This window comes from Amycolatopsis vancoresmycina (assembly GCF_000716785.1).
Taxonomy (GTDB): domain Bacteria; phylum Actinomycetota; class Actinomycetes; order Mycobacteriales; family Pseudonocardiaceae; genus Amycolatopsis; species Amycolatopsis vancoresmycina.
This window is the reverse complement of record NZ_JNYY01000014.1, coordinates 1-54,803: the sequence shown is the minus strand read 5'-3', so window position 1 is coordinate 54,803 and position 54,803 is coordinate 1. Positions and strand designations below refer to the sequence as shown.

Below are 54,803 nucleotides of genomic sequence, written 5' to 3'. Positions count from 1 at the left end.
GTCGAACGCGACGACGAGCCGGCGCACGCGGTCGCCGAGCGGCTCCCCGTACCACTCGCGCTGCAACGCGATGTTCCGCTGGACGATCTTGTGGTCCTCCACCAGTTCCGCTCCCCTAAACCCCGTGCACAGTCCGGTAGGCATCTTGCCATCGCTGTCACGTGCGTGAACGCGTAATCCCCTATTCGTCCCCGGTCAGGGCGTCCGGGGGCAGTTCGAGTGCCTTTCTCGTCGCCACCACGTCGTCGTCGATCTGCGCGACGAGCCCGGCCGAGTCGGCGAAGCGCACCTGGTCGCGCAGCCGCGTCACGAAGTCGATGGCCACGTGCTGGCCGTAGAAGTCCTCGTCGACGTCGAGGACGAACGCCTCGACGGTCCGCTCGCGCCCGGAGAACGTCGGGTTGGTGCCCACCGAGACGGCCGCGCGCAGCCGGCGCTGGGGGTCAGCCGAACGGGTGAACCAGGCGCTGTAGACGCCGTCGGCCGGGACGGCGGCGAACCGCGGCGTCGACAGGTTCGCCGTCGGGTAGCCCAGGTCGTGGCCGCGGCCGACACCGCGCACGACGATGCCTTCGAGGCGGTGCGGGCGGCCGAGCGCTTCGGCCGCGGCGACGACGTCACCGGCGTCGATGCAAGACCGGACGTAGGTGCTCGAGAAGGTGATGGCCGACTGGTCCTCTTGGGACAGTTCCTTGCCCTGCAGCTCGGCGCCGTACGCGGCGAAGCCGAACCGGCGGCCGAGGGTGCGCAGCAGCTCGACGTTGCCGGCCGCCTTGGCGCCGAAGGTGAAGTTGTCGCCGACGATCACCGCGGCCGCGTGCAGCCGGTCGACCAGCACCTCGTGCACGAACTCCTCCGGCAGCAGCCGGGACAGCTCGAGGGTGAACGGCAGCACGCAGAAGACGTCGATGCCGAGGCTCTCGACGATCTCGGCCTTGCGCCGCAGCGTCGTGAGCTGGGCCGGGTGGCTGCCCGGGCGCAGCACCTCGGACGGGTGCGGGTCGAAGGTCAGCATCACGCCCGGCAGGCCGCGCTCGGCCGCCGCCGCCACCGTCCGGCTGATCAGCTCCTGGTGCCCGCGGTGGACACCGTCGAACACGCCGATGGTGACCACGCACCGGCCCCAGCTGCCGGGGAGGTCCCCCAGTCCACGCCACCGCAGCACGTCACACTCCCGTCTCTCGAACCCACCCTAGGCGGGCAGCAACACGACAACCGCGCGGGACACGCCTTGTTCGTCGGCGGCCAGTGCGAGCACCCGGCCGTCGGGTCCGAAGAGCCCGTAGGTGCCTTCGACGCCCGCCGCCGGGATGCGCTGGCCGTGGCGGACCGCCTTCGCCGTCGCGGCGTCGAGGTCGCGCCTCGGGAAGGCCGCGGCGACGGCGGCGTCGAGGTCGAGGCTCAGTTCGGGCTGCTCTTCGAGCTGGTCGAGGGTTTTCGCCTTGGCGAGGGTGAAGGGGCCGACGGTGGTGCGCCGGAGCGCCTGCAGGTGGCCGCCGACGCCGAGGTCCGCACCGAGGTCCCGGGCGAGGGCGCGGACGTAGGTGCCGGAGGAGCACTCGACCACGGCGTCGACCTCGACGTGGTCGTCCTCGTGGCGGACGGCGAGGACGTCGAAGCGGTAGACGGTGACCGGGCGGGCCGGGATGACGACGTCCTCGCCGGCGCGGACGCGGGCGTAGGCGCGCTTGCCGTCGATCTTGACCGCGCTGACCGCGCTGGGCACCTGCTGGATGTCGCCGGTGAGCTTCTCGACGCCGTTGGCGATGGCCTCGTCGGTCGTGTGCTTCGTGTCCGCGGTCGTGAGGACTTCGCCTTCGGCGTCGTCGGTCGTGGTGCTGCTGCCGAGGCTGAGCGTGGCCAGGTAGGTCTTGCGGTCCAGGGCCAGGTGCCCGAGCAGCTTGGTGGCGCGCTCGATGCCGAGCACCAGCACGCCGGTCGCCATCGGGTCGAGCGTGCCGGCGTGCCCGACCTTGCGGGTCCCCATGATCCGCCGCGCGCGGGCGACGACGTCGTGCGACGTCATGCCGGCGGGCTTGTCGACGATGAGCAGGCCGGGAGGCGGGGCGGGACGGCGGGGCGGTTTCGGGCTCGACACGCGGCAAACCCTACTGGCCGCCGATTGCGGATCGATCAGGCCGCTCGCCTGCCGCCGGGCAGGGGGCGATCGCCTACCCGGGCCCGGATGGCCTTCCTGCGCTCACCTGGCGGGTGCCGGTGGCTCGCGGGCCGTGCCCGCCTGCGAGCGCCGCGGGTGCGCGGTTGTGCCGGATCAGGCGGCGACGATCGGCGTCTCCGGGAGGGCGGCGTCCCAGCGGCGGCGGGTGATGCGGACCGGCAGCTCTTCGCCGCGGGCCTCGGCGAGGAACAGGTGCGTTCGGGTCCGGCGCCACCACACGAGCATCCGGACCGTGCCGAAGGCCAGCACCGCGACCAGCGCCAGCAGCGACAGCCGGAAGCTGCCGCCCGTCCACTGCAGGAGCACGCCGACCGCGAGCGCGGCGATCGTCGTCGCCACGAAGCCGCCGACGTTGACCACGCCGGTCGCCGTGCCGACGCGGCTGAGCGGGTTGTAGTCGCGGGCCAGCGCGAAGCCGATCATCGAGGCCGGGCCGCCGAGCGCGAGGAAGGCGAACGCGGGCACCAGCACCGGCAGCGGCACCTGCCCCGGCCAGCCCAGCAGCACCGCCCAGACCAGCACGGCCCCGCCGATGTAGCCGCCGACCAGCGGCATCCGCAGCGACGGGCGGCGGCCGATCAGGCCACCGAGCAGCGGGCCGCCCGCCATCGAGCCGAAGACGAACACCGTGAGCATCGCGCTCGCGGTGGCCTTCGACTGCCCCTGGCCCTGGACCAGCCACGGGACGCCCCAGAGCAGCGTCAGGGCGTTCGGGGCGAACATCGTGCTGAAGTGGACCCAGAAGCCCAGGCGCGTCCCCGGCGTCCGCCAGGCCTCGGCGACCCGGCCGGCGAGCTCGCGGGGGCGGACGGCTTCGCGGGCGGGCTCGGGGGTGCCCGCCGGGACGTCGCGGACCCGGAGCGTCACGACCACGGTGTAGAGGACGGTGACGGCGCCGACCGCGAGGAAGGTCGGGGTCCAGCCGGCGCTGTCGAGGACGAGGGCCAGCGGGACGGTGGCGGCGAGGTTGCCGATGTAGCCGACGGCGGCGGTGAACGACGTCAGGAGCGCGTACTGGCGGCCCGGGAAGTGGGCGGCGACCAGGCGCAGGACACTGACGAAGGTGAGCGCGTCGCCGAGGCCGAGTACGCCGCGGGCGAGCAGGCCGAGGCCGTAGGAGTGGGCGACGCCGAGCAGGAGCTGGCCGGCGCCGAGGACCAGCACGGCGACGGTGAGGACGCGGCGGGGACCGTAGCGGTCGACCAGGACGCCGGTCGGGATCTGCATCGCGGCGTAGACGCCGACCTGCAGGACGGTGAACGTGCCGAGCGCGGCGGCACCGACGCCGAAGCGTTCGGCGGCCTGCAGCCCGGCGACGCCGAAGGACGTCCGGTGGAAGACGGCGAGGAGGTAGACGGTGACGGCGGCGAGCCAGATCAGCCAGGACCGGGCGGTGGCACGGCCGGTGGCGGGCAAAGGGTCCTCCAGGGTTGGGCGGTTTGGGGCGCAGGACGCCCACGCTGCCGTCCCTACTACTTGTATCGCCTAAGCAACCTCGAACCATAGCCGCGGCCCGGGTGGTTTTGCCCACAGGTAACGGGCATCACCCGTGCTCAGCGGGGTCACACGCGTGATGGGCGGGGCATTACGCGTGATCGAGCGGGCATCACGCCGGGCGGGTGGCGCCGGTCACCGCCCAGTTTCCGGAGCGCCAGCGGGCCAGGACCGCGGCCAGGCGGAGGAGCATGAAGAGGGAGAGGCCGGTCCAGATGCCTGTGAGGCCCCAGCCGAAGCCGAGGGACGCCCAGATCAGCGGGAGGAAGCCGAGGGCCGCGCTGCCGAGGGTCGCGTTGCGGAGGAAGGCCGCGTCGCCCGCGCCGAGCAGGACGCCGTCCAGGGCGAAGACCACCCCCGCGATCGGCTGCAGGGCCACGAAGAACCACCAGGCGTGCGGGATCTCCGCCAGCACGCCCGGGTCGGACGTGAACGCGTGCGGCAGCACCCACGACAACGCCGCGAACAGCACGCACAGGAAGCACCCCAGCAGCAGCCCGTACCCGGTGATCTGCGACGCGACCCCGCGCGCCTGCCGCGCCGAGCCCGCCCCCAGCGCCGCCCCGACCAGCGACTGCGCGGCGATCGCCACCGAGTCCAGCACCAGCGCCAGGAACGTCCACAGCTGCAGCACCACCTGGTGCGCCCCGACCGCCTCGGTCGACGTCCGGGCCGCGACGGCCGCCGCCGAGATGAAGCACGCCTGGAACGCCAGGCTGCGCAGCACCAGGTCGCGGCCCAGGCCGAGCTGGGCGAGCATCACCTTGAAGTCCGGCCGCAGACCCACCTTCTCGCGCACCAGCGCCGCGAAGAACAGCGACGCCGAGATCACCTGCGCGACGACGTTCGCGATCGCCGACCCCTCCAGGCCCAGCCCGGCCCAGTACACGAGCACCGGGCACAGCACGGCCGAGATGCCGTTGCCCGCCAGCACGTACCGCAACGGCTTCGCGGCGTCCTGCACCCCGCGCATCCAGCCGTTGCCGGCCATCGTGACCAGGATCAGCGGCGCCCCGAACAGCGCGATCCGCACCCACGACACGGCGGCCGAGGCGATCTCGTCACTGCCCGACAGCACCCGCGCGATCGGCCAGGCCAGCAGCTGCCCGGCGGCCAGCACGACGAGCCCGACGAACACCGCCAGCCACGTCGCCTGCACGCCTTCGCGGACCGCGTCGGCCCGGCGGCCGGCGCCGTGCAGCCGGGCGGTGCGGGACGTCGTGCCGTACGACAGGAACGTCAGCTGGCTCGACACCTGGGCCAGCACGACGCCGCCGAGCGCGAGCCCGGCCAGCGACAGCGCGTCGAGGTGACCGACCACGGCCGTGTCGACCAGCACGTACAGCGGCTCGGCGGCCAGCACCCCCAGCGCGGGCACGGCCAGCCCCAGCACGCGCTTGGCCGGAACCCGCTCGGTCTCCTCCACATTCACCACGAACCGGACTCTAACCGCCACCACCGACAGTTCCGGACTGCGGGAAGCGTCCGGACAGCCGCACCGGCAAGGCCCGCAGCGACCGGCTCCGGAACGCCGAGCGCCACTCCAGCTCCGCGTACGGCACGGCGAGCGCCATCGCCGGGTACCGCGAGAACAAGGCGCCGAGCCCCACTTCGAGCTCCAGCCGGGCCAGCGGCGCGCCCAGGCAGAAGTGCGGCCCGAACCCGAACCCGACGTGCGGGTTCTCGGCTCGCGAAGGATCGAAGACGTCGGCGTCGGGGAACACCGACGGGTCGCGGTGGGCGGCGGCCACGGCCAGCATCACCGTCTCCCCGGCTGGGATCGTGGTCCCGCCGATTTCCACGTCCTCCCGCGTGAACCGCCGGATCGCCAGCTGCAGCGGCGAGGCGTGCCGGACCATTTCGTCCACAGTGGACGACGTCGGCGCGAGGCCGCGGGACAGCAGCTCGGCCAGGCCGTTGCCGAGCACGTGCACGACGTTCTCGTACCCGGCGAGCAGCAGCAGGAAGGCCGCGCTCAGCATCTCGTCGGCGCTCAGCGAGTCCGCGACGACGCTCAGCAGGTCCTCGCCCGGCGACGCCCGCTTCGCCGCGGCCAGCGACGTCAGGAACGCGTACAACGAGCCCATCGCCGAGCGGGCCCGCCCGGGATCGGCCGGCACCAGGACCGCGTCGGTCCACGAGCGGAACTCCGTGACGTCGGCGGGCGGGACGCCGAGCAGCTCGCAGATCACCCGGATGGGCAGCGGCACGCAGAACTCGGCGAGCAGGTCCTCGCCCGTCACCGCGTCGGCCAGCGAACCCGCGATGTCCTCGACCACCGGCCGCAACGCCGCCACCCGGCGCGGCGTGAACGCGCGGCCCAGGATCCGCCGCAGCCGGGTGTGCTCCGGCGCGTCCAGGTTGAGCAGGTTCCGGTCCAGCGCGGGCGGCAGCGCCAGCCCGCGGTACCCGGTGGCCGAGTGCGCCTTGTCCAGCGACAGCCGCGGGTCGGCGAGGCCGGCGCGGACGTCGTCGTAGCCGGTGACCAGCCAGACCGCCGAGCCGTCGGGCGCCTCGGCGCGGTGCACCGGGCCTTCCGCGCGCAGCCGCGCGTACGCGCACACCGGGTCCTTCAGCAACTCCTCGTCGAAGCGCACCACCACCGCGCCCAGCCTAGAGCAGCGGCGCCCGCTCCAGCGCTTCGCGCAACCCCGCCACGACCTCGTCCGCCGAACCCGCGATGGTGCACCCGGCGGCCTGCCGGTGCCCGCCGCCGCCGAACTCCGCCGCCACCGCCGAGACGTCGATCCCGATGCTGCGCAACGAAATCTGCCACTGATCCGGCTGCGCCGGGTCCTGTTTGAGCACGGCCGCGACCGCCGCCTCGCGCACCGAGCGGACGACGTCGATGACCGACTCGACCTCCTCGCCACGGACCGTGCGCGCGGCTTCGAGGGGCACCACCGCGTGCACGAACCCGCGGCCCTGCGCGGCTTCCGGCTCCAGCCGGGCTTCGCGCAGCACCGACGACAGCATCGGCAGCCAGGTGAACGGCCGCTCGTCGACGATCCGCCGCACGATCACCTCCGGGTCCGCCCCGGCCGCCAGCAGCCGGGCCGCCATCCGGTGCGTCTCCGGGCTCGCCCGGCGGAACCCGCTCGTGTCGGTGACGATCCCCGCGTAGATCCCGCGCGCGATCGGCTCGTCCGGCTCGATCCCCATCGCGTCGAGGATCCGGAACACCAGGACCGCGCTGGCTTCGGCCGTCTCGTCGACGACGTGGCAGGTGCCGTAGAAGGTGTTGGTCGCGTGGTGGTCGATCACCAGCACCGCGCCGGCGAGCTCGACGCGCCCGGCGAGCCGGCCCAGCCGCTTCGGCGTCGGCGTGTCGACGCACACGAGCAGCGCCTCGGTGTCCGGGAGGTCGTCCGGGTGGGTGAGCAGGCCGTCCTCGTCGAGCCACCGCAGCGTCTCCGGTGCTTCGTCCGGCTCGCCGAAGGAGACACGCACCTTCGCCCCGCGCTGCCGCAGGGCCCGGCCGAGGGCGAGCGCGCTGCCCAGCGCGTCCGCGTCCGGCCGCACGTGGCCGAGGATCGTCACGTCGGTTGCCGCCGCGAGCAGGGCGGCCGCGTCCCGGATGTCCTGCGCCGAAGTAGGGGTCACAGTGCGTCACGCTACGCTCTGCGGGATGCCTGAGTACGCGATGCTGGTCTACCCCTCGGCCAACCGGGTCTACGCCGCCTCCGCCCCCGCGCTGCTGCGCGCCGAGCTGGCAGTGTTCGGCGCGGGCCTGGCGGCCGAGCTGTCCGCGATCGAGGAGGTCGAGCTCGGCGGCGTCGGTTACGTCCGCTTCACCAGCTCGGCGCCGCTGGCCGAAGGCGACCTCGCGCTGCTGTCGAACCTCTCGTCGCTGTACGCGCTGTTCGAGCTGGGTGACGGCGTCCTCCGTCCGGTGCGGGTGACACCGCTGGCGAAGGCCGATTCGGACCTGCTGACCATCCAGAAGTACGCGGGCAAGACGAACGAGCTGTTCACCAAGCTGCTGGTGAACGTCACGCTGCTGGCGACCGCGGATCCGTTCTCCGGCAAGGTGAAGTACCTGCTCGACCCGCTGTGCGGCCGCGGCACCACGCTGAACCAGGCGATGATGTACGGCCTGCACGCGACCGGCCTGGACGTCGACGCCAAGGACTTCGAGGCGTACGAGGCCTTCATCAAGACGTGGCTGCGGAACAAGCGCGTGAAGCACACCGCCGAGTCCGGGCAGCTGCGGCGCAACAAGGTCCGGCTCGGGCGGCGGCTCGACATCGAGTACGCGCTGGACAAGGAAGCGTACAAAGCGGGCGACACGCGCAAGCTCACCTACTTCAACGCCGACACGCTGACCACCGACGAGGTGCTGCGGGCGAACTCGTTCGACGTGATCGTCACCGACGCGCCGTACGGCGTCCAGCACGGCAGCCACCGCGAAGCGGGTCTGCAGCGCAGCCCGCGCGACCTGCTCGCGGCGGCCGTTCCGGTGTGGACGCGGGTGCTGCGGCCCGGCGGGGCGCTCGGCATCTCGTGGAACACGACCGTGCTGCCGCGGGAAGAGCTCGTCGAGGTGCTCCGGAAGGCCGGGCTGGACGTCCGCGAAGGCGGCCCGTGGGACGAGTTCGCCCACCGCGTCGACCAGGCCATCCTGCGTGACCTGGTCGTCGCGGTGAAACCCGCGTCCTGAAGGAGCTACTGCGTGAGTTCCGCCGGGGCCTGACCGTTCTCCGCCGGCGCGCCGGCCGGGGCGGGCGGCGTGCTCAGGCCGCGCTTCACCGAGTCCAGGATGGACAGTCCCTGGCCGACGAGCCCGGCAGCCATCTCGCCGAGGCCGTCGGCGCCGTTGAGGATGTTGACGTTCGCCCCCGACAGGCCCCGCCCGGCTTCCTTGACGATCTGCGGCAGCTGGTCGATGAGCATCCGGTCGAGCGCGACCCGGTTGTTCGACGCGGCCGCCTCCGCCTGCACGCGCATCTTCTCCGCCTCGGCGAGCGCCAGGATGCGGATCCGCTCGGCCTCGGCGTCGGCCGGCTTGATGACCTCGGCGACGAGCTGCTGCTGCCGCAGCTCGGCTTCGCGCTGGGCCAGTTCGGTGCGCGCGTCGATGACCTCCTGCTGCGCCTTCGCCTGCGCGAGCGGGCCGGCCTGGGCGGCCTGCGCCTGCGCCGCTTCGACCTCGGCGCGGTACTGCGCCTGGACGATCGACGTCTGCCGGGCGTACTCGGCCTGCGTCCGCTGGGACTTCTGCTCGGCTTCGGCCGCGGTCTGGTTCGCCACGGCCTGGGCGATCTGGGCGTCCCGCTGGATGGCGGCGTTGTGCGGCGCGGCCATCGCGGCGATGTAGCCGAGCTTCATGTCGTCGATCGACTGGATCTGCAGCGCGTCGACGGTGAGGCCGATCTTCGCCATCTCCACCGCCGAGCCGTCGAGCACCTCGGTGGCGAGCTTCTGCCGCTCGGTGATGATCTCCTCGACGGTCATCGAGCCGATGATGGACCGCAGGTGGCCGGCGAAGATCCGGCCGGTCAGCACGGACATCTGGTCCTGGTCGGAGAGGAACCGCTGGCCGGCGTTGACGATGCTCTCGGTGTCGTTGCCGACCTTGAACGCGATCACCGCCCGGACCGTCAGGGCGATGGCCTGCTTCGTCACGCACACTTCGGTCACTTCCGCCTCGCACATCGCGAGCGTGAGGAACCGGACCTTCCGGAAAACGGGCATGACGAACGCACCGTGGCCGGTGACGACCCGGAACGGCGACGCGCCCTTGCTGCTCTTGCCCCCGGAGATCAGCATCGCCTCGTTGGGAGCAGGCACGCGATAACCGAACATCGACTGTCCTTCTGCGAACACTAGGAAGCAGGATCCGAGGCGTCCCACGCCACGACGTCGACCGTGCGCCGGCCCCGGGTTTCCACGACCAGGACGGTCGTGCCCTTCGGCAGCTCCGTGTCGGACCAGGCAAGGAAGGTTTCCAGGCCGCCCCTGATCCTGATCAGCACCTCCCCGGGGCCCCGCTGCCCGCGGGTGCCGACCAGGAGGACTCCGGTGCGGCCCGACGGGGAGAGATCGGAGTGCATGGTTTGCCGACCTCCCTCGGTGGCCGCCTCGGTGCGGGTTCACCCCCGCTGGGTCCCATTGTGCTCCCGGCGGACGCCCGAAGCGGGCACTGTGAGGTTCCGATCAGGAGGCAACCGGGCGGGCCGCCCAGGCGTACGCGGCTATACTCGCGGACCGTGACCGTCGAGCAACGCCCCCTGCGCGCGGACGCCCGCCGCAACCGGGAAGCCCTGGTCGCGGCGGCGCGGGAAGTGTTCCGCGCCAAAGGTGTCGACGCCCCGCTCGACGAGATCGCCCGCCGCGCCGAGGTCGCGATCGGCACCCTCTACAACCGGTTCCCGACCCGGGCGGACCTCGTCGAAGCCGCGTTCCTGCCGACGCTGCAGGAAGCCGAGGCCGTGCTGGAGGAAGCCCTCGCGTGCGCGGACCCGTGGGCCGGTTTCGTCCTGTTCGTCGAGCGTTCGGTGCTGATGCAGGTGTCCGACCGCGGCTTCACCGAGGTGTGCTCCCGGACGTTCGACCCGGCGTCGGGGCTGGAGAAAGCCAAGCAGGCCAACGCTTCCCGGATGCAGGGGATCGTCTCGCGCGCCCAGGACGCGGGGGTGTTGCGGCCGGACTTCCGGCTCGTGGACTTCGCGGTGGTGTTCGCGGCGGCTTCGGCGGCGCAGGACTGGCGGCACGGGCTCGCCCTGGTGCTCGACGGCCTGCGCCCGTGAGCTGGCTCGCCGACACCCGCACGTCGTACGACACGGTGGCTTCGAGTTACGCCGAGTTCGTGGCCGGCGTGCTCGAGAAGCAGCCGTACATGCGGGCGGCGCTGGCGTTGTTCGCCGCGGAGGCCGGCGGCCCGGCGGTGGACGTCGGCTGCGGGCCCGGGCACTTCACCGCCCACCTGGCGTCCCTCGGGCTGGCGGTGTCCGGCATCGACCTGTCCCCGGGCATGGTGGACCTGGCCCGGCGCAGCCACCCGGAGCTGCGGTTCGACGTGGGGTCGATGACGGACCTCCCGCTCGCGGACGCGTCCGTGGCGGGGGTGCTGGCGTTCTGGTCGCTGATCCACGTCCCGGACGAGGCGGTCCCGGTGGCGCTGGGGCACTTCCACCGCGTGCTGCGGCCGGGCGGCCTGCTGGTCATCGGCTACCACGTCGGCGTGGGAACGCGGGTGAAGACGTCGGGCTACGGCGGGCACCCGATGCAGGTCAACGTGCACCTGCGGCAGCCGTGGTGGCTGGCGCGGCGGGTGCGCGAGGCCGGGTTCACGGTCGAAGCGGAGTGGGCGCTGAACCCGGACGCGGAAGTCTCGCAGGCGATCCTGTTCGCCCGCAGCTAGTACGGTGACCAAATACGTTCGCCGGGTCGTGCTGGTCTGCCGCGGCCGGTCGTGAGTGGTAAGGCGGGTTAGAACCCGCCTTACCACTCACGACCCTGACCGGTGAACCTTCGTGGCCGCCGCGTCGGTCCAGACGGCTTTGGCCACCTCGGTCATGCCAGGCGCTCCCCCACGAACTTCACGATCTCCGGCAGTACGCCCCGCCAGTATTCGTCATCGTGGCCGCCCGGCGAAAACCGGGACACCGCGGGCGAAACCGCCTTCACCAGCCGGCGGTCCGCACCCAGGAACGGATCCGACTCGCCGCACCACACGCCCAACCCGCCGGGGCGCAGCTCGGCCGTGTGCAGCAAGGGTTCGGAGTCCCGCCAGTTCGCTTCGTCCGCGAACACCTTGCGGCTGCGGGCGTCCGGCCAGCTGACGAACAGCGCCGCGCTCGCCGTGGCGACCGCCTTCAGGTCCGGGTGGGCGCGGGCGAGCCGCAAGGCGCCGAAGCCGCCCATCGAAATGCCGAACACCGCCGAGGGCGGGCGCAGGTCGCGCCCGGCCAGCCAGGCGGGGACTTCGTCGGTGAGCATGCGCTGCGGGTCGTCGCCGGCCTTCGTCTCGACCCAGTAGTGGTCGCCGTCGACCGCGGCGACGGCGAACGGCGGCGTGCCCGCGCGGACCGCCGCGGTCAGCACGTCCGGCACGCCCAGCTGGAGGAACGTCCGGGCCCGGGCGCCGCGGCCGTGCAGGGCCAGGCACACCGGCAGCCCCGCGGCCGGGACCCCGGACGGCGTGATCAGGACCAGGTCGACGTCGGTGCCGCGGGCGGCCGAGGGCATCCGCTGGACCGTCACCGGGTCGGACGGCGCCGACGGCCGGGACGGGGCCGGCACCGGCGGCGGGCCGGGCGGGGGTTCGGCGGGCGAGCAGCCCGCCAGCAGCGCGAGTGCGCTGCCGGCGAGCAGACCGCGGCGGGAGAGCACGGGTCAGCCCCGGCTCTCCTCCTCCGCGAACTCGTCGTCTTCGGCTTCACGCGGGGCCTTGTACGGGTCGGCTTCGCCCGCGTGCTGGGCACCGGTGGCGCGCCGCGCGACCTCCGCGTCGGCCTCGCGGGCCTTGGCGAGGAGGTCTTCGATCCGCTTCGACTCCTCGGGGATGGTGTCCGCGACGAACGTCAGCGTCGGCGTGTAGCGGACCCCGGTGCCCTGCCCGACCTTCGTGCGCAGCACGCCGCGCGCCGATTCGAGCGCGGCCGCCGCACCGGCGAAGTCCGGGACGGAGTCCAGCTTCTCGCCGAGGACCGTGTAGTACACCGTCGCGTCGTGCAGGTCGCCGGTGACCTTCGTGTCCGTGATGGTCACGTAGTCCAGCCGGGGGTCCTTGACCTCGTGCTCGATCGCCGACGCGACGATCTGCGAGATCCGCTTGGCGAGCTTGCGAGCCCGAGCAGGATCGGCCATGTCGTTCTCCTAGAAAAGTGCTAATCGTCCGGACCGAGCAGCCGGCGGCGCGCGGAAAGCAGTTCGAACTCCGGCCGGCTCGCCACGTACCGCTCACACGAGTCGAGCACGTCCCGGACGTGCTCGCCACCTTCGGCGACCACGGCCACCCCGATGAGGGTCCGGCGGTGCAGGTCGGTGTGCCCGGCTTCGGCCACCGACACGGCGAAGCGCTTGCGCACCTCGGCCAGCACCGGACGGACCACGGATCGCTTCTGCTTCAGCGAATGGACGTCGCCGAGCAGGATGTCGAGCTCGAGAGCTCCGACGAACATAGGCAGTTTTGATGGTGTCGTAGGGATGGGAACCCCGGGTGCGCGGCGGAAGCCGCACACCCGGGGACACAGGCATTACGCCCGCGGCTTTTCGCGCTGCTCGTACGTCTCGATCACGTCGTCGACCTTGATGTCGCCGTACGAACCGAGCGTCAGACCGCACTCGTAGCCCTCGCGGACCTCGACCACGTCGTCCTTGAACCGCCGCAGCGAGCTGATCGGCAGGTTCTCCGCCACGACGGTGCCGTCGCGGAGCAGGCGGGCCTTGGCGTTGCGCCGGATCTCGCCGGACATGACCAGGCAACCCGCGATCGTGCCGATCTTGGAGGACTTGAAGACCTCGCGGACCTCCGCGCGGCCCAGCTCGACCTCTTCGTACTCCGGCTTGAGCATGCCCTTGAGGGCCTGCTCGATCTCGTCGATCGCCTGGTAGATGACCGTGTAGTACCGGACGTCGACGCCTTCGCGGGTGGCCCGCTCAGTCGCCTTGCCCTGGGCGCGGACGTTGAACCCGAGGACGATCGCGTCGGACGCGGTCGCCAGGTCGATGTCCGACTCGGTCACGCCACCGACACCGCGGTGGACCACGTTCAGCTCGACCTCGTCACCGACGTCCAGCTGGAGCAGCGAGGCTTCGAGGGCCTCGACCGTACCCGAGTTGTCACCCTTGATGATCAGGTTGAGGCTGTTCGTCTCCTTCAAGGCGGAGTCGAGGTCCTCGAGGCTGACCCGCTTGCGGCGCGACGCGTTGAGCGCGTTGCGCGTGCGAGCCGACCGGCGCTCGGCGATCTGCCGGGCGACGCGGTCCTCGTCGACCACCAGGAAGGTGTCGCCCGCACCCGGCACCGAGGTGAACCCGATGACCTGGACGGGACGCGACGGCAGCGCCTCGGTCACGTCGACGTTGTGCTCGTCGACCATCCGGCGGACGCGGCCGTAGGCGTCACCCGCCACGACCGAGTCACCGACGCGCAGCGTGCCGCGCTGGACCAGGACGGTGGCCACCGGGCCGCGGCCGCGGTCGAGGTGCGCCTCGATCGCGACACCCTGGGCCTCCATGTCCGGGTTGGCCCGGAGGTCCAGAGCGGCGTCGGCGGTCAGCAGGATCGCCTCGAGCAGGCCGTCGATGTTGATGTTCTGCCGCGCGGAGATCTCGACGAACATCGTGTCGCCGCCGTACTCCTCGGCGACCAGGCCGTACTCGGTCAGCTGCTGCCGGATCTTGTCCGGGTTCGCGCCTTCCTTGTCGATCTTGTTGATCGCGACCACGATCGGGGCCTTGGCGGCCTGCGCGTGGTTGATCGCCTCGACCGTCTGCGGCATCACACCGTCATCGGCCGCCACCACGATCACCGCGATGTCGGTCGAGTTCGCACCACGGGCACGCATGGCGGTGAACGCCTCGTGACCCGGGGTGTCGATGAAGGTGATCAGCCGCGGGTTGCCGTCGAGCTCGGTCTCGATCTGGTACGCACCGATGTGCTGCGTGATGCCGCCGGCCTCGCTCTCGCGGACCTTCGTCTTCCGGATCGTGTCGAGCAGTCGGGTCTTACCGTGGTCGACGTGACCCATGATGGTCACGACGGGCGGCCGGACCTGCAGGTCCTCTTCCTCGCCGGAGTCTTCGCCATACGTGATGTCGAAGGTCTCCAGCAGCTCGCGGTCCTCCTCCTCGGGGCTGACGACCTGAACGTTGTAGTTCATTTCGCCGCCGAGCAGCTCGAGGATGTCGTCCGACACGGACTGCGTCGCGGTGACCATCTCGCCGAGGTGGAAGAGCACCTGCACCAGCGAAGCCGGGTTGGCGTCGATCTTCTCGGCGAAGTCGGTCAGCGAGGCACCGCGCGGCAGCCGGATCGTCTCGCCCTGGCCCTTGGGCAGGCGGACGCCGCCGACGCTGGGCGCCTGCATGTTGTCCATGTACTCCTGGCGCTTCTGCCGCTTCGACTTGCGGCCCTTGCGCGAGGGACCACCGGGGCGCCCGAAGGCACCCGCGGTACCGCCACGGCCACCGGGGCCGCCACGACCGCCGCCGCCACCGCGGAAGCCGCCGCCGCCGGCCGGGGCGCCGCCCCCACCGGGACCGCCGCCACCCGGGCGGAAGCCGCCGCCACCGCCGCCGCCACCGGGGCCACCGCGGAAGCCACCGCCGCCGCCACCGCCACCGGGACCGCCGCGGAAACCGCCGCCGCCACCGGGACGACCGCCGCCACCGGGGCCACCGCGGGCGCCGCCGCCGGGGCCACCGCGGGCGCCGCCACCGGGACCGGCGGGACGCTGCGTGCGGCCCGGCATCATGCCGGGGTTCGGCCGCGGGGGCATGTTGCCCGGGCTCGGCCGGTTGCCACCGGCGCCACCACCCGGCCGCGGGGCCGGACGGTCACCGCCGGCGCCACCGCCGGGACGCGGGGGCCGGTTGTCGCCGCCCTGGCCGCCGCCGGGGCGCGGAGCCTGCGGACGCGGGGCCGGAGCGCCGGAACCGACGCCGAACGGGTTGTTGCCGACGCGCGGGGTGCGCGGGCCGGGCTTGGGACCGCCGGGCTTGGGGCCCTGCGGCTTCGGCGGGACGACCGAGCCGGTGCCGCCCTGGGCGGGCGCGGCCGGGGTGTCCTGCTTGGGCGCGGCAGGAGCTTCGGCCTTCGCGGCCGGGACCTGCTGCTGGGGTGCGGGCGTGGCCGGGCGCGGGCCGGGCCGCGGACCGGGGCGCTGCCCCGGGGTGGCCGGCTTCGACGCGGCGGGCGCCTGCTGCTGGGGTGCGGCCGGCGCCGACTGGACCGACGGGGCCGGAGCCGCCTGGGCCGCCGGAGCCTGCTGGGCAGGCGCGGGAGGCTTCGGAGCGGCGGGCCCGGGCTTGGCGGCCGGCGGACCGGGACGCGCCGACGGACCGGGCGTGGGCTTCTTGGCGCCCTTGGGCGCATACGCGTCGCGGAGACGGCGGGCGACGGGCGCCTCGACCGTGGACGACGCGGACTTGACGAACTCGCCCTGTTCCTTCAACTTCGCGAGCACGTCCTTGCTGGTGATGCCGAGCTCCTTCGCGAGCTCGTGTACGCGGGCCTTGCCTGGCACAACTCTCCTCATCTAGGGGAGGCCAGGCGGAGAACCCGCTGACCTCGTCCTTATTGTCTGACGCTCATGGCTTCAGCTTCACGGCTGACTCATGACGGGTCGACCTGCTTCCTTGCTTCCTCGCGCCCCCGGGGACGTCCCGGGGTCGTGGTGCGGGGTGGTGCGCCCGACGTGCTCGCGGACCTCGCGGGCGTCGAGCGCTCCCGGAGCCCGCAGGGCCCTCGGGAAGGCTCGCCGCCGTTCGGCCTTGGCCAGGCAGTCCGGGTCGGGGTGCAGCCAAGCCCCCCGGCCCGGCAGCCGCCGACGCTCGTCGACGACCACCCGCCCGGCCACCGCGACCACGCGCAGCAGCTCACCGATCAATGCCCGCCGCTTGCAGCCGACACAAGTCCGCACCGGGGAATTCCGGTGGGGCTGGTGCTCGGCTACCCGCCGCGGGCTTCGAACCACTCCTGAGTCTAGCGCTTCGACCTTCACTCAGCCGAACCGGTTGTCGCGGCGGGCCGCGGCGGACGGGCGTGGTCTTGATCACCCTCGTCGTCCGCCGGTGCGGCGTCGCTGCGGATGTCGATCCGCCAGCCGGTCAGGCGGGCGGCGAGGCGGGCGTTCTGGCCCTCCTTGCCGATCGCCAGCGACAGCTGGAAGTCCGGCACCACGACGCGGGCGGTCTTCGCCCGCTCGTCCACGACTCGTACCGAAACAACCTTCGCGGGCGACAGCGCATTCCCGACGAAGCGGGCCGGATCCTCGGAGTAGTCGATGATGTCGATCTTCTCGCCGGCCAGCTCGCTCATCACGTTGCGCACGCGCGCGCCGACCGGGCCGATGCAGGCGCCCTTGGCGTTGACGCCGGCCACGGTGGACTTGACCGCGATCTTCGTGCGGTGCCCGGGTTCGCGCGCGACGGCGGCGATCTCGACCGTCCCGTCGGCGATCTCCGGCACCTCGAGCGCGAACAGCTTGCGCACCAGGTTCGGGTGCGAGCGCGAGAGCGTGATCTGCGGGCCGCGGTTGCCGCGCGAGACCGTGACGACGTACGCCTTGATCCGGCTGCCGTGCTCGTAGGACTCCCCGGCCACCTGCTCGGCGGACGGCAGCACGCCCTCGGTGTCACCCACCTGGACCACGACCATGCCGCGCGCGTTCGCGCGGGCGTCGCGCTGGATGACGCCGGCGACGATCTCGCCCTCCTTGGTGGAGAACTCGCCGAAGGTCTTCTCGTGCTCGGCGTCGCGCAGCCGCTGGAGGATGACCTGGCGCGCGGTGGTGGCGGCGATCCGGCCGAAGCCCTCGGGGGTGTCGTCCCACTCCTCGTCGACCTGGCCGTCGTGGGTCAGCGTGTGCGCGAGCACGCGCACCAGGCCCGTCTTGCGGTCGATGTCGATGCGGGCGTGCGGCTGGTGGCCCTCGGTGTGCTTGTACGCGGTGAGCAAGGCCGTCTCGATGGCCTCGATCACCGTTTCGAAGGGGATGTCCTTGTCCCGTTCGATCGCCCGCAGCGCGGCGATGTCGACGTTCACTTCGACCCCTTCTCCGTCTCGGCGGCGTTCGTGCCGGACGCGTCGTCTTCGAGCAGTTTCAGGTCCTCGGCGGGCGGCTGCTTGAACTCGATCTCCACGACCGCCTTCGCCACGTCGGCGTAGCGGACGTCGCGGATCTTGCCGCCTTCGAGGACGCGGGCGGCGTGCTCGCCCGCGTGGCCGACCCGGCCGATGAAGGCCGCGCCGTCGGCCGGGGTGACCTTGACCAACCGGAACCGCGCGCGCCGCCAGTGCCGGGCCTGGGTCAGCGGGCGGTCGAGCCCCGGCGAGGTGACCTCCAGCGTGTAGGCGCTCGCCAGCACGTGGTCGTTCTCGTCGAGCGCCGCCGAAACCTTGCGGCTGACCTCGGCGACCTCGTCCAGCCCGACCCCGTCGTCGGCGTCGACGACGACCTTGACCAGCTGCCGCCGGCCGGCCTGCTGCACCTCGAACGAATCGAGGTCGAAACCCGCGGCGGTGACGGCTTCGGCCACTATCGGCTGAAGCCGGCTGGCGAGTTCTCCTGGCACGTGGGGCTCTCCTTGGTTCGGGCTGGGTTGCGCGGGTCGGTGGTGGACCAGCTTATCCGGTCGCCCGCTGAGCCCGCGCGAGCGGCGGGGCCGCCCCGGGGCCTGGCAGGATGGGGCGGCGTGACCGGAAGACCGACCGAGCTGACCCGCCGGACCGCCCTCCGCGCGGGGGCGCTGGCCGCACTGGCCGTTCCCCTCGCCGCCTGCGGGCCCGGCTACGACGAAAGCCCCGACCCGCTGCAGCCGCTGCTGGCTGCCGCCCGTGCCGACGCCGACGCCGCACGGGCGCTGGCCAAGGGCGCGGACGCCGACGCCGCCGGCCAGCTCGCCGACGCGCGCGCGGCGCACGCGGCCGCCCTCAAGTCCGAAGTGGACCGGCTGAACCGGCCCACGCCGTCGCCGTCACCGGCGCCGCCGGCCCCCGCGGCGCTGGGCGACCTGAAGGACCGGCTGGCGGCCGCGCGCAAGCAGGCCGAAGACCTGGTGCCCGGGCTGCCGCGCTACCGCGCCGGGCTGGTCGCCGCGGTGGCGGCGGGCTGCGCGGCCCTGCAGCGCACCGCCCCGGCGCTGGGCCCCGGCGAGGACGCCCCGAAGCCGCCCGCCGCGGCCTCCGGTGCGGTGCCACCGGAAGCGGTGGACCCGCTGCAGGGCGCGCTGGCCGCCGAGCACGCGGCGGTCTGGGTGTACGGGCTGGTCAGCGCCTTCCTCCCGGGCGAATTCGGCGACGCCGAGAAGAGCGGCGCGGCGGAGCACGCCCTCCGCCGTGACCTGCTGCAGACGATGCTCTCGGCGGCCGGGGCGACCCCGGTCGCGCCGGAGGCGGCGTACGTGCCGAAGAACCCGGTGACGGACGCGAAGTCGGCGTCGCAGGTGGTCGCGACGGCCGAGGCGGACTGCGCGTCGGCCTGGCTGGCGGTCGTCAACCACACCGACGACGCGGGCCTGCGCACGACGGCCCTGCACGCCCTGGTCGCGGCCGCCCGCCGCGGCACCCCCTGGCGTTCCGAAGCGGGCGAGAAGCCGGCCGCGATCGCGATGCCCGGCCAGACCACCTGACCCACCGGTCGTGAGTGGTAAGGCGAGTTCTAACTCGCCTTACCACTCACGACCCGGGGTGCTCAGGAGTGGAGGTCGGCGGCGAGGCGGAGTGCGTCGTCGGCGATCTTCTCGATCAGGGCCTTGTCCTTGTGCTTGGCGTAGAAGTCGGCCAGCACGATCGTCGTGTTCGTGCCCTCCACCTTCGACGCGTACGCCGCGTCCTTGCCGCTCACGCTCGGCGTGCCGGTGCCCGCGAACGTCTTGTCCTTGACCAGGTCCGTGACGTTGCCGGTGCCGTCCCGCTCGGTCAGCGTCTTGAGCGCCCGCGCCTTCGACGAGTCGGGCATGCCGACCACCACCACGGACACCAGGGCCTTTGCGCCGCCCGACTCCGTCGTGTACAGCGCGCGGACCAGCGACTGGCACGGGTTGTCCCGGAAGAAGTCCTGGGTCTTGTTGTAGGACTTCTCGACGCAGTCGTCGGACTTCTCCGGCCCGGCGACCTTGGTGAACTGGAACTGCCCGGTGTTCTGCGCCGGCGGCTGCGCGACCGGCTCGTCCGGTGTCGAGTCGTGCCGGATCAGGAACCAGAGCAGCCCGGAGACGACGGCGATCGCGACCAGCCCGGCGCCCCTGAGCAGCAGGGAGCGGGTGTCGCGCGCCGGCGGCCCCGGCACGGGCGGGCGGGGCTGCGGGGGAACCGCGCCCAGCGGGGCCGTGTCGGACGGGCCTGGGGTGAAATGCGCACCAACCACGGGGCCATACGGTAGTTCACCCGCGATCCGCGGTTCACCCGAACGCGGGTAAAAGCTGTTCTACGTCGTCAGCGGTGTTGTAGAGGTGGAAGCCGACCCGCACCCGGCCGCCGCGGACGCTCGAGACGATCCCGGCTTCGGCGACCCGCGCCGGGTCGGCGGCGAGCGACACGATCGGGGTGCCGCGCGGGGGCAGCCCCAGCTTCTCCAGCAGCGTGTCCGCCAGCCCGGTGTTGTGCGCCTGGACCTGGGCGAGGTCGAGGCCGGCGAAGTACTCCAGGGCCGCCGCCGAGCCGACCTGGGCCAGCCAGACGGGTGAGAGGTCGAACGCGCGGGCGTCACCGGCCAGGCGCAGCGGGAGGCCGTAGACCGTGGCCCACGGGTCCTCCCCCGCGTACCAGTTCGCCGCGACCGCGCGGGTGCGCTCCTGCGCGTCCGGCCGCACCGCGAGCCACGCGCCGCCGCGCGGCGCGCAGAGCCACTTGTAGCTCGCGCCGACCACCCAGTCGGCCCAGGCGACGTCCAGCGGGAGCCAGCCGGCCGCCTGGGTCGCGTCCAGCAGCACCGCCGCCCCGGCGGCCCCGGCCGCGGCCCGCAGCGCCGGGAGGTCGGCGATCCGGCCGTCGGCGGACTGGACGACGCTCACCGCGACGACGTCGTGGCCCTCGACCCGCGACGGCAGCACGGCCAGGGGCACCTCGGTCACCGTGACGCCGGGGTTCGCCGCGAAGGGGAACGTCACGCTGGTGAAGTCGCCTTCGGCGGCGAGCACGCGGGTGCCGGCGGGCAGCGCCGCGGCGACGTTGGCGATGAGCTGCGAAACCGACGCGCCGCTGGCGACCCGCGCGGGTTCGACGCCGAGCAGGCGGGCGAACCCGGCCCGCGCCCGCGTGACGTACTCGTCGAACTCGCCCGGCCGGGTCGCCCCGGTCCGCCACCGTTCCACCGATTCCGCCACGGCCGCGGCCACCGGCGCGGGCGGGATGCCCACGCTGGGCGTGTTCAGGTAGCCGGGCGGGGCGGCGAAGTCGGTTCCGAAGGCGCGCATGCCTACAGGCAAGCAGATCCGGCCGGGCCGGTTCACCCGATTTACGGCAGCAGGGCGGCGACTTCGGCGTAGCTCGGCGGGCTCAGCGGCAGGTCGAGGCCGTCGCGCACGGCCAGCGCGGTCCCGGCGGCGGCCGCGAGGGCCATCCGGTACGGGAGCGAGCCGAGGCTGACCCGCGCGACGCCCAGCTCCGCCAGCCCGGCCAGGGTGACCCGGCCCGGCAGGAAGAGCAGGTTGAGCGGCAGGCCGGCGGCGACGATCCGCTCGACGTCACCCGGCTCGGCGAGGCCGGGCACGAAGACGCCGTCCGCGCCCGCCGCCGCGTACGCGCGGACCCGGCGTTCGGCTTCGGCGATCGAGCGGTCGCCCGCCCAGTGCGTGTCGGTCCGGGCGTTGACGAACAGGTCCGGCACCCGGTCCTTCACCGCCTTGACCAGCGCACACTGGACCTCGACCGCGGCGAGCGAGCCGTCGGCGCGGCCGTCCTCGAGGTTGACGCCGACCGCGCCGGCGGCCGCCAGTTCCGCCGCGAGGTCGGCGACGGCGGCCGGGTCCGCGCTGAAGCCGTCGGCGACGTCGACGCTGACGAGCACGTCCAGCCGCGCGAGGCGGGTGGCGAGGGCGACGGTCGCCTCGCGCGTCGACGGTGCGCCGTCGGGCTCCCCCGCCGCCGCGGAGACGCCGAGGCTGGTCGTGCCCAGGGCGCGGAAGCCCTGCGCGGCGAGGAAGGCACCGACGCCGAACTCCCACGCGTTCGGCAGCAGCAGCGGGGAGCCGGGGACGTGCAGGGCACGGAATTCGTCCATGCCCCGAACCTAGGGCGGCGACGCTTCGGCGCACACCGAACCCAGCCGGACGACACGCGCACCGGAACGGACGACACGCGTACCTGGACGGACGACACGGCCGGGGCGAGTCCGGTCCGGCGTGTCGTCCGCGTGGGTACGCGTGTCGTCCGGTTGGTCAGCCTCCGCCGCCCGAGGCGGCTGCGACGTAGGCCGTGCGGGCCGACTTGAGCTCGCGGATCACCTTGTGCAGGGCCGGGGCCGCCGCGCCCGCCTGGTCGGCCAGCCGGGCCAGGCGGTCCCGGTGGCGGCGGCGCTCGCCGCGCGGGAGGACCGCGTTCAGCTCGGCCGCGGCCGCCAGTGCCGTCAGGGCCGCGACGTCGGCCGGCACCGGGGCGTCGCTGCGCAGCGCCGACGCCACCTCGTCGCGCAGCGCGGCCGCCGTCGCCGCGTCGCGGACCGCCGGGCGGCGGCGCGGGAACAGCCCCAGCACGCGGGACGTCCGGAGGGTGATCACGCCCGCCGCGTCGAGCTGGGCCTCCAGGGACTGCAGCGTCCCGCGGGCGCCGCGGCGCACCCACGCGCGCCACTTCCGGTGCGGTTCGGCGGCGAGCTCGGCGAGCAGGTCGTCGAGCACCAGGTGGCCGGTGCCGGCGGCGCCGCGGGCCACCGGGCGGCCCGCCGCGTCCGCGACCAGCCCGCGCAGCACCAGGTCCGTCAACGCCGCCGCGCGGACCAGCAGCGCGACGCGGTCGCGGTCCGGCAGCCGGTCGCGCCGGGTGTCGCACGCCAGCAGGTAGGCCCGGCCGGGCAACGACAGCTCAGTCATCCCATTCCCCTCTCGGCAGACCGGGACCCGCCGGCGCCGGGCAGGGAAGCGACGCCGGCGGGCACCGTACGCACGGCGGATGCCGGGGACATCCGCCGTCTCCCTCTCACCGCGTGGCTCCAGTCCACCGGTTCCGGGGTCACCGGCGATACCCGACGAGGAGGGTGATCACGTGCAACTTTGGTTGCACGAGGCGGGGCGGCGGCCGGGTGGCACGGTTACCGTGACCACGTGACCATCGCCCGGCGGCCGCTCTGGCCGAGCCGCTCCGACGGCGCCTGGCTGATCGGCGCCGCGCTCGCGTTCGCCGGGCTGAACACCCTCTTCTACGTCCTCGGCGACCGGACCACGGGCGCGTGGGGCCCGGCGGCCGGGCTGGTCCTGCAGGTCGCCTGCGACCTCACGCTGGTGCTGTTCTTCCGGTTCCCCGGGCCGGTGTGCGCGTTCGTCACCGCGGCGGCGGCCGCCATGCTCGCGGCCGACACCTTCGCGCCCGGCCTGCTCGTGCCCGTGCACCCGCTCGCGCTGACGACGGTCCCGACGATCACCCCGGTGATCCTGTCCCAGTCGGCGCGGGTGCTGGACCGGCGGACCGTGCTGTGGGTGGCCGGTGTGCTGGCCGTGATCGCCGCGCGGCCGTGGACGCCGAGCTGGGCGACGACGCCGTTCGGCCTGCTCAGCACCGCGCTGCCGGCGCTGGTGTCGCTGTACTTCGAGGCCCGGCGGCAGCTGCTGCAGTCGCTGCGCGACCGGGCGGAACGCGCCGAGCGGGAGCAGCACCTGCTCGCCGAGCAGGCCCGCGCGGCGGAACGGCGCCGGCTCGCCGGCGAGATGCACGACGTCGTCACGCACCGGCTCAGCCTGATGGTGCTGCACGCCGGCGCGCTCGGCGTGACGTCCCCCGATCCTGGGGTGCGCACGGCGGCCGAGGACATCCGCCGCGAAGGCGCGCTGGCGCTGGACGAACTGCGGGACCTGGTCGGCGTCCTCCGCAACGGGATCGAGACCGGGCCGCGGACGCTCAGCCCGGAAGAGCCGGGCGACCCGGCCCGGCTGGTCGAGGAGTCCCGGTCGGTCGGGGTGCCGACGGACCTGGCGGTGGACGGCGATCCGGCGCAGGTGTCGCCGACCGTCGCGCGCACCGCCTACCGCTTGGTGCAGGAGGCGTTGACGAACGTGCGCAAGCACGCGCCGGGCGCGTCGGCGAAGGTCTCCCTGCGTTACCACCCCGGTGGTCTGGACGTCTCGGTGGACAGCACGGCGGCGGCGCGGCCGCCCGACCCGGCGCTGACGGGCAGCGGTTCCGGGGCCGGGCTGGCGGGCCTGCGGCAGCGCGTCGAACTGGTCGGCGGCCGCTTCGACGCGGGCCCGGCACCCGGCGGCGGGTTCCGGGTCGGTGCGATACTGCCCGCCTACGTCCCGACAGCGGAAGGCACGCACTGTGATCCCGGTGCTCGTGGTCGATGACGAGCCGATGGTGTGCGCGCACCTGCGCACGATCCTGGGCTCGGCGGCCGACATCGAGGTCGTCGCGCAGGCGGGCGACGGCGCCGAAGCCGTCGAGGCCGTGGTCCGGCACCGCCCGCGCGTGGTGCTGATGGACCTGCGGATGCCGGGCGTGGACGGGCTGACGGCGATCGCGCGGATCACGGCGCTGCCCGACCCGCCGGCGGTGGTCGCGCTGACGACGTTCGACGCGGACACCTACGTGATCCGGGCCCTGCGCGCGGGCGCGGCGGGGTTCCTGGTGAAGTCGACGCCGCCGGAGGACCTGATCGGCCTGGTCCGGGTGGCCGCGGACGGCCACACGGTGCTTTCGCCGTCGGCCGCCCGCCGCCTGGTCGCGTTGTCCTCGGACAGCCGGGAACGCGGCGAAGACGCCCGCCGCCGCATCGCCGGCCTCACCGAACGCGAGCGGGACGTGCTGGCCTGCCTCGGTTCCGGACTGTCCAATGCGGACACGGCGGCCAAGCTGCACCTGGCCGAGGCGACGGTGAAGAGCTACGTCTCGCGCATGCTCGTCAAGCTGGACTGCACCAACCGGACGCAGGCGGGACTGCTGGCCCACGAGGCGGGTTTGGTGGCCCGCTAGGGGAACAGCAGCGGAGCGGCGTGCCAGATGGCCCAGCCGTTGAGCAGGAACCACCCGCCGATCCACAGCGGCGACGGCATCTTGGTCTGCTTGGCCAGCAAGGCGGCATCGTCGGTGTGGCCGCGGAAGCCCTTCGAGCGGCGGTTCGAGACGAGGACTTGCACACCGCTCAGTTCACTGGTCAGCAGCAGCCAGGCTTCGGTGTACGCGACGGCGGTGCGCAGCCAGGCCGGGGCGTAGCGCAGGGCCGAGTACACGACCGCCCCCACCACGATGATCAGGACGAAGGTGCGCGGGTCCCTGGCGAGCAGCAGGAGGAACACCATCGCCACGAGGGTCAGCACGAGCACGGCGGAGACGTGCCCGCGGTGCAGGAGAGCGGCGGCCCCGAGCCCGGCCAGTGGCGGCATCGCGTAGCCGGCGGCGGAGACCAGGACCGTGCCCAGGCCCGCATGACCGTGCGAAAGCGTGGCACCGCCTTCGGCGCTGTCGATCTCGACGCGGCGGACATCCCCGCCCACCAGCATCGCCACCAGCGCGTGCCCACCTTCGTGGAACAGCGTGCCCAGCACGTTGGCGTTGCGCAGGAGGCTCCGCCGGCCGCTGGGTGGGGTGACGATCGAGACCAGCGTCACCGCGAAGGCGAACAACGCGGTGAGGGCGACGACTCCCCAGCTGGGTGCGGGCACGGTCTCGCTGAGCACGGCGACAGTGTCCCTGCGAGCGGCCCGGCAGAACCCGTACTGCGACGGTTTGTCCAGGAGCTGTCAACTGGACGCGCGTCTCACGCGGACGCGGGCGTGTGCTCCGCGTCGTAGGCGTCCCGCGCCTCCTGGACCGACGCCATGTGCCGCCGCGCCCAGCGGTCGAGCATCTCCAGTGGCTCCGACAGGTTGCGGCCCAGCGAGGTCAGCTCGTACTCGACCTTCGGCGGGATCGTCGGGTACGCCGTGCGGTCGAGGATGCCGTCGCGGACCAGGCTGCGCAGCGTCTGCGTCAGGACCTTCTGAGAGATGCCGTCGACGCGGCGGCCGATTTCGGTGAACCGCAGCGGGCCGCCGGAGAGCGCGCCGACGATCAGCACCGTCCACTGGTCGCCGATGCGGTCGAGCAGCTGGCGGGTCGGGCAGTTGCGGTCGTACGGATCGGGTCCCACGGCACACTCCCTCGCTTTCCCCGGGAGAGTAACACGCCGTTCAGGCGGTGGCCGCCAATCCCGCGGCCACCCGCTTGACGAAGGAGCCGAGGAACCACCGGTAGAACCAGCCGGTGCCGGGGATCTTCGGCGTGAACGTCGAATGCCAGTGGATGTCGGTGCCGCCGTCCCGCGGGGCGAGGTCGACGTAGGCGACGTAGTCCCGCAGCGGCAGGCCGTGTTCCAGCGCGTAGCCGAACCGGCGGCCGGGCTCGAGCGCGACGATCTTCTCGTACGACCGGACGCCGCCGGTCTTGAACAGCCGGATCGCACCGAGGCCCTCCGGCTCGTCCGCCCCCTCGTGGACCAGCTCGAACGACCCCAACGGGGACCACGTCGGCCAGCTGGCGCCGTCCCGCAGCAGGGCATACACGGCGTCGGGCGAGGCGGCCGCCCTGGCGTGCACCGAGATTCTTTGTACCATTTGGTACGTGTACCATCTGGTACATGATCGGCACAAGCCCGCGCGCGAAGCTGCTCGACGCGGCGATCGACCACATCGCCCGCCACGGCGGCGCGGACCGGAGCCTGCGGGCGCTGGCCGCGGACCTCGGCACCAGCCACCGCATGCTGATCTACCACTTCGGTTCGAAGGAGGGCCTGCTCACGGCGGTGGCGCGGGAGGTCGAGGCCCGCCAGCGCGCCGCGCTCGCCGATCTCGACCCGGCGGACTTCTGGCGCCGGCTCACCGACGATGACCTGCGCGCCAACGAAAAGCTGTTCTTCCAGCTCTACGGCCAGGCGCTCGGTGGCGCCCCGGGCACGGCGGAGTTCCTCGACGGCGTGATCGACGACTGGCTCGGCCCCATCGAAGCCCGGCTCGCCCAGCTCGGCGTCCCGGCGGCCGACCGGCCCGCCCACGCCCGGCTCGGGCTCGCCGTCACCCGCGGGCTGCTGCTCGACCTCGTCACGACGGGCGACCGCGAAGCCGTCGACGCCGCCATGGAGAAGTTCCTGGCGATGTACGAAAAACCGTGATCCCCTGTCCGGATGCGACTGATACTGGGGTTCTTGGCCGCGTTGCTCACGACCGCGGGGCTCGCGCCCGCCGCGGTCGCCGCGGAAAGCCGGCCGGTCTACTCCTACGCCGACGCGATCCGCGAGACGGCGTGGGTGGAGACCGGCACCGACAACGACCACGACGGCAAGCCCGACCGCGTGGCCGCCGACGTCATCCGGCCGGCCGCGCGCGTGCGCGTCCCGGTGATCCTCGACGTCAGCCCGTACTACGCGTGCTGCGGCCGGGGCAACGAGCTGCAGAAGAAGACGTACGCGCCGGACGGCACCCCGGTGCAGTTCCCGCTGTTCTACGACAACTACTTCGTGCCGCGCGGCTACGCGGTCGTGCTGGCCGACGTCGGCGGGACGAACCGGTCGTCCGGCTGCTTCGACGACGTCGGCTCCGGCACCGCGGTCGTGAACTGGCTGAACGGGCGGGCGAAGGCCTTCGACGCCCCCGGCGGCGGCCGTCCGGTGCGCGCCGACTGGGCCACCGGGAATGTCGGCGCGATCGGCAAGTCGCAGGACGGCGCGACCGCGATCGGGATGGCCGCCTCGGGCGTCGCCGGGCTGAAGACGATCGTCCCGATCGAAGGCGTCGCGGACAACTACGCCCAGCTCGTCGCGAACGGCGCACCCCTGGCCACGCCGGAGAACACCGGGTCGTCGTTCACCTACAACGAGCGCGCCGCCGAGCTGTGCAAGCCGTTCGAGGCGGACCTCAAGGCGCGCGCGGGCACCAACGGCGACTACACCGCCTACTGGCAGAGCGTGCACTACGTCCCCCGCCCCGGGCAGGCGAGCGTGCTCGTCGCGCAGGGCTTCGGGGACTGGGTCGTCGCGCCCGGCCAGTTCGCCGGCTACTGGGACGCGCTGGGCCGGGCCGGCGTCCCGCGCAAGGCGTGGCTGAGCCAGGCCGGCCACACCGACCCCTTCGACCTGCAGCGAACGCAGTGGGTCGAGACCCTGCACAGCTGGTTCGACCGCTGGCTGCTCGGGCTGCACAACGGCGTCGAGCGCGAGCCCGCCGTGCACCTCGAAACCGCACCGGACCGCTGGACCGACGTCCGGACCTGGCCGCCCGCCACGCTCCCGACGACGTTGCGGCCCTCGGGGGACGGCACGCTGGGCCTGCGCGGCTCCGGGACGGCGACCGTCGCCGACGATCCCGCCCGCACTCGCGAGGACTGGGCGAACGGCGTGGGAGCCGCGCGGTTCACCGGGGCTCCCCTGCCGGCGGCGGTGCGGATCGCCGGAACGCCGTCGGTGACGGTCACGGTGTCGTCGGACAAGAGCGCCGCCCGGATCGGGGTCGCGCTCGTCGACTACGGCCCGGCGCAGCTGCGCAACACCGCGGAGTACGGCAGCGGCGTGCGGAACCTGGCGACGCGCTCGTGCTGGGGTTCGAGCACCGGCGGGGACAGCGCGTGCTTCCTCGACACGGCCGCCGACGTCGGCTCCGCCGACCACCGGATCATCGCGGCCGGCTGGGCGGACCTCGGGCACCACGCGTCGCTGCGGCACGGCGAGCCGCTCGTCCCGGGCCGGGCGTACCCGATGACGTTCGGCCTCACCGCGCTCGACCACGTCGTCCCGGCCGGGCACCGGCTCGGGCTGCTGCTCGGCGGTACCGACGGGCTGCTGTTCGACCCGGCGTTGCCGGCTTACGGCGACACGCTGACGTTCGACCTCGCGCGGACGTCGGTCAGCCTCGGCCTTACAAAGCCCGAACACTAGGCGGACGCCCTCCGAACACCGCCCGGCCAGAGTTCTCCTCGTACCCCGGAACGGATACGAGGAGAAACGATGCGAGGAACCACCTGGACGCGGCTGGCACTGGCGGGCGGCGCGAGCGCGGCCTGCCTGCTCGTGGCGGCGCCGCTGGCCTCGGCCCAGACCACGTCGCCGGCGCCGGTCGCGCCGATCACGCTCAGCCCCGAGGAGTCGCAGCAGGTCTGCTCGGACTGGGTCCCGAAGCTGCAGAAGAAGGCCGACAACCTGAAGCAGCGGATCAACGGCGGCGCCGAGGTCAAGGGCTCGGTCGCCAACCTGAAGGCGCGGGCGGCCGACCAGCGGGCGGCCGGGCACACCGCGCGCGCCGACCAGCTCGACCAGCGCGCCACCAAGCGGCAGGGCCGCATCGGCGAGCTGGACGCGGCCAAGCAGAAGCTCGACGCGTTCGCGTCCGCGCACTGCAAGCCGGCCAAGTGAGGGGCGCGAGGGTCGCGGCAGCGGTCGGGGCCGCCGCGCTCATCGCGCTCGGCTGCTCGGCCTGCCGCGACAACCTGATGGGCTCGCCTTCCGACAGCACGCCGTCGTCGGTCTCGCCGTCCGGCGAACTGAGCGGGATCGAGTCGACACTCAACGGCATCGAGTCCGACATGAACAGCGATGGCTCGCCCTGACCGGCTAGCGTCTCCCCGTCAGTGACGGCGGAGACGGGAGCAGGCATGGGGTCACCGGGACGCGGCCTCGTCCTCGTGGTCGAGGACGAGGCCGCGATCGCCGAGCTGGCGGCGATGTACCTCAAGCGCGACGGCTTCGGCGTGCACGTCGAGGCTGACGGCGGCCGGGCGCTGGACGCCGTCCGGCGGCTCAAGCCGGTGGCGGTCGTGCTCGACATCGGACTGTCCGGAATGGACGGCATCGAGATCTGCAAGGCGCTGCGCGCGGCCGGGGACTGGACGCCGGTGCTGTTCGTCACCGCCCGCGACGACGAGCTCGACCGGCTGCTCGGCCTGGAGATCGGCGCGGACGACTACCTGACCAAGCCGTTCAGCCCGCGGGAGCTCGCCGCCCGGGTGCGGACCGTGCTGCGCCGCGCTTCCGGCGTGGCCCCGGCCGCGGAGACGTTCGCCGTCGGTGGCGCGCGCGTCGACGTCACCTCCCGGCGGGCGTGGGCGGGTGACGCCGAGATTTCCCTGACTTCGACGGAGTTCGATCTCCTCACGCACCTGCTCCGGCACCCGGGGCAGGTGCTTTCGCGCGACCAGCTGCTCAGCGCGGTGTGGGGCTACGCCGCGGCGGCGGGGACGCGCACGGTCGACGTCCACGTGGCTCAGCTGCGGGCGAAGCTCGGGGCGTCGAGCCCGATCCGGACGGTGCGGGGCATCGGCTACGCGGCGGACCCGGCATGAGGTTCCGGGGCTCCCTGGCCGGGCGGATCACGCTGGTCTGCCTGGCCGTCGCGGGGGTCGCGGTGATCGTGGCGGGGCTGGTCGCGTCCCGGCTGATCCGGACCACGGCGGACAACGCGCTGCAGTCGTCGCTGGCCGCGCAGGCCGACGTCGTCGCTTCGCAGCTGGACGAAACGGGCATCGGCAACCGGCTGGGCGTCGGCAAGGTGGCCGACGTCGTGCGCGGGCAGGGCATCTCGGTCGTGGTCCGGCGCGCGGGCGGGCAGCCGCTCGGCGACGGCGTCGCCGTGCAGGCCGCCGGGAAGCTCGGGCTGGCGGCGGACCACTCGGGGCGCGTCACGGTGGCGGGGTCGCAGTACCTCGTCGAGACGCGGGTGGTCGGGCCGCGCGGGGCGGCGTTCGCGCTGGTCCTGCCCGCGCGGAACGCCGAAGCGACGCAACGGGCGCTGGTGCGCAACATCCTGCTGGCGCTGGGGATCGGGCTGGTGGTGGCGGCGTTCGCGGGCTTCGTCTCCGGGCGGCTGCTGGGCCGTCCGCTGCGCCGGGCCGCGCTGGCCGCGGGATCGTTGCGGGCGGGCCGGCGGGACGTGCGGGTGCCGGTGCAGGGGCCGCGCGAGGTGGCGGAGGTGGCCGGGTCGCTGAACTCGCTGGCCGACGCGCTGGCCGTCAGCGAGGCGCGGCAGCGGGAGTTCCTGCTGTCGGTGTCGCACGAACTGCGGACGCCCCTGACGGCGGTGACGGGCTTCGCGGAGGCGATCGCGGACGGCGTCGCGTCGGGGCCCGACGCGGTCCGGGCCGGGCAGACGATCCAGCGCGAGGCGGGGCGGCTTTCGCGGCTGGTCGAGGACCTGCTGGAGCTGGCCCGGCTGGGGGCCGACGAGTTCCGGCTGGACGTCGCTTCGCTGGACATGGCGGCGTTGGTGCGCGACTGCGCGGAGGTGTGGCAGCTGCGGTGCGCCCGGGAGGACGTCTCGCTGGCCGTCTCGGCACCTCCGTCGCCGGTCCTGGTGGCGGCGGACGCGCGCCGGCTGCGTCAGGTCGTCGACGGCCTGGCGGAGAACGCCCTGCGGGTCACGCCCGCGGGGGCACCGATGGTGTTCGCGCTCTCGTCCGACGGGGCCTCGGCGTCCCTGTCGGTCCGCGACGGCGGCCCGGGCCTGGCGCCGGAGGACTACCCGGTGGCGTTCGAGCGCGGGGTGCTGAACGCGCGGTACCGCGACCGCCGCCCGGTCGGCTCCGGCATCGGCCTGGCCCTGGTCCACGGCCTGGTCACCCGCATGGGCGGCACCCTCACCGCCGGCCCGGCCCCCGAAGGCGGGGCGGCGTTCACCCTCACGTTCCCCCTGACCCCCACCACCGTCCCCCTCCCCCACGCGTGATGCCCCGCCAATCACGCGAGATCGCTCCCCAATCACGCGAGATACGCCCCCAATCACGTGAGTTCCGTCTCCAGTCACGCGAGGCCGGGTCTTGGTCACGCCCAACCGACCCTCCAGGTACGCGAGTCGTCCGTCCAGGTACGCGAGTCGTCCCCTTGGGTACGCGCCGGTCCGGGTACACGGGACTCGCGTGATCGGGGCCGGAACTCGCGTGATTGAAAGCGGAACTCGCGTGATCCGAGAGGCATCTCACGTGATCCGGGAGGCATCTCGTGTGATTGGAGGGGCATCACGGGGGTGGCTAGGGTTGGGGGGTGGAGATGCTGCACCTGCGTTACTTCGTCGCGGTCGCCGAGGAGCTGAACTTCTCCGCTGCCGCGCGGAAGCTGCACATGGCCGCGTCTCCGCTCAGCCAGCGGATCAAGGACCTCGAACACGAACTCGGGCAGCAGCTGTTCGACCGCAGCACCCACCACGTCACCCTGACCGACGCCGGGGCCGCGCTGCTTCCCCTGGCCCGGGACGTCCTCGAGCGGGTCGGCGCCATTCCCTGGAAGCTGCGGGAGGCGACCACGCCGCAGCGCAGCACCGTCTTCCTCGGCATGCCCGCCGGCGTGCATCCCGACCTGCGGGAACGCGTCAACGCCCTGGCCGAGCGGGTCCGCGGCACGTACGAGCTCAAGCGCTGGCCCGGCACCACCGCCGACCTCGTGCAGGGCGTGCACGACGGCAAGCTCGCCCTCACCCTCGCGCGGCTGCCGGTCACCGATCCCGCGCTGGAGCAGCTGCCCGTGATGACCGAACGGCTGGGGGCCGTCGTGCCCGCCGACCTGTTCGCCGGGCGGGACTCCGTTTCCCTCGCCGAGCTGACCGAGTTCCCGTACGTCGCCTCACCAGGGGAAATCGTCCCCGCCTATTTCGAGCAGCTCGACCACCAATTGAACGAGCTCGGCGTCAAGAAACGTATCCGGCTGAGCAACACCGGCTACGGCGGGACGTCGGAAATCATTTCCAGTGGCGAAGCCTTCTCCATTTCCATGCTCGACGACAAGAGCCCGATGCACGGCTACCGGCTCGACAACGTCATCGTTCTGCCGTTCACCGACTTCCGTCCCCAGTTGGACACCGGCCTGCTCTGGCGGCGCGATCGCACCGACGGCGACCTGCGTGACCTCGTCGACGCCGCAAAAGCGATCTTCGCCGAGCCGCTCAGCAGCTGAAACAATGGTATGACCAGCAGAGTCATACCATTGTTCGCATCATGATCATTCCCTTTCACGCCGCCCGCGCCTACGTTCGGAAGTAGAGCGAAACCAGCAAGGCGCGAAAGGACGAAAAGATGACGACCGGACCGCTGGACGGCGTGCGCGTGATCGACCTCTCCACCGTGGTGATGGGCCCGTACGCGGCCCAGATCCTCGGCGACCTGGGCGCCGACGTGATCAAGATCGAGTCCCCCGCGGACACCGTGCGCGTGGGCCAGTACCGCACCACGCCGGGCATGACCGCGCTGAACCTCAACGTCAACCGCAACAAGCGCAGCGTGGCCCTCAACCTCAAGGACGAGACCGAGCGCGCGCAGGCCCTCAAGCTGATCGACACCGCCGACGTGCTGATCACCAACATGCGCCCCGGCGCGCTGAGCCGGCTCGGCCTGAACTACGCCGACGTCGCCGAGCGCAACCCGCGCCTGGTCTACGCCCACGCGCAGGGCTTCCGCAGCGACTCCCCGCAGGCCGGCAACGCCGCCTACGACGAAACCGTGCAGGCCTCCTCCGGCCTGGTCGACGTGGCCGACCGGGCGCTCGGCCAGCCGGTCTACCTGCCGACGATCATCGGCGACAAGGTCTCGTCGCTGACCATCGCCTACAGCGTGCTCGCCGCGCTGGTCCACCGCGACAAGACCGGCGAGGGCCAGCAGATCGAGATCCCGATGACCGACACGCTGCTCGCGTTCAACCTGGTCGAACACCTCGCCGGGCACACCTACGAGCCGGCCGAGGGCCCCACCGGGTTCGCGCTGTCGATGACGAAGGGCCACGCCGCGGTCCGCACGAAGGACGGCCTCGCCTGCGTCATCCCGTACAACCCGAAGAACTTCCGCGACTTCTTCGCCGCGGCCGGGCGGCCCGACCTCGCCGGGGACCCGCGCGTCAACGGCGAGGCTATCGACCGCGCCGACAACGAGTGGCTGACCGGGCGGATCGCCGAGTGCGCCCCGGCGCTGACCACCGAGGAGTGGGCCGAGGTGTGCGCGAAGCACAGCATCCCGATGGCCCCGGTGCTGGAGCTGGACAAGGCCCACGAGGACCCGTACGTCCGCGACGGCCACCTGCTGGACACCGTCGAGCACCCGAGCGAGGGCACCATCCGCACGGTCGGCATCCCGGTGAAGTTCTCCGCGACGCCCGGCTCGATCCGCCGCCTGGCCCCGCTGGCCGGCCAGGACACCGCCGAAGTCCTCGCGGAACTGTGAAAGAAGCGAGTCATGAGTGAAGTACGCACCGAACGGATCGGCAGCACCCTGCTGATCACGATCGACCGGCCGCGGGCCCGCAACGCGGTCAACGCCGCCGTCGCGGCCCAGCTGGCCGCCGCCCTCGACGAACTCGAGAGCGACCCCACGCTCCGGGCGGGCGTCCTGACCGGCGCCGACAACACCTTCAGCGCCGGGATGGACCTCAAGGCCGCCCTGCAGGGCGAGTCGCCGGAAATCCCGGGCCGCGGGTTCGGCGGCCTGACCGAGGCCGAACTGGCCAAACCGCTGATCGCCGCGGTCGAAGGCTTCGCGATGGGCGGCGGGTTCGAGCTCGCCCTCGGGTGCGACCTGATCGTCGCCGCGGAGGACGCCAAGTTCGGCCTCCCGGAGGTCAAGCGCGGCCTGATTGCCGCCGGCGGCGGTGTCATCCGGCTGCCGAAGCGGATCCCGCACCACCTGGCGATGGAGTTCCTGCTGACCGGCGAGCCCGTCACCGGCCGCCGCGCCGGGGAACTGGGCCTGGTCAACCGCGTGACGCCGGCCGGGGACGCCGCCGCGGTCGCCGTCGGCCTCGCCGAGAAGCTGGCGGAGAACGCGCCTCTGGCCCTCGCCGCCGTCAAGAAGGTCGTGCGCGCCGCGGATCCCGCGGCCGTGCAGCGCGAAGAAATCAAGAAGCTGATGCAGTCGAAGGACGTCCGCGAGGGCATGACCGCCTTCGCCGAACGCCGCGCTCCGAAGTGGACAGGCGAATGAAGATCGAAGAAGTCCGGCAGCACGTGACGACCCCGCTGACCGCCCCGGCGTTCGCGCCCGTGGTCCCGCGGTTCACGAACCGCGAGTACCTCAACATCGTCTACCGCACCGACGCCGACGCCCTGCGCGCGGTCGTGCCCGAGCCGCTGCAGGTCGAAGAACCGTTGGTGCGCTTCGAAGTCATGAAGATGGGCGACGTCTCCGGCTACGGCCCGTACACCGAGGCCGGCCAGGCGATCGAGGTCGGCTTCGACGGCGAGCGCGGCGAATACCTGCACGCGATGTACCTGGACAACTTCCCGGCGACCGCGTCCGGGCGCGAGGTCAGCGCCTACCCGAAGACTGTCGGGTCGCCGAACCTCTATGTCGACAACGGCGTCCTGGTGGGCACTTTGGACTACGGGACGCTGCGGGTGGCGACCGCGACCATGGGCTACAAGCACCACCAGCTGGACGTCCGCGAGGCCGAGCGCCAGATCACCGTCCCGACGTTCATGCTCAAGACGATCCCCGGCTACGACGGCGCCCCGCGCGTCCAGGAGCTGGTCCGCACCGAGATCACCGACGTCGTGGTCAAGGAGGCCTACACCGGCCCCGCGCGGCTGCAGCTGTTCCAGCACGTCCTCGCCCCGCTGGCCGATCTCCCCGTGCTGGAGGTCGTTTCCGCGAGCCACATCCGCACCGACCTGACGCTCGCCCCGGTCAAGCCGGTCTTCGACTACCTGAAGGGAGCGCAGTCGTGAAGAACGCGGCAGTCATCGGCGCCGGCACCATCGGCCTCTCCTGGACCGCGCTGTTCGCGAGCCACGGCCTGACCGTCCGGGTCACCGACCCCCGCCCGGACCTCGCCGACGCCGTCTCGCAGGCACTGGCGCAGTTCGCCCCGCACCTCGGCAGCACCGCCGAGGAGCTGGCGGGCCGCGTGCACATCGCCGCCGACGTGACCGAAGCCGTGCGGGACGCGGATGTCGTGCAGGAGAACGGACCCGAGAACGCCGAGTTCAAAAAGGACCTGTTCCGGCAGCTCGTCGAACAGGCTCCGCAGCACGCGCTGCTGCTGAGTTCGTCGAGCGCCATCCCGTCGACGGCGTTCACCGGCGGGATCGACGGCCGCCGTGTCCTCATCGGACACCCGTTCAACCCGCCGCACCTGATCCCCCTGGTCGAGGTCGTTCCCGGTGAGCAGACCAGCGACGAGTCGGTGCAGAAGGCCGTGGACTTCTACACCTCGCTCGGCCGGACGCCGGTCGTGGAGCGCAAGGAGATCCCCGGCTTCGTCGGCAACCGCCTGCAGAACGCGCTGAGCCGCGAGGCGATCTACCTCGTCGAGCAGGGCGTCGTCACCCCCGAGGACCTCGACAAGGTGATCACGAGTTCGCTCGGCATCCGCTGGGCCACGGTCGGGCCGTTCCTCGGTTCGCACTTGGGTGGTGGTCCCGGTGGCTACCGGCACATGGCCGAGCACATCGGCAAGTCCATGAAGCAGATGTGGGCCGGGCTGGGCACCCCCAGCCAGGGCCCCGAAGAGCAGGAGCAGCTCATCGAAGCTGTCGAAAAGGCTTACGGCTCCTCCACGTACTCGGAACTGGCCGAGACGCGCGACCGCAAGCAGCTGGCCGTCCTGAACGCTTTGGAGGAGAACTGAAATGGAACCGCTGAAGGACAAGCTCACCGCCGACTTCTACGACTTCGAGGCGCTGCTGCCGGACGAGGAGCGCAAGCTGCTCGTCCAGGCGCGGGAGTTCATGCGCCACGACGTCAAGCCGCTGGTCAACGAGAACTGGGAGGCCGGGACCTTCCCGCAGGAACTGATCGGCATGTTCCGCGAAAGCGGCCTCGCCGGGCTGCCCTACGAGGGCTACGGCGAGCACAAGGCGGCGGTCAGCCACCTGCTCACCGGCATGATGGCGATGGAGATGAGCCGCACCGACGCGTCCGTGGCGACGTTCTTCGGTGTCCACAACGGACTCGCGATGTACTCGATCTACAGTGGCGGCAGCCAGGAGCAGCGCGACCGCTGGCTCCCGGAAATGGCCGCGATGGACAAGATCGGCGCGTTCGCGATGACCGAACCGCTCGGCGGTTCCGACGTCGCCGGCGGCATGCGCACCACGGCGCAGCGAGACGGCGACAGCTGGATCCTCAACGGCGCCAAGAAGTGGATCGGCAACGCGACCTTCGCCGACTACGTCGTGGTGTGGGCCCGGGACGTCGACGACAACCACGTCAAGGGTTTCGTCGTCGAGAAGGGCACACCGGGTTTCGTGGCGGAGAAGATCCAGGGCAAGACCGCCTTCCGGATCGTCGAAAACGCCGAAATCACCCTCACGGACGTCCGCGTGCCGGAGGAGAACCGCCTGCAGGGCATCAACTCCTTCCGCGACGTCGCCGAGATCCTGCGCGCCACCCGCGGTGGCGTGGCCTGGCAGGCACTGGGCGTGATGATCGGCGCCTACGAGCTCGCACTGGACTACGCCAAGCAGCGCAAGCAGTTCGGCCGGCCGATCGCCCGCTTCCAGCTGGTGCAGGACCTGCTGGTGAAGAGCCTCGGCAACATCACCGCCTCCTGGGGCATGCTGGTGCAGCTGGCCCGACTGCAGGACGCGGGGATCTTCCAGGACGAGCACTCGTCGCTGGCGAAGGCGTTCGTCACGTCGCGGATGCGCGAGGTGGTCGCCTGGAGTCGCGAGATCTTCGGCGGCAACGGGATCGTGCTGGACTACGACGTCGCGCGGTTCTTCGCCGACGCCGAGGCGATCTACTCCTTCGAGGGCACGCGCGAGATGAACACCCTGATCGTCGGCAAGGCGATCACCGGGCAGAGCGCTTTCGTGTGAGTCTCTAGTTCACGCAGCCGGCGGCCGCACTGGCCGCCGGCTGCTTCGTGTCCGTGGCGCCCCGCCCCGGCGTCGGCGTCGTGGTGCCGGTGGCCGCGACCGGCTTGACCCCGCCGGTCGTGTCGTCGCCCGAAGCCCGGACCGCCGGCGTGCTGATCGCCGTGCGGACGAACTGCTGGACCTGCGCCGGGTCGACCTTGACCGCGTCACCGTCGGACGGCGTCGGCAGGGACAGGCTCTGCACCGGGATGGTGGCGAAGCTGATCGCCCCCGAGGTCATCCCCCGCAGCTGCTGCGCGAAGCTCAGGATGTCCCAGCCCGTGTCCAGCACGACCGAGCCCTGCACCGCACCGACCAGCGAACTCAGCTTCGACGGGTCGGTGAACGTGCCCGCGCTCAGCACCTTCTTCGCCATCCCGGACAGGAACGCCTGCTGCCGCGCGATCCGGTCGAGGTCACCGTTGAGCAGCCCGTGCCGCTGCCGGACGAAGGCGAGCGCCTGCGCCCCGGACAGCGTCTGCGTCCCGGCCGGGAAGTCCGCGCCCGAGTAGCTGTCGTGCACCGGCGCCTTGAGGCACACCTCGACGCCGCCGACGGCCTGGGACAGGGCGTCGAAGCCGGCGAGGTTGATCGCCGCGTAGTGGTTGATCGTCAGGCCGGTGAACTTCTCCACGGTCTGGATCGCCGTCTTGGCGCCTGCCGCGTTCGCCGCCACTTCCAGCTGCGCGCCGGACAGCCCCTGGGCGCGCAATCCGGACATCGAGGCGTTCTTGCCGCGGCTGTACGCGGAGTTGATCTTGTGCTTGCCGTACCCGCCCGCGATGTCCACATAGGAGTCACGCGGGATCGAGATCGCGGTGGCCGCGGCGCCGCCCGCCGGGATGTGCACCACGATCATGGTGTCCGTGGTGTCCCCGCCGTCGTCGCCGCTTCCGGCGTGCAGCGCGTCGAGCACGTTCTGCGGCAACGGATTGCCGTACGTGTCGGTCCGCGCGTCGATCCCGACGAGCAGGATGTTCTGGGCGACCTTCAGCGGCTCGCCGGGCGGGTTGTCATCGTTGTCGACCTGCGCGGCCGGCGGGATGACGTCGGCGGTGACGATGCCGGCGTCCAGGGTGCTCAGCTGCGCCCACAGGTAGCCGGTGGCGCCGAGCACCACCGTCGAGACGACGCCGAGCGCGACCCGGCCGCCGGTGCGGCGCCCCCGCGACGACAACAGCACGACACTTTCCCCTTGCTTCCCTCGGTGTTCCCCCCTTCGAGGATCACCGCGTTAGCTGGGAATCAGCTGAGAAAGTTGTCGGAATGCTGTGACGCTGCCCGAACGGCCGAGCGCGGGGGCCGGTTTTGCCACGCACGGTACCGAAGTGCGCACGGGATAGTGCTGTGGCACCGGCCACAGTGGCCTCAGCGCGGCATGCGGCGCCAGACCGCGCGCGGCAGCAGGCGCATCGCGAAGAAGACCGGACGGAGTACCCCGGGCACCCAGACGACCCCGCGGCCGCCGCGCAACGCCGCCACCGTCGCTTCGGCCACCTGGTCCGGGGTGCTGGAGAACGGCGCCGGCGACATGCCCTCGGTCATCCGGCCGATCACGAAACCCGGACGGACGAGCAGCAGCTGGACGCCCGAGCCGTGGAGTGCGTCGGCGAGGCCGCTTGCGAAGCCGTCGAGCCCGGCCTTGGCCGAGCCGTAGACGTAGTTCGCGCGGCGCACGCGCACCCCGGCCACCGACGAGAACACGACCAGCCGGCCGTGGCCCTGCGCGCGCAGCAGGTTCGCGGCGTGGGTCAGCACGCCGACCTGGGCCACGTAGTCCGTGTGGACGATCGCGGCGGCGTGGGCCGCGTCCTGCTCGGCGCGGGCCTGGTCGCCGAGGACGCCGAAGGCGAGCACGACCGTTTCGAGCGGCCCGTGCTCCGCCGCGACCTTTTCCAGGAACGGGCCCTGCGCGCCGAGGTCGTCGGCGTCGAATTCGGCGGTGTCCACCGTTTCGGCGCCGGCGGCGCGCAGCGCGGCGACCTCCGCGGTCAGGTCCGCGCCCGGCCGCGCGGCCAGGACGAACCGCCGCACATCCACGCTGACCAGGCGTTTCGCCACGGCCAGCCCGATCTCACTGCGTCCGCCGAGCACCAGCACCGTTCCGCTCACGGACGCAGTCTTCCAGCCCCGGTGCGCTAGCGTGCCGGGGTGGGTCACGACTTCGAGGCGCTCGTCGAACGGCACCGCCGGGAGATCCAGGTGCACTGCTACCGGATGCTCGGGTCGCTGGCCGACGCGGAGGACCTGACGCAGGAGACGTTCCTGCGCGCGTGGAAGGCCCGGGACGCGTTCGAGGGCCGGGCGAGCGTGCGGACCTGGCTCTACCGGATCGCGACGAACGCCTGCCTCGACGTCCTCGCCCGCCGCCCGCGGCGCGTGCTGCCCGACCAGCTCGGCCCGGCCGGCGAGCCGGACGGCCCGGTCGCGGCCGCCGACCTGCCGTGGCTCGAGCCGTACCCGGACCGGCTGCTCGACGGCGCGGGCCCCGACGACGCCGTGGTCGAGCGGGAGACCATCGAGCTGGCCTACCTCGCCGCCGTCCAGTACCTGCCGCCGCGCCAGCGGGCGACGCTGATCCTGCGGGACGTGCTCGGCTGGCCGGCGAAGGAAACGGCGTCACTGCTGGAAACGAGCGTCGCCTCGGCCAACAGCGCGCTGCAGCGGGCCCGGGCGACGCTGCGTGAGCGGTTGCCCGCGCGGCGTGCCGAGTGGACGGCGGGCGACCCGACGGCCGAGGAAGCCGCGCTGCTGAAGCGGTTCATCACGGCGTACCAGGACGGCGACCCCGCCGCGGTCGCCCGGCTGCTGCGCGACGACGCGCAGGCGATCATGCCGCCGTACCCGCTGTGGTTCGGCAGCCGCGCGTCGATCGTGCGGGCGCTGTCGCTGTCGATGGATCCCGCGTCACCGCACTGCATCGGGCGGTTCCGGATGCACCCGGTGCGCGCCAACCGCCAGCCCGCCGTGGCGAGCTACCTGCAACGCCCAGGAGAGCACGATCACCGGTGGTTCGGGGTCACGCTCCTCACGATCGAGGGCGGGCTGATCACGGCGATGGCGGCGTTCGAGTCGGCCACGGCGGCCGCGTGGGACCTGCCGGAGACCTGGCCGGCCGGGCACGCTGGAAGGCCGTTGTGAAAGATGCAGCGAATCGCATGTTCATCCGGCGTCGGTGAACGGCGTGAAAAAAAGCCCGGGTGGGTGATCCACGAGGAATCAACCCACCCGGGCGCACACCGACCGGAACGATTTTCTTCCGGATTCCGTGTTTTATGCTCGAGGCTGCCGGGAAGCGGTCACCGGCCGCACGTCAGGCCGCTCGGTGCCGCTGGGGCGCGGTCCGCACCAGCCGTCGGCGTTCGTCCGCGGTGGTGCCGCCGAAGACGCCGTGGTCCAGGCCGTTGTCGAGCGCGTAGCCGAGGCATTCGGCGCGAACCGGGCAGCGCGCGCACACGGCCTTCGCCTGTGCTGTCTGCCGGGCGCCGGGGCCGACCTCGGAGATCGGGAAGAACAGTTCCGGGTCCTCGTCCTTGCAGGCCGCGAGTTCCGCCCAGCCCGTCATCGTGGCTTCCATTTCCTTCGTTCACCTCCTTCTCTCACTTCTTCCCATTGTTGGGGCGCGTCAACCGACTTAACACCGGCGGACGCGCGAGCGTATCCGCCTGGGTCAAGGGGGTTTTGGCTTCGGTCCCCGGCTCACCCTCCGGGCAACCAAGACTGCAACACATGAGAGTACGCCCTTCTTCCCGGGATCTCGATGTCGATCACGTCACCCGATCGGCGACGCCCGGGCACGGGAGCACCGCCGCCGGGCCGCGGCGGCCCGCCGTCTTTGCGTTGTCCGGTAGGGGTTTCCGGCTCGGCGGTGATCAAACACGGCAGTTGCGGCCGCCTCGGGCGCGTCCGGAACCCGCCGTTCGCGATCTCCCGGCTGTCACGACGCGTCACCGACACAACGCGGTCCATTACTCCTACCGAGCAGTCTTGATCGGATCGTTACACGTGGCGGGCCCTTCAGCGCACCTGTCCTAGTGGAGGCGAGGGGTGGTGAGGGGTCCGTGCACGGTCACGACGAGTTCGACGCGTTCTTCCGCGCCGACTTCCCGCAGCTCGTCGCCTTCCTGTGCAAGGCGGGGTTCGAGGTCGAGACAGCGCGTGACGTCGCCGCAGAGGCGATGCTGCACGCGCTGGAGGCGTGGCCGACCCTCGAGGACCCGCGGGCCTGGGTCCGCCGGGTCGCCGGGCGGCTGCTCGACGCACCGGGCGGTGGCCGCGCGGACTGGACCCCGGCGGGCGACCCGCGGGACGACGAGGAGCTCGCCGGGCTGGTCGAGCAGCACGCGGGGCTCATCGACCTGCTCGCCTCCCTCCCCGGCCGGCAGCGCATGGTCCTGGCGTGGTCACTCGACGGGTTCACGCCGGCCGAGATCGCGGACGCGCTCCGGATCGCCCCCGCGACCGTCCGATCCACCCTCCGCCACGTGCGGGAACGACTCCGGCGGCACCGGGCCGCACGGCACGGTGACCAGCGGGACAGGGAAAGGTGAGCGAAATGCCGGCAACCGAGTACGGGGATCGCGCGATCACCGAGCTGCTGCGGGCGTCCAACGCCGCGCTGCACGACTCGCTGCGCGCCGGCCTCGACGTCGAGGGCACCCTGCTGCGGGTGCGCAGCCGGGCGCTCGTCCGGGAGATCGCCGCGGCCGCGCCGCCCGAAGCCTTCCCGCCGCACTGGCGGCGCCACGACGAGCCGGTCGCCGCCGCGATCGCCGGTGACTACGCCGCGACCGCGCGCCTGCTCGCCACCATCCGGCCGCTGGTGGTGCGCTACTGCCGGGCGCGCGTCGGCCGCCACGAGCGCTCGTTCGCTTCGGCCGACGACGTCGCCCAGGAGGTCTGCCTGGCGGTGCTCACCGCGCTGCCGTCCTACCACGACCAGGGCCGCCCGTTCCTCGCGTTCGTCTACGGCATCGCCCAGCACAAGGTCGCCGACGCCCACCGCGCGGCGGCCCGCAACCGTGCCGACCCGGTGCCCGAGGTCCCCGACGGCGTCAGCGAATCCGCAGGCCCGGAGCAGCGGGCGCTGCGGTTCGAGCTGAACGAGCGGCTGGCCCGGCTGCTGGACGTGCTGCCGGCGAAGCAGCGCGAGATCGTGGTGCTGCGGGTGGTGGTCGGCCTGTCGGCGGAGGAGACGGCGGCGGCCGTGGGCTCGACACCGGGCGCGGTCCGCGTCGCCCAGCACCGCGCGCTGGGCCGCCTGCGACGGCTGCTCACCGGCGAAGAAGACTAGGAGTCGCGCCGGACGCGCTCGACGATGAACTCCGCCAGCGCCGCCGCCGGCCCCTCCATCGACTCGCGGGCGAGCAGCACGAACTCGATGTCGCCGGGTTCGGGCAGGCCGTCGAGCTCGGTCAGGTCGGCCGGGACCAGGCTGCGCGCGTGCAGGGTGACGCCCAGCCCGGCCGCCGCCGCGGCGCGCAGGCCGGTCAGGCTGGAGGTCTGGCACGCCGCGCGCCACTCGAGGCCCGCGCGTTCGAGGACCTCCACCGCCAGCTGCCGCGTGATCGACGGCATCGGGTACTGCACCAGCGGCACCGGCTGCCCCGGTTCCAGCACGGTGGCGGCCGACCCGATCCAGACCAGCGGCTCCCGCCAGAGCAGCCGGCCGTGGTGCGCACCCGGGCGGCGTTTGCCCAGCACCAGGTCGAGCCGGCCGGCCCGCAGCCGCTGGGCGAGCACGTCCGACAGCTCGACCGTCAGCTCGACGTCGACCAGCGGGTGACTGCGGCGCAGCCGGTGCAGGATCTCCGGCAGCTCGCCGAGCGCGAAGTCCTCGGACACGCCGAACCGCACGCGCCCGCGCAGCTCGGCGCCGCGGAAGTGCCGCTGCGCGCGTTCTTCGGTGTCGACGATCGTCTGCGCGAACCCGAGCATCGCCTGCCCGCGCGCGGTGAGCTCGACGGTGTGGGTGTCGCGGGCGAACAGCAGCCCGCCCGCGTCGCGCTCGAGCCGCCGGACGTGCTGGCTGACGGTCGGCTGGCCGACCCCGAGCCGCCGGGCGGCCGCGGTGAAGCTGCGCGTCTCGGCGACGGCGAGGAACGAACGGCACAGGCGCGGGTCCAGCACCCCGGCACTTTATCGCGATTCGCGATGACAGTCAGTCCGGTCATCGGGGTTCACAATGAGCAGGCGGTGGTCGAAACTGGCTGCGGAAGGAGATCCATGCCCCGCCTCGACCCGTTCGTCCTCGCCATCCTCGCCACCGTCGGCGTCGCCACCGTGCTGCCCGCGTCCGGCGCGGTGGCCGCCGGCTTCGGCGCCGCCACGACCGTCGCCGTCGGCCTGCTGTTCTTCCTGTACGGCGCGCGCCTGTCCACCCAGGAGGCCCTCGACGGGCTGCGGCACTGGCGGCTGCACGCGGTGGTGCTCGGTGCGACGTTCGTCCTGTTCCCGCTGCTCGGGCTGGCGCTGTTCCTGCTCCCCGCCGCGGTGCTGCCGCCGCAGCTGGCCGCCGGCGTGCTGTTCCTGGCCGTGCTGCCCTCGACCGTGCAGTCGTCGATCGCGTTCACGTCGATCGCCCGCGGCAACGTCGCGGCGGCGATCTGCAGCGCGTCCCTGTCCAACCTGGCCGGCATCGTGCTGACCCCGCTGCTGGTGGCGCTACTGCTGGCCGGCGACGGCGCGGGCGTCGACGGCTCGGCTGTGCTGGGGATCGTGCTGCAGCTGCTGGCGCCGTTCGTGGCCGGTCAGCTGGCGCGGCGCTGGATCGGCGGCTGGATCAAGCGCCACTCGGCGCCGCTGAAGCTGGTCGACCGCGGTTCGATCCTGTTGGTGGTCTACACGGCGTTCAGCGCGGGCATGACCGAAGGCATCTGGCACCGCCTCGACATCGGGCACCTGCTGGTGCTCGTGCTGGTGTGCGGCGTGCTGCTGGCGGCGGTGCTGGCCGCGACCGGCTGGGGAGCCCGCCTGCTCGGGTTCGCCCGCGCCGACCGGATCACCATCGTGTTCTGCGGGTCGAAGAAGAGCCTGGCCAGCGGCCTGCCGATGGCGACGGTCCTGTTCGGGCACGCGCAGGTGGGGCTGATCGTGCTGCCGCTGATGCTGTTCCACCAGATTCAGCTGATCGTGTGCGCCACGCTGGCGCGCCGCTACGCCGCCGCACCGGTGGAGGAACTCGTCCCGGCCTGACCGATGAGTTTTCCGGGCTTGCCGCGTCGGTACGGGAAACCCCGCACCGGAAGGCGAACCCCATGGCCAAGCTCCTCTACCACGTCACAATGTCCCTCGACGGCTTCGTCGCGGCCCCCGGCGACGACATGTCGTGGCTCGGCGGCCTGCACACCGGGCCGAACCCGGCGGTCGAGCGGGTGCTCGGCGAAGTCGGCGCGGTGCTGATGGGCCACCGCACCTACGCCCCGGCAACGACGGCCGAGGGCGAGGTGTACGGCGGCCGCTGGGCGGGCCCGATCTTCGTGGTGACCCGCGACGCGGCCCCGATGCCGGGGTTCACCCTCCTCGCCGGCCTTCCCGAGGCGGCGGCCGCGGCCGCGGAGGCGGCGGGCTCGGGCTACGTCGCCGTGCTGGGCGCCAGGACGGCCCGGCGGTGCCTGGAAGCGGGCCTGCTCGACGAGGTCCTGGTCCACGTGGCACCGGTCCTGCTCGGCGACGGCGTCCGCCTCTTCGACCACCCCGGCGGCACCCGGGCCCGGCTGGACCCCGTGGAGCTGAGCCACGCCGGGCCGATCGCGAACGTCCGGTACCGGGTCCGGTGATCCGGTGTGGACGGTTCAGCCCACCAGGACGTTCTTGTAGAAGATGTTGGCGTAGCGGTTGATGTTGTCGAGGCTGCTGCGCGAACCGAAGCCGAGAAACAGCCGGGTTTCGCCGTCGGCCGTGCGGTAGACGGCCATGCCCTCGGGTTCGCGGTAGACGAGCGTCGAGCCGGCCCTGGTGATGTCGCGGTCCTGCACGGTGCCGGTGTTCATGTCGATGCGCGTCACGCAGGAATCGATGTCGGCGGCGTCGGCGTGCCCTGATCCGTCCAATGTGTACAAGCTGCTGCCGAGGATGGTGTAGCCCTGGAAGACCACGCTCGTCGTGCTCAGCGCGGGCTGCGGGAAGTGCACCAGCGGCTTCGTGAAGTCACCGGCGGCGGCGCTCGCGAGGGGGTAGACGCTGTACCACATCTGCCCGCCTTCGCTGCGGCGCACGGCGATCCGCTGGTACACCGGATCGGTGGCGCAGGTGATCGTCTTGCTGCCGGTGAGGAACTTCTTCACCGACGGCGTACCACCGTCGACGAACTTGAAGCGCGCCAGCGCGGTGCCGCGCGCATCGGTGGTCGTGCCGTCGGCGTCGCACTCCATCCAGATGTAGGACGCGGTCCCGACCGGCTCCACGCCGATCGAGACGCCGTGCCCGGCGTGGGCCACGTGCATCGAACCGAGCAGTTCGCCGCTGAAGCTGACTTGGTTGATGCAGAGGTCGTCCCCGGAGGTGCCGTTCTGCGCCTGCACGATGAACAGCCGCCGGTTCACGTTGTCGAAGGCGAAGCCCTGCATGACATGGTGCGATTCGTGCAGCATCTTGCTGCGGAACAGGTCCGACGAAGGCTTGGTGATGTCGAAGTACGGCGACACCGGAATGCCTTCGGGGTCGGCGGCGGAGGCGGTACCGGCGAAGGCGGCACCCGCCCCCAGCGCGGCGGCGGTTACGGCGGTCGCGGCGGTCGCGCGGAACAGCGAACGCCGGGAAAGCGCTCGCGCGGCTGGGAGTGGGTGCGGGTTCTGCGGCACGATTTCGCCTCCTGGTTCGGGCTTGGGGCGAGTGAGCCTGCTTCGGCGGCGTACAGAGGACGTACAAAGCCGGGTCCACAGCGGTAACAGCGGCGGCCGCCGGAACGACTCGGGGTGCGTGAAAGCGCAGGGGAGGAACCACATGAGAATCGGGACACGCACCGCGCTCGCCGCACTGGCCGGCGCCGCGGTGGTCACAGCGGGCGCGGTGGCGTTCGGCGGCGCGTCGGCCGCCGACGGCCCGGCACCGGCACCGCTCGTCCAAGCGGCGCAAGCCTCCTGCCTGACCGACGGCGCCGGCCTGTGCACGGTGACCCACGGCCTCGGCAAGGTGCCCGAGGTGATCGTGGTGTCGCCGAACACGCCGGGCCAGTTCAACGGGTTCATGCTCAACACCGTGCAGGGTTCGTACACCGCCACCACCTTCCAGGTGCGGGCGATGTTTTCGCAGACCACGCCGAAGACGTTCGGCCAGATCTGGTTCAGCTACGCGGCTTACGCCGCACCGACGGCCCCCACCACACCGACCACCACCACCCTGCCGCCGACCACGACCCCGCCCAGCACTCCGACGCCGACCAGCTCGGCGAGCGGCGGCAGCTGAGGAGAATCCGCAGTCTTTGCCTTGCCTACCAACGGTTTCCGTCAGCGCGGCCGCGGCGAGGGCTTCTTCCGCAGCTCCTCCGCGAAAATGGCGTCGACCCGCGAAGCCGCCCGGCGCAGGCCCCGCACCGCCGACGCGATCACCCACGCCAGCGCGACCGTGAACAGCACCACCAGCCCGATCGTCGCGGGGTTCGCCACGAGAACCTCCCGGTACTGGTGCGCGAGGTAGCCCAGGCCCGCCCCGGCGGTGAACGCGTCCAGCAACGCCAGCCGGGCCGCCCGGCGGCAAGGCGAACCGGCCCGCAGAGCATTGGCCATCGCTTCCTCCCGCCGTTCCGGTCAGCGGTGACGCCCTTGCAACCTAGACGAGCGTGCGCCGGTCGGCGGGCACTTCAACCTGTTTGGCCTACCGGATCTGCCCGGATGGCCGCTGTGATAACTTGGAGCGAACTGAGTGCCTTGTGCACATGCAAATCCTCGTGCCGCCTGCGCGCCGAGGCCAGGGGGCGGTAGCTCAGTTGGTTAGAGCAGGGGACTCATAATCCCTTGGCCGCGGGTTCGAGCCCCGCCCGCCCCACGCGACGGATCCTTGTGTTCGCGTGCCTTCGGCACGCTCCCGGTGTCCGGAGTATCTTCCCGGGGGATAACCCCCGGACCCCCAGCGGCGCAGCTCACCTCGCGGCCGCCCCCGGCGCAACGCAGCTCACCTCGCGGCCGCCCCCGGCGCAACGCAGCTCACCTCGCGGCCGCCCCCGGCGCAACGCGGCTCCCCTCGCGACCGTCCCTGCGCAACGCGGCTTGTCTTGCGCCGTGGGGTGTGCCGTCAGCGGATTCGGTCGTAGACCACTGCCGTCTCGCCCAGGTCGCCCGTCTCGCGGTGGGTGATCCGCCACTTCGACGGCGGGAGGCCGTCGTCGAACAGGCGGGGGCCGCCGCCCGCTATCTCCGGGCAGATCAGCAGGTACATGCGGTCGAGCAGGTCCTCCTCCAGCAGCGGCTTGATGATGCTCGCGCTGCTGTTCACCAGGATTTCTCCGTCCCCCTCCGCCTTGAGGTCGGCGATCGCCTCGGGCACCGGGGCGTTCACCAGGCGGGTTCGCTCCCAAGGTGCGTCCGTCAGCGTGCGGGAGAACACCACCTTTTCCACGTCCACCAGCCACTTCGCGTAGCCGCGGTCGCGGGGGTCCGCGTTCTCGTCCGCCGCCACCGTCGGCCAGAACCCCAGGAAACCCTCCGCGTTCCTGCGGCCCAGCACCGCCGTCGTCGCGCCCTCCCAGATGCGCGTCAGGTGGCGCCGCGCGACTTCGGTCGTCGCGTACGACACGATCGCGCCCATGTCGGCCGGTCCGGCCGGGCCGTGGTAGCGCCCGTCGAGGGTGAGGCTCAGGTTGGCCGTCACTCGGCGTCCGGTCATGGTTCAGCCCTTTCTCTTCGTGAGTACTTCGGTCAAGTGGTCGAGCACCTGCTGCCAGCCCGGCTCGATCCCGGCGATGAACGGGACCGCCGCCACGGTCGTCGCCGTGATGCCCAGGTCCAGCCGCAGCCGGGTGCCTTCGTCAGCCGGCTCCAGCCGGAGGTCGTAGTGGCCGGTGAACGACGCCGGCCCCGTCACCGCCAGGTCGAACACCAGGTGCGCCGGCTCCTCCGCGACGAGCACCTGGCCCTCCGACGGGTACTCGGCGTCGGCGTCGCGGTAGCGCAGCACGACCCGGCCACCCGGCCGCGGCTCGAGGACGCAGGCGATCACCGTCATCGACGGCGGCACCCACCACGACGCCAGCAGCTCCGGCTCGGCCCAGTGCCGCCAGACGACGCCGGGCGGCTCGGGCAGCAGGCGCTCGAACGCGAACGAACGCCCGTCCGCCCACCGGTCCCGGTCCGCGGCCGCCGCAGCCCGGTCGATGCCCGCGCGGTAGCGCACGAGGACCTCCCGCTCCCCCGCCTGCCCCTCGGCAGCCTCGGCCAGCTCACGCAGCCGACCCGCGAGCGCCGCCAGCGGCTGCGCTTCGAGGGCGTGCACCCGCCGCTGCCCGAGCGGGAAGACGGTGACGAGCCCGGCCCGGGCCAGCGTCTGCAGGTGCTTGCTGGTCTGCGGCTGCCGCAGCCCGGTCAGCTCGGCGAGCTCCCCGACCGAGCGGGGACGCTCGGCGAGCAGTTCGACGATGCGCCAGCGGGCGGCGTCCCCGAGTGCGGCAGCGATCCGGTCCATGGGACCTAGTATTCACACGAGAGAATATTCATGTCAAGGAATATCTTCGCCCGGTAGCCAGCGGAGGCCGTAGGCGTACCCGAGCTGCGGCGCGGCGAACTCCTGGGCGACCTCGCAGGCGCCGTCGAGCGGCAGCGCCGGCCCCGGCTGGGGCGGGTCGGCGAGCACCGAAGGCGGCACCCGGTCCAGCCGCCACACCACCCACGGCGGGCGCCGCGGGTCGAAGCGGACCCGCACCGTGAACGACTCGCACGTCACCAGCGGCACGAACACGTACGACGGCCGGGTCGGCCGGCCGTCCTGGAGGCGGAACACCAGGGAGTACGTGTGGCTGTCACCGCGGGACAGCGGCCGCGGCAGGTCGAGCAGCCAGCGGAAGTGCCGCTGGCCTTCCCGGTGGCCGGCGCTGATCCGGGCGCCGTGCTGGGCGTCCGCGGTGACGTGCCGCTCGCCGTCCCGGTCGTCGTAGGTGCGGGGCACGGTGAGCTGCGCGGAAATCCGGCCGAGGTCGTCGGTGGTCGCCACGATCAGGCGTTCCTCGGTCACCTCCGGCTCCGGCGTGTCGAGCCGCACGAGCACCTTGAGCCGTTTGACGAACCAGCCCTTGTCCGGGTCGGGGACGCCGTCGCCCGGCCGCGTGCCGGCCTCGATCTCCGCGGCGAGCCGGGCGAACGAGCGGTCGATCCGCCGCCGGGCCGTGCGTTCCGAGACGCTCAGGCGTTCGGCGAGGACGCCGATCCGGTCGCTGAGCAGGGCGTGCTGCGCGCCGGGCGCGATGGCCAGCGCGACGTTCACCGCCAGCCGGTCGTCGTCCGGGAAATCCGCGATGGCGGCCGAAATGGCCTCGCGCAGAACGCGCCGCGCGTCGCGATCGCTCGTCGTCCGGTGGATTTCGCACCAGCCGGCGACGAGTGGCCCGAGCCGGCTGCGCAGCCGTTCGGCTTCCAATCCCCAGCCGCGCCGCAACGTGGTGAGTTCCCGGAGCAGCCCGTCCTTGTGTGCCATGGGATTTCCATTGTGGCACGCGGACTTCGCGGCGATCGGCGGCGCTCGCTGCGCCGATCAGGTGATTCGGGAGTGGCCTGCGATTGGCCAGTTCGCCGCCGATTCGACCCGGCCGTGGCCTTTTCCCATTCTCCGGCTGCCCGACCATTTTTCCGTCGACATCGGGGAGGAAGGTTGCTCGGCACTGTGCACCCGGCCGACGTCGCCGGGGTCCGGCGGCTGGCCCGCGACGGCCTGCTCGCCGGCTCGGCGGCGGCCGCCCCGCCCGGCGCGCTGGCCCGGTTGCGCGGCGGGGTCTACAGCGTGGCCTGGCCGCTCGTCTTCACGCGGATCACCCGGCCGCTGGAGCACCGGCGGCGGCACGCGGACTGCGCCCGCGGGCTCGAGTGGCTGCGGCCCGACTGCCTCGACCGCTTCCACGACGACGTGGAAGCGGTGGTGGACCACGCCCTGCGGCGCGCGACGGACCCGATCGAGAACCTGGAGGGCTGGCTGGCGACCCGCCTCAACCCGGCAACGGTCGACGCGCACCGGCGCCGGCGCGGCGAACTCGGGGCGCTGCAACGCCCTCGCCTCCCGTCCTGGCTGGGCGACGCACTCGGCGGCGACCGCTGGCTGTGCGACCTGGCGGTGCAGCTCCTGGTCTGGGTGGGGGTGCCGGCGACGGCGGGAGCGGAGCTGTGGCCCCTGGACGCGTGGGCGGCGCGCCGAGCCGAGCTGACGGGCGAGCCGGTGGCGGACCGCGACACCCTCGACGGCGAGGTCCGGCGCGTCCTGGCGGCGATGCGCACCCGGGAGAAGTGGCACGCGGAGCACGTGGAGCGCCCGCTGGGCCACAAGCAGGCGCCGGTGGCCCCGATGCCGGCAGACCTGCCCGCCCTGGAGCTGGTGGACCGCGACGAGCTGGCGGACGCGCGCCTGGCGGAGCTGGCGGAGGAGGCCCTGGCGGCGATCGAGGTCCGGCTCGACCGCGGCGAGACGGCGGCAGCGGCGGTCACGACGGTGCTCCGCCTGGTGTTCGGCGAGGCTCCTTTGGACGGAGCGGCCCGCGACGACTGGCTGATGGCGGCTCTGGCGGACCCGGCGCGGGTGGACGAGATCGTGGCGACGGCACTGGCCATTCTGGGCCGCTGACGAAAAGAAAGCGGCTCGGCGGCCGCCGACACCCACCCGCAAGACCGGCCACCACCGGCACCCGGGCAGGCCCGACCTCAACAGCCCGCGCCCCGGCCGGCCTCACCCACCCGGCGGCACCGGGCCTCCAACGCCGCCACCAGCGTCTCCCCCGGGCAGCCGGCCGCCCGTGCCCGGGCGGCCGCCGCGGTCAGCTCGGCCAGCAGGACCGCGCGGACCGCCGCTCGCGCCGGCTCCGGGAGTCTCGAGGGCGGGGCTGCTGCTTCGGTCACCCCGGCCCTCCTCTCCTCCCGGTGCCGGCGCTCGCCGGCCCAGACTTCACCTGACGGACAACGCTCACCGCCACCACGGTGGGGGCGGCACCGGCAGCCGCAGGGGGCAGCCGCCCGTGTGGCGGCCCGTCCAGCAGTCCGCCAGCCAGCGGGCCAGCGCCACCGGGCCCAGCAGGCTGTCCTCCCACACCGGGGTCAGCTCGCCCGCCCGGCGCAGCACCGCTTCGGCCGTGCCGCAGAACGACACCACCGCCGCGACCGCCGCGTCGGCCCGTTCGACCGGCCAGGCGACCGCGGCTCCCGGCAGCCGGGCCGGGATGGCCAGGCCGGTGGCCACCGTGCAGTTGCGCGCCAGCAGCACGGCGAGATCGAACTCGACCGCTTCGGCGTGACGCTGTCTTGCTCGCCAGCGCGGCGAAGCCGCGGCCGCGTACAGCCCGGCCAACCGGGCGGCGGCCAGCCCGTCCCACACCGTCAAGATCACCGCTCGCGTGTCGGCCGGATGGACCTCCGCGAGCTCGTGGGTGACAGCGCTGAGCCAGGCACACGGGTCCTTGACTTGACGATCAGCGGCGACAGTCACGGCAGTCAGTTTCCCACCGTGGCGCGCTCCCAACACGAAATGATCATGGTTCGGCCGAGGACCACCCGGTCAGTGGCGAACCGTTGAGCGGCGTTGTAACCCAATCGGGCACTGGGCGTGACCAAATCGTCACAGGTGTGCCATCATGTCGGCGCTCAGTGCCGAGCACGCCCTCCCGACCGTTCCCGCGAAAGGCCCCCACGAGTGATCAAGATCAGCAAGAACCGGGCCGGCACCCAGCGCGTCACCTTCAGCCTCCCGGCCGCCGCGCCGCCCGGCCGGGTGAGCGTCGTCGGCTCGTTCAACGACTGGACCCCGGGCCGCCACCACCTCACCCCGCGGTCCAACGGCCGCCGTTCGGCGTCGGTCGACGTGGCTCCGGGCACCGTGCTGCAGTTCCGCTACCTCGGGGAGGACGGCCACTGGTTCGACGACCCCGACCTGCTCGACCGCGCCGACGGCAACTGCGTCTGCGCGACACCCTGACGGCTCAGGCCCGCCGGCGCCGCTTCCCCGCGCCGCCGCGCCGGGCCGGCTTCGCGGCGGTGGCGGGCTTACGCTCCGGGCGCTTGCGTTCCGGCGGCGCCTGCTGGCGCCCGCGCGTGCTGTTCACCGTCCGGCCGCGGACGATCCCGATGAACTGCTCCATCAGGTCCGAGGTCTCCTCCTCCAGCCACGACAGCGCTACGCTCGACTGCGGCGCGTCCGTGACCGTCCGGTAGGTGAGGTCGCGGCGGTGGTGCAGCCGGGCGAGCGACTGCGGGACGACGAGCACCCCGACACCGGCCGCGACCAGCTCGATCGCGTCCGCCGTCGTCTCGGGCCGCGACACCGCCGGGCGCCCCGGCAGCGTCTCCCACTCCAGCGTGTCGTCGAGGGCGTGCAGCACGACGTCGTCGGCCAAGTCCACGGTGGACACTTCGTCCGCCGCCGCGACCAGGTGGTCCTTGGGCACCACGACCACCGTCGCCTCGGTGTAGAGCGGGATCGCGTGCAGGCCGTCGCGGTCGATCGGGGACCGCAGCAGCGCCGCGTCGGCCTCGCGGGCGCGCAGCAGGCCGGTCGCGTCGGCGGCGGCGACCGGGACGAGGGTCAGCGGGACCTCCGGCACCCGCTCGCCCCAGGTCCGCACCCACTTGGCGGGCGTCGCTCCCGGGACGTACGCGAGCTTGAAAGAGGTCACCGGGTCAGGTTACCGGGAGTGACGCTGGCTACCCTGGACGGCATGACGTCGCACAAGACCACCCAGACGATGAAGCCCGCGACGGCGGCGAAGAAGCTGGGTGTGTACCTCGAAGCCACCCCCGCGGAGTTCCAAGAGGGCGTGGTCACCCGCGACGAGCTCAACGCGCTGCAGGCCGACCCGCCCGAGTGGCTGCGCGAGCTGCGCCGCACCGGCCCGCACCCGCGCCCGGTGGTGGCGGCGAAGCTGGGCGTCTCCATCGGCGGCCTCACCCGCGGCGGGATCACCGAGCCGCTGACGACCGAGCAGATCGACGAGCTGAAGGCGCAGAGCCCGGACTGGCTGGTGCGGGAGCGCGCCACCCAGGCCGAGGTGCGGAAGGAAACCGTGCGGGTCAAGGAGAAGAACCGCTGAGCACCGCCGACATCTCGCCCGAAGCCGCGGACCGCCTCGACGCCGAAGACGAGCTCGCCGCCTTCCGCGAGCGGTTCGTCCCGATCGGCGACCCCGGCGTCGTGGCCTACCTCGACGGGAACTCCCTGGGCCGCCCGCTGCGCGCCACCGCGGACCGGCTGCAGGAGCTCGTCGCGCACGAGTGGGGTGACCGGCTCATCCGGTCGTGGGACGAACGCTGGCTCACGCTGCCCGAGGAGATCGGGGACGAGCTCGGCCGCGTCGCGCTCGGGGCCGCGCCCGGCCAGACGATCGTCGCCGACTCGACGTCCGTCTGCCTCTACAAGACGATCCGGGCCGCCGTCGCGCTGCGGCCGGGGCGCGACGAGCTCGTCACCGACACCGCGAACTTCCCCACCGACCGGTTCCTGGCCGAGAGCGTCGCCGCCGAACTGGGGCTCACCGTGCGGTGGGTCGAAAACGAGGACGTCGCCGCGGCGGTCGGGCCGCGGACCGCGGTCGTCACGCTGTCCCATGTGGACTACCGGTCGGCGGCGATCACCGACCTGGCCGCCGTGACGCGGCTGGTGCACGAGCGCGGCGGGCTCGTCGTCTGGGACCTGTGCCACAGCGTTGGCTCGATCCCGGTCGAGCTGGACGCCGCCGACGCCGACTTCGCCGTCGGCTGCACCTACAAGTTCCTCAACGCCGGGCCCGGCGCGCCCGCGTTCCTCTACGTCAACGCGCGTCACCACGAAGCGTTCGGCCAGCCCATCACCGGCTGGATGGGCGCGGCCGACACCTTCGGCATGGCCGCGAAGTACGTGCCGGCGCCCGGGATCCGGCGGGCGCTGTCCGGGACCCCGCCGGTGCTCGGCATGGTGGGCGTCCGGGAAGGCGTGGCGCTGCTGGCCGAAGCGGGCATCGACCGCGTGCGGGCCAAGGCCGTGGCGCTGGGCCGGTGGGTGCTCGCCCTCGCCGACGCATGGCTCGTCCCGCTCGGCTTCACCGTCGCCTCGCCGCGCGACGACGCCCGCCGCGGCGGGCACGTCACCCTCCGGCACCCGGACGCCGAGCGGCTTTCGCGCGTGCTGATCGAAAACGGCGTGCTGATCGACTTCCGCCGTCCCGACGGCATCCGGATCGGCTTGAGCCCGCTCACCACCGGCTTCGCCGAGGTCCGGCGGGCCATGGACCGCATCCGCGAGCTCGCCGGCTGACCCCTGCCGCAGCCCCTCGTGAGTGAGAAACAGTGTTAGAGCCTGTTCCTGAACTGAGCTCGGGTGGGCGTGTTGCCGCTGGCAGCAGAGGAACTCCTGGTAGATCGAGCGGTGC

Annotated in this window: 63 protein-coding genes and 1 tRNA gene (1 of these 64 running past the window's edge); 29 read left to right on the top strand and 35 right to left on the bottom strand. The window is 72.7% G+C overall.

The annotated features are described in order from the left end of the window. The 7 genes from OO60_RS29420 to OO60_RS29390 all read right to left on the bottom strand — a co-directional run. Nucleotides 1-102 carry the 5' portion of a helix-turn-helix domain-containing protein gene (locus OO60_RS29420; RefSeq protein ID WP_003084028.1) on the bottom strand. The gene continues 372 nt to the left of window position 1, outside the view, so 102 of the gene's 474 nt are visible here — the first part of the coding sequence; its start codon is at nt 100-102; its stop codon lies beyond the left edge, outside the window. 79 nt (nt 103-181) lie between these two features. Beyond that, nucleotides 182-1,165, bottom strand: coding sequence for a bifunctional riboflavin kinase/FAD synthetase (locus OO60_RS29415; protein WP_205624173.1), 984 nt, complete (start codon nt 1,163-1,165; stop codon nt 182-184). Nucleotides 1,166-1,192: 27 nt separating this feature from the next. Then, the gene (gene truB / locus OO60_RS29410; RefSeq protein WP_081655859.1) at nt 1,193-2,098 is read right to left on the bottom strand and encodes a tRNA pseudouridine(55) synthase TruB; all 906 of its coding nucleotides are present in this window, start codon (nt 2,096-2,098) and stop codon (nt 1,193-1,195) included. A gap of 174 nt (nt 2,099-2,272) precedes the next feature. After that, nucleotides 2,273-3,595: an MFS transporter gene (locus OO60_RS29405; protein WP_003084023.1), complete on the bottom strand. Its 1,323-nt coding sequence runs from the start codon at nt 3,593-3,595 to the stop codon at nt 2,273-2,275. 190 nt (nt 3,596-3,785) lie between these two features. Then, nucleotides 3,786-5,105 (bottom strand): MATE family efflux transporter, encoded by a 1,320-nt coding sequence (locus OO60_RS29400; RefSeq protein WP_033262545.1) that lies wholly within the window; start codon nt 5,103-5,105, stop codon nt 3,786-3,788. A gap of 13 nt (nt 5,106-5,118) precedes the next feature. Beyond that, nucleotides 5,119-6,276, bottom strand: coding sequence for a cytochrome P450 family protein (locus OO60_RS29395; protein WP_003084017.1), 1,158 nt, complete (start codon nt 6,274-6,276; stop codon nt 5,119-5,121). A gap of 10 nt (nt 6,277-6,286) precedes the next feature. Next, nucleotides 6,287-7,276 carry a DHH family phosphoesterase gene (locus OO60_RS29390; protein WP_003084012.1) on the bottom strand — a complete coding sequence of 330 codons (990 nt, stop codon included), beginning with the start codon at nt 7,274-7,276 and terminating at the stop codon, nt 6,287-6,289. A gap of 25 nt (nt 7,277-7,301) precedes the next feature. On the opposite strand from OO60_RS29390, the gene OO60_RS29385 reads away from it, so the two are divergent. Next, complete coding sequence (locus OO60_RS29385; protein ID WP_205624172.1) at nt 7,302-8,333, top strand: TRM11 family SAM-dependent methyltransferase; 1,032 nt, start codon at nt 7,302-7,304, stop codon at nt 8,331-8,333. 5 nt (nt 8,334-8,338) lie between these two features. Here the strand turns inward: OO60_RS29385 and OO60_RS29380 are convergent, their stop codons facing one another. Together OO60_RS29380 and OO60_RS29375 are read right to left on the bottom strand one after the other, a co-directional pair. Continuing rightward, complete coding sequence (locus tag OO60_RS29380; RefSeq protein WP_240490697.1) at nt 8,339-9,463, bottom strand: SPFH domain-containing protein; 1,125 nt, start codon at nt 9,461-9,463, stop codon at nt 8,339-8,341. Between the two features lie 35 nt (nt 9,464-9,498). Beyond that, complete coding sequence (locus OO60_RS29375) at nt 9,499-9,726, bottom strand: hypothetical protein (RefSeq protein WP_003084005.1); 228 nt, start codon at nt 9,724-9,726, stop codon at nt 9,499-9,501. A 156-nt stretch (nt 9,727-9,882) separates the two neighbouring features. On the opposite strand from OO60_RS29375, the gene OO60_RS29370 reads away from it, so the two are divergent. Further along, the gene (locus OO60_RS29370; protein ID WP_003083999.1) at nt 9,883-10,422 is read left to right on the top strand and encodes a TetR/AcrR family transcriptional regulator; all 540 of its coding nucleotides are present in this window, start codon (nt 9,883-9,885) and stop codon (nt 10,420-10,422) included. Beyond that, nucleotides 10,419-11,036 (top strand): class I SAM-dependent methyltransferase, encoded by a 618-nt coding sequence (locus tag OO60_RS29365; RefSeq protein WP_003083997.1) that lies wholly within the window; start codon nt 10,419-10,421, stop codon nt 11,034-11,036. The genes OO60_RS29370 and OO60_RS29365 overlap by 4 nt, the downstream gene beginning before the upstream one ends. 152 nt (nt 11,037-11,188) lie before the next feature. Here the strand turns inward: OO60_RS29365 and OO60_RS29360 are convergent, their stop codons facing one another. The 7 genes from OO60_RS29360 to rimP form a co-directional block, all read right to left on the bottom strand. Beyond that, entirely contained in the window at nt 11,189-12,007 is an 819-nt protein-coding gene (locus tag OO60_RS29360) for an alpha/beta hydrolase (RefSeq protein WP_003083995.1), read from the bottom strand. Between the two features lie 3 nt (nt 12,008-12,010). Continuing rightward, on the bottom strand, nt 12,011-12,484 hold the full coding sequence (gene rbfA, locus OO60_RS29355; RefSeq protein WP_003083993.1) for a 30S ribosome-binding factor RbfA: 474 nt from the start codon (nt 12,482-12,484) through the stop codon (nt 12,011-12,013). A gap of 20 nt (nt 12,485-12,504) precedes the next feature. After that, entirely contained in the window at nt 12,505-12,798 is a 294-nt protein-coding gene (locus tag OO60_RS29350) for a DUF503 domain-containing protein (RefSeq protein WP_003083991.1), read from the bottom strand. Nucleotides 12,799-12,873: 75 nt separating this feature from the next. Beyond that, nucleotides 12,874-15,867, bottom strand: coding sequence for a translation initiation factor IF-2 (gene infB, locus OO60_RS29345; RefSeq protein ID WP_033262543.1), 2,994 nt, complete (start codon nt 15,865-15,867; stop codon nt 12,874-12,876). A 78-nt stretch (nt 15,868-15,945) separates the two neighbouring features. Further along, nucleotides 15,946-16,263: a YlxR family protein gene (locus tag OO60_RS45520; protein ID WP_081911274.1), complete on the bottom strand. Its 318-nt coding sequence runs from the start codon at nt 16,261-16,263 to the stop codon at nt 15,946-15,948. Nucleotides 16,264-16,340: 77 nt separating this feature from the next. After that, nucleotides 16,341-17,387, bottom strand: a complete 1,047-nt coding sequence (gene nusA / locus OO60_RS29340) for a transcription termination factor NusA (protein ID WP_033262542.1) — start codon at nt 17,385-17,387, stop codon at nt 16,341-16,343. After that, the gene (gene rimP / locus OO60_RS29335) at nt 17,384-17,917 is read right to left on the bottom strand and encodes a ribosome maturation factor RimP (RefSeq protein WP_033262541.1); all 534 of its coding nucleotides are present in this window, start codon (nt 17,915-17,917) and stop codon (nt 17,384-17,386) included. Before rimP ends, nusA begins: the two co-directional genes overlap by 4 nt. A gap of 120 nt (nt 17,918-18,037) precedes the next feature. Between rimP and OO60_RS29330 the strand changes: the two genes are divergently transcribed. Beyond that, nucleotides 18,038-18,973 carry a ferritin-like domain-containing protein gene (locus OO60_RS29330; RefSeq protein ID WP_033262540.1) on the top strand — a complete coding sequence of 312 codons (936 nt, stop codon included), beginning with the start codon at nt 18,038-18,040 and terminating at the stop codon, nt 18,971-18,973. Between the two features lie 62 nt (nt 18,974-19,035). On the opposite strand, the gene OO60_RS29325 is transcribed toward OO60_RS29330, so the two are convergent. The 4 genes from OO60_RS29325 to OO60_RS29310 form a co-directional block, all read right to left on the bottom strand. After that, nucleotides 19,036-19,632 carry a hypothetical protein gene (locus OO60_RS29325; RefSeq protein ID WP_033262539.1) on the bottom strand — a complete coding sequence of 199 codons (597 nt, stop codon included), beginning with the start codon at nt 19,630-19,632 and terminating at the stop codon, nt 19,036-19,038. A 112-nt stretch (nt 19,633-19,744) separates the two neighbouring features. After that, complete coding sequence (locus tag OO60_RS29320; protein ID WP_033262538.1) at nt 19,745-20,758, bottom strand: aminotransferase class V-fold PLP-dependent enzyme; 1,014 nt, start codon at nt 20,756-20,758, stop codon at nt 19,745-19,747. 41 nt (nt 20,759-20,799) lie between these two features. Further along, entirely contained in the window at nt 20,800-21,564 is a 765-nt protein-coding gene (locus tag OO60_RS29315; protein ID WP_033262537.1) for an isocitrate lyase/PEP mutase family protein, read from the bottom strand. A gap of 157 nt (nt 21,565-21,721) precedes the next feature. Continuing rightward, nucleotides 21,722-22,372: a GOLPH3/VPS74 family protein gene (locus OO60_RS29310; RefSeq protein WP_033262536.1), complete on the bottom strand. Its 651-nt coding sequence runs from the start codon at nt 22,370-22,372 to the stop codon at nt 21,722-21,724. A gap of 231 nt (nt 22,373-22,603) precedes the next feature. Here OO60_RS29310 and OO60_RS29305 point away from each other — a divergent pair, with 231 nt between their 5' ends. Next, the gene (locus OO60_RS29305) at nt 22,604-23,839 is read left to right on the top strand and encodes a sensor histidine kinase (RefSeq protein ID WP_004561140.1); all 1,236 of its coding nucleotides are present in this window, start codon (nt 22,604-22,606) and stop codon (nt 23,837-23,839) included. Next, nucleotides 23,814-24,464: a response regulator gene (locus OO60_RS29300; RefSeq protein WP_004561141.1), complete on the top strand. Its 651-nt coding sequence runs from the start codon at nt 23,814-23,816 to the stop codon at nt 24,462-24,464. Before OO60_RS29305 ends, OO60_RS29300 begins: the two co-directional genes overlap by 26 nt. On the opposite strand, the gene OO60_RS29295 is transcribed toward OO60_RS29300, so the two are convergent. The 3 genes from OO60_RS29295 to OO60_RS29285 all read right to left on the bottom strand — a co-directional run bounded on the left by OO60_RS29295 (nt 24,461) and on the right by OO60_RS29285 (nt 26,083). Next, nucleotides 24,461-25,168 (bottom strand): M50 family metallopeptidase, encoded by a 708-nt coding sequence (locus OO60_RS29295; protein ID WP_004561142.1) that lies wholly within the window; start codon nt 25,166-25,168, stop codon nt 24,461-24,463. The two genes, OO60_RS29300 and OO60_RS29295, sit on opposite strands and share 4 nt — an antisense overlap. 80 nt (nt 25,169-25,248) lie before the next feature. Beyond that, on the bottom strand, nt 25,249-25,620 hold the full coding sequence (locus tag OO60_RS29290; RefSeq protein ID WP_004561143.1) for a winged helix-turn-helix transcriptional regulator: 372 nt from the start codon (nt 25,618-25,620) through the stop codon (nt 25,249-25,251). A gap of 40 nt (nt 25,621-25,660) precedes the next feature. Beyond that, on the bottom strand, nt 25,661-26,083 hold the full coding sequence (locus OO60_RS29285) for an SRPBCC family protein (RefSeq protein ID WP_033262535.1): 423 nt from the start codon (nt 26,081-26,083) through the stop codon (nt 25,661-25,663). A 23-nt stretch (nt 26,084-26,106) separates the two neighbouring features. Between OO60_RS29285 and OO60_RS29280 the strand changes: the two genes are divergently transcribed. The 12 genes from OO60_RS29280 to OO60_RS29225 all read left to right on the top strand — a co-directional run bounded on the left by OO60_RS29280 (nt 26,107) and on the right by OO60_RS29225 (nt 37,243). Then, on the top strand, nt 26,107-26,637 hold the full coding sequence (locus OO60_RS29280) for a TetR/AcrR family transcriptional regulator (RefSeq protein WP_004561145.1): 531 nt from the start codon (nt 26,107-26,109) through the stop codon (nt 26,635-26,637). A gap of 12 nt (nt 26,638-26,649) precedes the next feature. Then, nucleotides 26,650-28,395, top strand: a complete 1,746-nt coding sequence (locus OO60_RS29275; protein WP_033262534.1) for a CocE/NonD family hydrolase — start codon at nt 26,650-26,652, stop codon at nt 28,393-28,395. Between the two features lie 69 nt (nt 28,396-28,464). Further along, nucleotides 28,465-28,869, top strand: coding sequence for a hypothetical protein (locus tag OO60_RS29270; RefSeq protein ID WP_004561146.1), 405 nt, complete (start codon nt 28,465-28,467; stop codon nt 28,867-28,869). Beyond that, a complete protein-coding gene (locus tag OO60_RS29265) occupies nt 28,866-29,063 on the top strand; it encodes a hypothetical protein (protein WP_004561147.1) in 198 nt (65 codons plus the stop codon). Before OO60_RS29270 ends, OO60_RS29265 begins: the two co-directional genes overlap by 4 nt. Nucleotides 29,064-29,108: 45 nt before the next feature. Continuing rightward, nucleotides 29,109-29,795 carry a response regulator transcription factor gene (locus OO60_RS29260; RefSeq protein WP_004561148.1) on the top strand — a complete coding sequence of 229 codons (687 nt, stop codon included), beginning with the start codon at nt 29,109-29,111 and terminating at the stop codon, nt 29,793-29,795. Next, a complete protein-coding gene (locus OO60_RS29255; protein ID WP_033262533.1) occupies nt 29,792-31,174 on the top strand; it encodes a sensor histidine kinase in 1,383 nt (460 codons plus the stop codon). Before OO60_RS29260 ends, OO60_RS29255 begins: the two co-directional genes overlap by 4 nt. Before the next feature lie 314 nt (nt 31,175-31,488). Further along, the gene (locus OO60_RS29250; protein ID WP_003056795.1) at nt 31,489-32,394 is read left to right on the top strand and encodes a LysR family transcriptional regulator; all 906 of its coding nucleotides are present in this window, start codon (nt 31,489-31,491) and stop codon (nt 32,392-32,394) included. A 119-nt stretch (nt 32,395-32,513) separates the two neighbouring features. After that, on the top strand, nt 32,514-33,650 hold the full coding sequence (locus OO60_RS29245) for a CaiB/BaiF CoA transferase family protein (protein WP_003056792.1): 1,137 nt from the start codon (nt 32,514-32,516) through the stop codon (nt 33,648-33,650). A gap of 12 nt (nt 33,651-33,662) precedes the next feature. Further along, on the top strand, nt 33,663-34,406 hold the full coding sequence (locus OO60_RS29240) for a crotonase/enoyl-CoA hydratase family protein (RefSeq protein WP_003056789.1): 744 nt from the start codon (nt 33,663-33,665) through the stop codon (nt 34,404-34,406). Continuing rightward, nucleotides 34,403-35,149 (top strand): acetoacetate decarboxylase, encoded by a 747-nt coding sequence (locus tag OO60_RS29235; RefSeq protein ID WP_003056786.1) that lies wholly within the window; start codon nt 34,403-34,405, stop codon nt 35,147-35,149. The genes OO60_RS29240 and OO60_RS29235 overlap by 4 nt, the downstream gene beginning before the upstream one ends. Next, the gene (locus OO60_RS29230; protein ID WP_003056784.1) at nt 35,146-36,051 is read left to right on the top strand and encodes a 3-hydroxyacyl-CoA dehydrogenase NAD-binding domain-containing protein; all 906 of its coding nucleotides are present in this window, start codon (nt 35,146-35,148) and stop codon (nt 36,049-36,051) included. Before OO60_RS29235 ends, OO60_RS29230 begins: the two co-directional genes overlap by 4 nt. 1 nt (nt 36,052) lies before the next feature. Then, nucleotides 36,053-37,243: an acyl-CoA dehydrogenase family protein gene (locus OO60_RS29225; protein ID WP_003056781.1), complete on the top strand. Its 1,191-nt coding sequence runs from the start codon at nt 36,053-36,055 to the stop codon at nt 37,241-37,243. 4 nt (nt 37,244-37,247) lie between these two features. On the opposite strand, the gene OO60_RS29220 is transcribed toward OO60_RS29225, so the two are convergent. Together OO60_RS29220 and dprE2 are read right to left on the bottom strand one after the other, a co-directional pair. Beyond that, entirely contained in the window at nt 37,248-38,465 is a 1,218-nt protein-coding gene (locus OO60_RS29220; protein ID WP_003056780.1) for an LCP family protein, read from the bottom strand. A gap of 185 nt (nt 38,466-38,650) precedes the next feature. Next, nucleotides 38,651-39,394 (bottom strand): decaprenylphospho-beta-D-erythro-pentofuranosid-2-ulose 2-reductase, encoded by a 744-nt coding sequence (dprE2, locus tag OO60_RS29215; RefSeq protein ID WP_003056779.1) that lies wholly within the window; start codon nt 39,392-39,394, stop codon nt 38,651-38,653. Nucleotides 39,395-39,433: 39 nt separating this feature from the next. Between dprE2 and OO60_RS29210 the strand changes: the two genes are divergently transcribed. Then, entirely contained in the window at nt 39,434-40,423 is a 990-nt protein-coding gene (locus OO60_RS29210; RefSeq protein WP_003056778.1) for an RNA polymerase subunit sigma-70, read from the top strand. A gap of 172 nt (nt 40,424-40,595) precedes the next feature. Here OO60_RS29210 and OO60_RS29205 read toward each other — a convergent pair whose 3' ends face one another. Next, entirely contained in the window at nt 40,596-40,859 is a 264-nt protein-coding gene (locus OO60_RS29205) for a WhiB family transcriptional regulator (protein WP_003056777.1), read from the bottom strand. Between the two features lie 484 nt (nt 40,860-41,343). Here OO60_RS29205 and OO60_RS29200 point away from each other — a divergent pair, with 484 nt between their 5' ends. Further along, entirely contained in the window at nt 41,344-41,832 is a 489-nt protein-coding gene (locus OO60_RS29200) for an RNA polymerase sigma factor (protein ID WP_003056773.1), read from the top strand. Nucleotides 41,833-41,978: 146 nt separating this feature from the next. After that, a complete protein-coding gene (shbA, locus tag OO60_RS29195; protein ID WP_051767812.1) occupies nt 41,979-42,575 on the top strand; it encodes an RNA polymerase sigma factor ShbA in 597 nt (198 codons plus the stop codon). Here the strand turns inward: shbA and OO60_RS29190 are convergent. Continuing rightward, a complete protein-coding gene (locus OO60_RS29190; RefSeq protein WP_003056771.1) occupies nt 42,572-43,411 on the bottom strand; it encodes a LysR substrate-binding domain-containing protein in 840 nt (279 codons plus the stop codon). The two genes, shbA and OO60_RS29190, sit on opposite strands and share 4 nt — an antisense overlap. 96 nt (nt 43,412-43,507) lie before the next feature. Here OO60_RS29190 and OO60_RS29185 point away from each other — a divergent pair, with 96 nt between their 5' ends. Both OO60_RS29185 and OO60_RS29180 read left to right on the top strand, forming a co-directional pair. Beyond that, on the top strand, nt 43,508-44,476 hold the full coding sequence (locus tag OO60_RS29185; protein WP_003056770.1) for a bile acid:sodium symporter family protein: 969 nt from the start codon (nt 43,508-43,510) through the stop codon (nt 44,474-44,476). A gap of 62 nt (nt 44,477-44,538) precedes the next feature. Next, a complete protein-coding gene (locus tag OO60_RS29180) occupies nt 44,539-45,060 on the top strand; it encodes a dihydrofolate reductase family protein (protein WP_003056769.1) in 522 nt (173 codons plus the stop codon). A 15-nt stretch (nt 45,061-45,075) separates the two neighbouring features. Here the strand turns inward: OO60_RS29180 and OO60_RS29175 are convergent, their stop codons facing one another. Next, entirely contained in the window at nt 45,076-46,083 is a 1,008-nt protein-coding gene (locus OO60_RS29175; protein WP_003056766.1) for a phage baseplate protein, read from the bottom strand. A 142-nt stretch (nt 46,084-46,225) separates the two neighbouring features. On the opposite strand from OO60_RS29175, the gene OO60_RS29170 reads away from it, so the two are divergent. Then, nucleotides 46,226-46,687, top strand: a complete 462-nt coding sequence (locus tag OO60_RS29170) for a hypothetical protein (RefSeq protein ID WP_003056764.1) — start codon at nt 46,226-46,228, stop codon at nt 46,685-46,687. A gap of 41 nt (nt 46,688-46,728) precedes the next feature. On the opposite strand, the gene OO60_RS29165 is transcribed toward OO60_RS29170, so the two are convergent. Continuing rightward, nucleotides 46,729-47,007 (bottom strand): hypothetical protein, encoded by a 279-nt coding sequence (locus tag OO60_RS29165; RefSeq protein WP_003056763.1) that lies wholly within the window; start codon nt 47,005-47,007, stop codon nt 46,729-46,731. A gap of 185 nt (nt 47,008-47,192) precedes the next feature. On the opposite strand from OO60_RS29165, the gene OO60_RS29160 reads away from it, so the two are divergent. Next, nucleotides 47,193-47,266, top strand: a tRNA-Ile gene (locus OO60_RS29160). A gap of 246 nt (nt 47,267-47,512) precedes the next feature. On the opposite strand, the gene OO60_RS29155 is transcribed toward OO60_RS29160, so the two are convergent. From OO60_RS29155 to OO60_RS29145, 3 genes are read right to left on the bottom strand one after another with little or no spacing between them, the layout of a single operon-like run. Then, complete coding sequence (locus tag OO60_RS29155; RefSeq protein ID WP_033262531.1) at nt 47,513-48,103, bottom strand: dihydrofolate reductase family protein; 591 nt, start codon at nt 48,101-48,103, stop codon at nt 47,513-47,515. A gap of 3 nt (nt 48,104-48,106) precedes the next feature. Then, the gene (locus tag OO60_RS29150; RefSeq protein ID WP_033262530.1) at nt 48,107-48,898 is read right to left on the bottom strand and encodes a metalloregulator ArsR/SmtB family transcription factor; all 792 of its coding nucleotides are present in this window, start codon (nt 48,896-48,898) and stop codon (nt 48,107-48,109) included. A 33-nt stretch (nt 48,899-48,931) separates the two neighbouring features. Beyond that, on the bottom strand, nt 48,932-49,903 hold the full coding sequence (locus tag OO60_RS29145; protein ID WP_033262529.1) for a hypothetical protein: 972 nt from the start codon (nt 49,901-49,903) through the stop codon (nt 48,932-48,934). Between the two features lie 174 nt (nt 49,904-50,077). On the opposite strand from OO60_RS29145, the gene OO60_RS29140 reads away from it, so the two are divergent. Continuing rightward, entirely contained in the window at nt 50,078-51,037 is a 960-nt protein-coding gene (locus OO60_RS29140) for a hypothetical protein (protein ID WP_033262528.1), read from the top strand. 77 nt (nt 51,038-51,114) lie between these two features. Here OO60_RS29140 and OO60_RS29135 read toward each other — a convergent pair whose 3' ends face one another. Next, a complete protein-coding gene (locus OO60_RS29135; RefSeq protein WP_033262527.1) occupies nt 51,115-51,309 on the bottom strand; it encodes a hypothetical protein in 195 nt (64 codons plus the stop codon). A gap of 64 nt (nt 51,310-51,373) precedes the next feature. After that, entirely contained in the window at nt 51,374-51,793 is a 420-nt protein-coding gene (locus OO60_RS29130) for a hypothetical protein (RefSeq protein ID WP_004559092.1), read from the bottom strand. Between the two features lie 303 nt (nt 51,794-52,096). Between OO60_RS29130 and OO60_RS29125 the strand changes: the two genes are divergently transcribed. Next, a complete protein-coding gene (locus OO60_RS29125; RefSeq protein ID WP_004559091.1) occupies nt 52,097-52,378 on the top strand; it encodes an early set domain-containing protein in 282 nt (93 codons plus the stop codon). A gap of 4 nt (nt 52,379-52,382) precedes the next feature. Here OO60_RS29125 and OO60_RS29120 read toward each other — a convergent pair whose 3' ends face one another. Further along, nucleotides 52,383-53,075 carry a LysR substrate-binding domain-containing protein gene (locus tag OO60_RS29120; protein ID WP_004559090.1) on the bottom strand — a complete coding sequence of 231 codons (693 nt, stop codon included), beginning with the start codon at nt 53,073-53,075 and terminating at the stop codon, nt 52,383-52,385. 42 nt (nt 53,076-53,117) lie between these two features. Between OO60_RS29120 and OO60_RS29115 the strand changes: the two genes are divergently transcribed. Together OO60_RS29115 and OO60_RS29110 are read left to right on the top strand one after the other, a co-directional pair. Then, nucleotides 53,118-53,489: a DUF5997 family protein gene (locus tag OO60_RS29115; protein WP_033262655.1), complete on the top strand. Its 372-nt coding sequence runs from the start codon at nt 53,118-53,120 to the stop codon at nt 53,487-53,489. 11 nt (nt 53,490-53,500) lie between these two features. Further along, on the top strand, nt 53,501-54,688 hold the full coding sequence (locus tag OO60_RS29110) for a kynureninase (RefSeq protein WP_209441414.1): 1,188 nt from the start codon (nt 53,501-53,503) through the stop codon (nt 54,686-54,688). Nucleotides 54,689-54,803 lie beyond the last annotated feature (115 nt).

Excerpts from the sequence above, each read along its gene's own strand:
- OO60_RS29385 (WP_205624172.1), top strand. The coding sequence starts at position 7,302 with ATGCCTGAGTACGCGATGCTGGTCTACCCCTCGGCCAACCGGGTCTAC.
- OO60_RS29375 (WP_003084005.1), bottom strand. The coding sequence starts at position 9,726 with ATGCACTCCGATCTCTCCCCGTCGGGCCGCACCGGAGTCCTCCTGGTC.
- rbfA (WP_003083993.1), bottom strand. The coding sequence starts at position 12,484 with ATGGCCGATCCTGCTCGGGCTCGCAAGCTCGCCAAGCGGATCTCGCAG.
- OO60_RS29350 (WP_003083991.1), bottom strand. The coding sequence starts at position 12,798 with ATGTTCGTCGGAGCTCTCGAGCTCGACATCCTGCTCGGCGACGTCCAT.
- OO60_RS29320 (WP_033262538.1), bottom strand. The coding sequence starts at position 20,758 with ATGCGCGCCTTCGGAACCGACTTCGCCGCCCCGCCCGGCTACCTGAAC.
- OO60_RS29315 (WP_033262537.1), bottom strand. The coding sequence starts at position 21,564 with ATGGACGAATTCCGTGCCCTGCACGTCCCCGGCTCCCCGCTGCTGCTG.
- OO60_RS29310 (WP_033262536.1), bottom strand. The coding sequence starts at position 22,372 with ATGACTGAGCTGTCGTTGCCCGGCCGGGCCTACCTGCTGGCGTGCGAC.
- OO60_RS29285 (WP_033262535.1), bottom strand. The coding sequence starts at position 26,083 with ATGGTACAAAGAATCTCGGTGCACGCCAGGGCGGCCGCCTCGCCCGAC.
- OO60_RS29280 (WP_004561145.1), top strand. The coding sequence starts at position 26,107 with ATGATCGGCACAAGCCCGCGCGCGAAGCTGCTCGACGCGGCGATCGAC.
- OO60_RS29275 (WP_033262534.1), top strand. The coding sequence starts at position 26,650 with ATGCGACTGATACTGGGGTTCTTGGCCGCGTTGCTCACGACCGCGGGG.
- OO60_RS29270 (WP_004561146.1), top strand. The coding sequence starts at position 28,465 with ATGCGAGGAACCACCTGGACGCGGCTGGCACTGGCGGGCGGCGCGAGC.
- OO60_RS29260 (WP_004561148.1), top strand. The coding sequence starts at position 29,109 with ATGGGGTCACCGGGACGCGGCCTCGTCCTCGTGGTCGAGGACGAGGCC.
- OO60_RS29255 (WP_033262533.1), top strand. The coding sequence starts at position 29,792 with ATGAGGTTCCGGGGCTCCCTGGCCGGGCGGATCACGCTGGTCTGCCTG.
- OO60_RS29245 (WP_003056792.1), top strand. The coding sequence starts at position 32,514 with ATGACGACCGGACCGCTGGACGGCGTGCGCGTGATCGACCTCTCCACC.
- OO60_RS29240 (WP_003056789.1), top strand. The coding sequence starts at position 33,663 with ATGAGTGAAGTACGCACCGAACGGATCGGCAGCACCCTGCTGATCACG.
- OO60_RS29235 (WP_003056786.1), top strand. The coding sequence starts at position 34,403 with ATGAAGATCGAAGAAGTCCGGCAGCACGTGACGACCCCGCTGACCGCC.
- OO60_RS29225 (WP_003056781.1), top strand. The coding sequence starts at position 36,053 with ATGGAACCGCTGAAGGACAAGCTCACCGCCGACTTCTACGACTTCGAG.
- OO60_RS29205 (WP_003056777.1), bottom strand. The coding sequence starts at position 40,859 with ATGGAAGCCACGATGACGGGCTGGGCGGAACTCGCGGCCTGCAAGGAC.
- OO60_RS29185 (WP_003056770.1), top strand. The coding sequence starts at position 43,508 with ATGCCCCGCCTCGACCCGTTCGTCCTCGCCATCCTCGCCACCGTCGGC.
- OO60_RS29180 (WP_003056769.1), top strand. The coding sequence starts at position 44,539 with ATGGCCAAGCTCCTCTACCACGTCACAATGTCCCTCGACGGCTTCGTC.
- OO60_RS29170 (WP_003056764.1), top strand. The coding sequence starts at position 46,226 with ATGAGAATCGGGACACGCACCGCGCTCGCCGCACTGGCCGGCGCCGCG.
- OO60_RS29165 (WP_003056763.1), bottom strand. The coding sequence starts at position 47,007 with ATGGCCAATGCTCTGCGGGCCGGTTCGCCTTGCCGCCGGGCGGCCCGG.
- OO60_RS29155 (WP_033262531.1), bottom strand. The coding sequence starts at position 48,103 with ATGACCGGACGCCGAGTGACGGCCAACCTGAGCCTCACCCTCGACGGG.
- OO60_RS29150 (WP_033262530.1), bottom strand. The coding sequence starts at position 48,898 with ATGGACCGGATCGCTGCCGCACTCGGGGACGCCGCCCGCTGGCGCATC.
- OO60_RS29145 (WP_033262529.1), bottom strand. The coding sequence starts at position 49,903 with ATGGCACACAAGGACGGGCTGCTCCGGGAACTCACCACGTTGCGGCGC.
- OO60_RS29115 (WP_033262655.1), top strand. The coding sequence starts at position 53,118 with ATGACGTCGCACAAGACCACCCAGACGATGAAGCCCGCGACGGCGGCG.